The sequence below is a fragment of the Streptomyces sp. NPDC034049 genome (genome assembly GCF_055575575.1).
In genome coordinates this window covers 1-56985 of the sequence record NZ_JBVISJ010000014.1, presented here as the reverse complement: position 1 = coordinate 56985, position 56985 = coordinate 1, and the positions used below count along the sequence as shown (strand labels likewise).

50 protein-coding genes (1 of these 50 only partly in view) are annotated in these 56985 nt (G+C 71.8%); 23 read left to right on the top strand and 27 right to left on the bottom strand.

Annotated features, from left to right (window positions below; genetic code table 11):
* Window positions 1-950, bottom strand: the 5' portion of a protein-coding gene (pdxR, locus tag ACZ52C_RS32200) for a MocR-like pyridoxine biosynthesis transcription factor PdxR (protein WP_469078066.1). Its footprint begins 541 nt before the window's first position; 950 of the gene's 1491 nt are visible here — the first part of the coding sequence; it begins with the start codon at window positions 948-950; its stop codon lies beyond the left edge, outside the window.
* Between the two features lie 28 nt (window positions 951-978).
* On the opposite strand from pdxR, the gene ACZ52C_RS32195 reads away from it, so the two are divergent.
* On the top strand, window positions 979-1845 hold the full coding sequence (locus ACZ52C_RS32195) for a methyltransferase domain-containing protein (RefSeq protein ID WP_469078065.1): 867 nt from the start codon (window positions 979-981) through the stop codon (window positions 1843-1845).
* Between the two features lie 101 nt (window positions 1846-1946).
* On the opposite strand, the gene ACZ52C_RS32190 is transcribed toward ACZ52C_RS32195, so the two are convergent.
* Window positions 1947-2201: a helix-turn-helix domain-containing protein gene (locus ACZ52C_RS32190; protein WP_469078064.1), complete on the bottom strand. Its 255-nt coding sequence runs from the start codon at window positions 2199-2201 to the stop codon at window positions 1947-1949.
* Window positions 2202-2878: 677 nt separating this feature from the next.
* Window positions 2879-3652 (bottom strand): maleylpyruvate isomerase family mycothiol-dependent enzyme, encoded by a 774-nt coding sequence (locus tag ACZ52C_RS32185; RefSeq protein ID WP_469078063.1) that lies wholly within the window; start codon window positions 3650-3652, stop codon window positions 2879-2881.
* 294 nt (window positions 3653-3946) lie between these two features.
* Between ACZ52C_RS32185 and ACZ52C_RS32180 the strand changes: the two genes are divergently transcribed.
* A complete protein-coding gene (locus ACZ52C_RS32180; protein ID WP_469078062.1) occupies window positions 3947-5707 on the top strand; it encodes a S8 family peptidase in 1761 nt (586 codons plus the stop codon).
* A 46-nt stretch (window positions 5708-5753) separates the two neighbouring features.
* The gene (locus ACZ52C_RS32175) at window positions 5754-6386 is read left to right on the top strand and encodes a hypothetical protein (RefSeq protein ID WP_469078061.1); all 633 of its coding nucleotides are present in this window, start codon (window positions 5754-5756) and stop codon (window positions 6384-6386) included.
* Between the two features lie 124 nt (window positions 6387-6510).
* On the opposite strand, the gene ACZ52C_RS32170 is transcribed toward ACZ52C_RS32175, so the two are convergent.
* Complete coding sequence (locus tag ACZ52C_RS32170) at window positions 6511-7929, bottom strand: MATE family efflux transporter (protein ID WP_469078060.1); 1419 nt, start codon at window positions 7927-7929, stop codon at window positions 6511-6513.
* Window positions 7930-8159: 230 nt separating this feature from the next.
* Here ACZ52C_RS32170 and ACZ52C_RS32165 point away from each other — a divergent pair, with 230 nt between their 5' ends.
* From ACZ52C_RS32165 to ACZ52C_RS32150, 4 genes are read left to right on the top strand one after another with little or no spacing between them, the layout of a single operon-like run.
* Window positions 8160-9692 (top strand): ABC transporter substrate-binding protein, encoded by a 1533-nt coding sequence (locus ACZ52C_RS32165; RefSeq protein ID WP_469078228.1) that lies wholly within the window; start codon window positions 8160-8162, stop codon window positions 9690-9692.
* On the top strand, window positions 9689-10702 hold the full coding sequence (locus ACZ52C_RS32160; RefSeq protein ID WP_469078059.1) for an ABC transporter permease: 1014 nt from the start codon (window positions 9689-9691) through the stop codon (window positions 10700-10702). The genes ACZ52C_RS32165 and ACZ52C_RS32160 overlap by 4 nt, the downstream gene beginning before the upstream one ends.
* Window positions 10699-11517, top strand: a complete 819-nt coding sequence (locus tag ACZ52C_RS32155) for an ABC transporter permease (RefSeq protein ID WP_469078058.1) — start codon at window positions 10699-10701, stop codon at window positions 11515-11517. The genes ACZ52C_RS32160 and ACZ52C_RS32155 overlap by 4 nt, the downstream gene beginning before the upstream one ends.
* Window positions 11514-13202 carry an ABC transporter ATP-binding protein gene (locus ACZ52C_RS32150; protein ID WP_469078057.1) on the top strand — a complete coding sequence of 563 codons (1689 nt, stop codon included), beginning with the start codon at window positions 11514-11516 and terminating at the stop codon, window positions 13200-13202. The genes ACZ52C_RS32155 and ACZ52C_RS32150 overlap by 4 nt, the downstream gene beginning before the upstream one ends.
* Before the next feature lie 270 nt (window positions 13203-13472).
* On the opposite strand, the gene ACZ52C_RS32145 is transcribed toward ACZ52C_RS32150, so the two are convergent.
* From ACZ52C_RS32145 to ACZ52C_RS32120, 6 genes are all read right to left on the bottom strand, one after another.
* A complete protein-coding gene (locus tag ACZ52C_RS32145) occupies window positions 13473-14333 on the bottom strand; it encodes a 3-hydroxybutyryl-CoA dehydrogenase (RefSeq protein WP_469078056.1) in 861 nt (286 codons plus the stop codon).
* Between the two features lie 46 nt (window positions 14334-14379).
* Window positions 14380-17610, bottom strand: coding sequence for a fused isobutyryl-CoA mutase/GTPase IcmF (icmF, locus tag ACZ52C_RS32140; RefSeq protein ID WP_469078055.1), 3231 nt, complete (start codon window positions 17608-17610; stop codon window positions 14380-14382).
* Window positions 17611-17742: 132 nt separating this feature from the next.
* Window positions 17743-18711, bottom strand: a complete 969-nt coding sequence (locus ACZ52C_RS32135; RefSeq protein ID WP_469078054.1) for a PDR/VanB family oxidoreductase — start codon at window positions 18709-18711, stop codon at window positions 17743-17745.
* Window positions 18712-18731: 20 nt separating this feature from the next.
* Window positions 18732-19922, bottom strand: coding sequence for an acetyl-CoA C-acyltransferase (locus tag ACZ52C_RS32130; RefSeq protein ID WP_469078053.1), 1191 nt, complete (start codon window positions 19920-19922; stop codon window positions 18732-18734).
* A gap of 51 nt (window positions 19923-19973) precedes the next feature.
* Complete coding sequence (locus ACZ52C_RS32125; protein WP_469078052.1) at window positions 19974-20579, bottom strand: histidine phosphatase family protein; 606 nt, start codon at window positions 20577-20579, stop codon at window positions 19974-19976.
* A 112-nt stretch (window positions 20580-20691) separates the two neighbouring features.
* Window positions 20692-22230: an AMP-binding protein gene (locus ACZ52C_RS32120; protein WP_469078051.1), complete on the bottom strand. Its 1539-nt coding sequence runs from the start codon at window positions 22228-22230 to the stop codon at window positions 20692-20694.
* A gap of 198 nt (window positions 22231-22428) precedes the next feature.
* Here ACZ52C_RS32120 and ACZ52C_RS32115 point away from each other — a divergent pair, with 198 nt between their 5' ends.
* From ACZ52C_RS32115 to ACZ52C_RS32105, 3 genes are all read left to right on the top strand, one after another.
* Window positions 22429-23667: an acyl-CoA dehydrogenase family protein gene (locus ACZ52C_RS32115; RefSeq protein WP_469078050.1), complete on the top strand. Its 1239-nt coding sequence runs from the start codon at window positions 22429-22431 to the stop codon at window positions 23665-23667.
* A 64-nt stretch (window positions 23668-23731) separates the two neighbouring features.
* Window positions 23732-24496 (top strand): SDR family NAD(P)-dependent oxidoreductase, encoded by a 765-nt coding sequence (locus ACZ52C_RS32110; protein WP_469078049.1) that lies wholly within the window; start codon window positions 23732-23734, stop codon window positions 24494-24496.
* Window positions 24497-24499: 3 nt separating this feature from the next.
* Window positions 24500-25288, top strand: coding sequence for a ThuA domain-containing protein (locus tag ACZ52C_RS32105; RefSeq protein WP_469078048.1), 789 nt, complete (start codon window positions 24500-24502; stop codon window positions 25286-25288).
* Between the two features lie 87 nt (window positions 25289-25375).
* On the opposite strand, the gene ACZ52C_RS32100 is transcribed toward ACZ52C_RS32105, so the two are convergent.
* Genes ACZ52C_RS32100 through ACZ52C_RS32085 form a run of 4 tightly spaced genes read right to left on the bottom strand, consistent with a single transcriptional unit; the run spans window position 25376 to window position 30259 of the window.
* On the bottom strand, window positions 25376-26419 hold the full coding sequence (locus ACZ52C_RS32100; RefSeq protein ID WP_469078227.1) for an NAD(P)-dependent alcohol dehydrogenase: 1044 nt from the start codon (window positions 26417-26419) through the stop codon (window positions 25376-25378).
* Window positions 26419-27555, bottom strand: coding sequence for an ABC transporter permease (locus tag ACZ52C_RS32095; RefSeq protein WP_469078047.1), 1137 nt, complete (start codon window positions 27553-27555; stop codon window positions 26419-26421). Before ACZ52C_RS32095 ends, ACZ52C_RS32100 begins: the two co-directional genes overlap by 1 nt.
* Window positions 27556-27608: 53 nt before the next feature.
* Window positions 27609-29099 carry a sugar ABC transporter ATP-binding protein gene (locus ACZ52C_RS32090; protein WP_469078046.1) on the bottom strand — a complete coding sequence of 497 codons (1491 nt, stop codon included), beginning with the start codon at window positions 29097-29099 and terminating at the stop codon, window positions 27609-27611.
* Window positions 29100-29116: 17 nt separating this feature from the next.
* The gene (locus tag ACZ52C_RS32085; protein ID WP_469078045.1) at window positions 29117-30259 is read right to left on the bottom strand and encodes a sugar ABC transporter substrate-binding protein; all 1143 of its coding nucleotides are present in this window, start codon (window positions 30257-30259) and stop codon (window positions 29117-29119) included.
* 435 nt (window positions 30260-30694) lie between these two features.
* Between ACZ52C_RS32085 and ACZ52C_RS32080 the strand changes: the two genes are divergently transcribed.
* Genes ACZ52C_RS32080 through ACZ52C_RS32065 form a run of 4 tightly spaced genes read left to right on the top strand, consistent with a single transcriptional unit; the run spans window position 30695 to window position 33664 of the window.
* The gene (locus tag ACZ52C_RS32080; RefSeq protein WP_469078044.1) at window positions 30695-32104 is read left to right on the top strand and encodes an aromatic ring-hydroxylating oxygenase subunit alpha; all 1410 of its coding nucleotides are present in this window, start codon (window positions 30695-30697) and stop codon (window positions 32102-32104) included.
* On the top strand, window positions 32101-32415 hold the full coding sequence (locus ACZ52C_RS32075) for a 2Fe-2S iron-sulfur cluster-binding protein (protein WP_469078043.1): 315 nt from the start codon (window positions 32101-32103) through the stop codon (window positions 32413-32415). The genes ACZ52C_RS32080 and ACZ52C_RS32075 overlap by 4 nt, the downstream gene beginning before the upstream one ends.
* Window positions 32416-32421: 6 nt before the next feature.
* Window positions 32422-32637, top strand: coding sequence for a transposase (locus ACZ52C_RS32070; protein WP_469078042.1), 216 nt, complete (start codon window positions 32422-32424; stop codon window positions 32635-32637).
* Between the two features lie 4 nt (window positions 32638-32641).
* Window positions 32642-33664 carry an NADP-dependent oxidoreductase gene (locus ACZ52C_RS32065; RefSeq protein ID WP_469078041.1) on the top strand — a complete coding sequence of 341 codons (1023 nt, stop codon included), beginning with the start codon at window positions 32642-32644 and terminating at the stop codon, window positions 33662-33664.
* 45 nt (window positions 33665-33709) lie between these two features.
* On the opposite strand, the gene ACZ52C_RS32060 is transcribed toward ACZ52C_RS32065, so the two are convergent.
* The 4 genes from ACZ52C_RS32060 to ACZ52C_RS32045 form a co-directional block, all read right to left on the bottom strand.
* The gene (locus tag ACZ52C_RS32060) at window positions 33710-34024 is read right to left on the bottom strand and encodes a putative quinol monooxygenase (protein ID WP_469078040.1); all 315 of its coding nucleotides are present in this window, start codon (window positions 34022-34024) and stop codon (window positions 33710-33712) included.
* 72 nt (window positions 34025-34096) lie between these two features.
* Window positions 34097-35878, bottom strand: a complete 1782-nt coding sequence (locus ACZ52C_RS32055) for a PEP-utilizing enzyme (RefSeq protein WP_469078039.1) — start codon at window positions 35876-35878, stop codon at window positions 34097-34099.
* Between the two features lie 32 nt (window positions 35879-35910).
* Window positions 35911-36702: an SDR family NAD(P)-dependent oxidoreductase gene (locus ACZ52C_RS32050; protein ID WP_469078038.1), complete on the bottom strand. Its 792-nt coding sequence runs from the start codon at window positions 36700-36702 to the stop codon at window positions 35911-35913.
* Window positions 36703-36731: 29 nt separating this feature from the next.
* Entirely contained in the window at window positions 36732-38033 is a 1302-nt protein-coding gene (locus tag ACZ52C_RS32045) for an aromatic ring-hydroxylating oxygenase subunit alpha (protein WP_469078037.1), read from the bottom strand.
* A gap of 156 nt (window positions 38034-38189) precedes the next feature.
* Between ACZ52C_RS32045 and ACZ52C_RS32040 the strand changes: the two genes are divergently transcribed.
* The 4 genes from ACZ52C_RS32040 (at window position 38190) to ACZ52C_RS32025 (ending at window position 42216) form a co-directional block, all read left to right on the top strand.
* Entirely contained in the window at window positions 38190-38645 is a 456-nt protein-coding gene (locus ACZ52C_RS32040; RefSeq protein ID WP_469078226.1) for a VOC family protein, read from the top strand.
* A 96-nt stretch (window positions 38646-38741) separates the two neighbouring features.
* A complete protein-coding gene (locus ACZ52C_RS32035; RefSeq protein ID WP_469078036.1) occupies window positions 38742-39734 on the top strand; it encodes a thiamine pyrophosphate-dependent dehydrogenase E1 component subunit alpha in 993 nt (330 codons plus the stop codon).
* A gap of 5 nt (window positions 39735-39739) precedes the next feature.
* The gene (locus ACZ52C_RS32030; protein WP_469078035.1) at window positions 39740-40765 is read left to right on the top strand and encodes an alpha-ketoacid dehydrogenase subunit beta; all 1026 of its coding nucleotides are present in this window, start codon (window positions 39740-39742) and stop codon (window positions 40763-40765) included.
* A gap of 2 nt (window positions 40766-40767) precedes the next feature.
* Complete coding sequence (locus tag ACZ52C_RS32025) at window positions 40768-42216, top strand: 2-oxo acid dehydrogenase subunit E2 (RefSeq protein WP_469078034.1); 1449 nt, start codon at window positions 40768-40770, stop codon at window positions 42214-42216.
* A 101-nt stretch (window positions 42217-42317) separates the two neighbouring features.
* Here the strand turns inward: ACZ52C_RS32025 and ACZ52C_RS32020 are convergent, their stop codons facing one another.
* A complete protein-coding gene (locus ACZ52C_RS32020; protein ID WP_469078033.1) occupies window positions 42318-42929 on the bottom strand; it encodes a TetR/AcrR family transcriptional regulator in 612 nt (203 codons plus the stop codon).
* A 141-nt stretch (window positions 42930-43070) separates the two neighbouring features.
* Here ACZ52C_RS32020 and ACZ52C_RS32015 point away from each other — a divergent pair, with 141 nt between their 5' ends.
* Window positions 43071-43757 carry a TetR/AcrR family transcriptional regulator gene (locus ACZ52C_RS32015; RefSeq protein WP_469078032.1) on the top strand — a complete coding sequence of 229 codons (687 nt, stop codon included), beginning with the start codon at window positions 43071-43073 and terminating at the stop codon, window positions 43755-43757.
* 26 nt (window positions 43758-43783) lie between these two features.
* Here ACZ52C_RS32015 and ACZ52C_RS32010 read toward each other — a convergent pair whose 3' ends face one another.
* From ACZ52C_RS32010 to ACZ52C_RS31985, 6 genes are all read right to left on the bottom strand, one after another.
* Window positions 43784-44938: a thiolase family protein gene (locus ACZ52C_RS32010; protein ID WP_469078031.1), complete on the bottom strand. Its 1155-nt coding sequence runs from the start codon at window positions 44936-44938 to the stop codon at window positions 43784-43786.
* Window positions 44935-45372: a Zn-ribbon domain-containing OB-fold protein gene (locus ACZ52C_RS32005; protein ID WP_469078030.1), complete on the bottom strand. Its 438-nt coding sequence runs from the start codon at window positions 45370-45372 to the stop codon at window positions 44935-44937. The genes ACZ52C_RS32010 and ACZ52C_RS32005 overlap by 4 nt, the downstream gene beginning before the upstream one ends.
* A 19-nt stretch (window positions 45373-45391) precedes the next feature.
* Complete coding sequence (locus ACZ52C_RS32000; protein WP_469078029.1) at window positions 45392-46510, bottom strand: acyl-CoA dehydrogenase family protein; 1119 nt, start codon at window positions 46508-46510, stop codon at window positions 45392-45394.
* Window positions 46507-49164: a putative PEP-binding protein gene (locus ACZ52C_RS31995; protein ID WP_469078028.1), complete on the bottom strand. Its 2658-nt coding sequence runs from the start codon at window positions 49162-49164 to the stop codon at window positions 46507-46509. The genes ACZ52C_RS32000 and ACZ52C_RS31995 overlap by 4 nt, the downstream gene beginning before the upstream one ends.
* Entirely contained in the window at window positions 49161-49793 is a 633-nt protein-coding gene (locus tag ACZ52C_RS31990; protein WP_469078027.1) for a hypothetical protein, read from the bottom strand. Before ACZ52C_RS31990 ends, ACZ52C_RS31995 begins: the two co-directional genes overlap by 4 nt.
* Before the next feature lie 94 nt (window positions 49794-49887).
* Entirely contained in the window at window positions 49888-50748 is an 861-nt protein-coding gene (locus ACZ52C_RS31985; RefSeq protein WP_469078026.1) for an enoyl-CoA hydratase/isomerase family protein, read from the bottom strand.
* Between the two features lie 117 nt (window positions 50749-50865).
* Here ACZ52C_RS31985 and ACZ52C_RS31980 point away from each other — a divergent pair, with 117 nt between their 5' ends.
* Complete coding sequence (locus ACZ52C_RS31980; RefSeq protein WP_469078025.1) at window positions 50866-52080, top strand: acyl-CoA dehydrogenase family protein; 1215 nt, start codon at window positions 50866-50868, stop codon at window positions 52078-52080.
* 185 nt (window positions 52081-52265) lie between these two features.
* Here ACZ52C_RS31980 and ACZ52C_RS31975 read toward each other — a convergent pair whose 3' ends face one another.
* Complete coding sequence (locus ACZ52C_RS31975; protein WP_469078024.1) at window positions 52266-53486, bottom strand: metallophosphoesterase; 1221 nt, start codon at window positions 53484-53486, stop codon at window positions 52266-52268.
* A 494-nt stretch (window positions 53487-53980) separates the two neighbouring features.
* On the bottom strand, window positions 53981-54406 hold the full coding sequence (locus tag ACZ52C_RS31970; protein ID WP_469078023.1) for a hypothetical protein: 426 nt from the start codon (window positions 54404-54406) through the stop codon (window positions 53981-53983).
* Window positions 54407-54582: 176 nt separating this feature from the next.
* On the opposite strand from ACZ52C_RS31970, the gene ACZ52C_RS31965 reads away from it, so the two are divergent.
* From ACZ52C_RS31965 to ACZ52C_RS31955, 3 genes are all read left to right on the top strand, one after another.
* Window positions 54583-55749, top strand: a complete 1167-nt coding sequence (locus ACZ52C_RS31965) for a sensor histidine kinase (protein WP_469078022.1) — start codon at window positions 54583-54585, stop codon at window positions 55747-55749.
* 8 nt (window positions 55750-55757) lie between these two features.
* A complete protein-coding gene (locus tag ACZ52C_RS31960) occupies window positions 55758-56438 on the top strand; it encodes a response regulator (protein ID WP_469078225.1) in 681 nt (226 codons plus the stop codon).
* Between the two features lie 125 nt (window positions 56439-56563).
* A complete protein-coding gene (locus ACZ52C_RS31955; RefSeq protein ID WP_469078021.1) occupies window positions 56564-56833 on the top strand; it encodes a hypothetical protein in 270 nt (89 codons plus the stop codon).
* Window positions 56834-56985: the final 152 nt, after the last annotated feature.

Sequence of the window (56985 nt, the reverse complement as noted above, 5' to 3'; positions counted from 1 at the left end):
TAGCGGTGCTCGGCGTCGTAGTCGTCCTCAATGATCAGTCCGTCGTTTTCGGAGGCCCAGGACATCAGTTCACGACGCCGTGTCCCGCTGAGCACCACTCCGGTCGGGAACTGGTGCGCGGGAGTCAGTAAGACCGCTCGAGCGGCCACGTCGCGCAGGACGTCGACGCGCACGCCTTGGGAGTCGACCGGGACGGGCGGAGTGTCCAGCCGCTGATTGTGCAGGTGCTGGCGGGCCCCGAGTGATCCCGGGTCCTCCACGGCCACCGCGGAGATGCCGTGGTCACGCAGCACCTGTCCGAGCAGACTGAGTGTTTGGGCGGTGCCGGCGACGATGAGTATGTCGTTCGGATCCACCCTGATCGCGCGGTTGCGGGCAAGCCAGTTGGCGATGGCGTGACGCAACGCAGGTGTCCCGCGCGGGTCTCCGTACCCGAGGTCGGATGCCGAGAGGCTCGCCAGTGCGGAGCGTTCGGCGCGCAGCCAAGCGGATCGCGGAAACGCGGCAAGGTCGGGCGTGCCCGGTGACAGATCAATCCGGGCGGGTGTCGCTCGCATCGCGTCGAAGATGTCCGCGCCGGGTACGGCGGCGAACAACGCACCCGGCGGCGGCGAAGCCACCGGCCTGGCCTGGGGCGCTTCCGGCGGCGCGGCGGGAGCGGCGACGACGATCGTTCCGTTGCGCCCGTGTCCTGCCGCGTGCCCGTCTTCTATCAGTCGTTGGTATGCCTCCGTGACCACGCCGCGGGATACCCGCAGCTCGCCGGCCAGAACGCGGGTGGCCGGCAGCTTGCTCCCTATCGGCAGACGGCGATCCGCTATCGCGAGCCGAAGCTGCTGGGCCAGCCAGTCGGATCGCCTGCCCACCGGCGCATCGAGGATGTTCAGCTGCAGGAAATCAGACCCGGAGACTATGGACTGGTCAGTTGGGCATTGATTGGACCTGTTCATCGGACCATAGTCGCAGCAGAGTAGCCGTATGGATACAGCGACAACATCTCCTGAAGCGAGAGCGACGGCCGGCTACGTGCACGGGTACTCCGAACGCGAGGCGGCTCGGCTCGGCGACCAGGCGGACACTTTGGCGGCATTGGTGCATGCAGGCACGGCCTACCCGGCTGGCAGCCGGGTGTTGGAGATCGGCTGCGGCGTTGGCGCCCAGACGGTCCACCTGGCCCAAGCCAGCCCCGGGGCGCGCATCACCGCTGTCGACCACTCCGCTGATTCCCTTGCACAGGCCCGTGCCCGTGTCGCTGCCCAGGCGCCAGGGGCGGATGTGGAGTGGTGTCACGCTGATCTGGCAGATCTCCCTTTCTCCAACGCGGAGTTCGACCATGTCTTCGTCTGTTTCGTCCTGGAGCATCTGTCGGACCCCCGGCGAGCGCTGGCGGCACTGCGGCGCGTGCTGCGGTCCGACGGCACCATCACCGTGGTCGAAGGGGATCACGGTTCGGCGCTTTTCCATCCCGCCAGCGAGTACGCCCAAACTGTGATCGAATGCCAGGTCCAACTGCAGTCAGTCGTCGGCGGAAATGCCCTGATCGGCCGACAGTTGCAACCGCTGCTGGCCCGGGCCGGATACGACAACATCGTGGTCCGTCCTCGCACGGTCTACGCCGACCAGACCCGGCCCGCACTGGTCGACGGCTTTACCCGCAACACATTCATCGCCATGGTTGAATCCGTCCGGGATGAGGCACTGACCGCTGGGCTCACGACCGCGGCCCGATGGGATCGCGGGATCACGGACCTGCACCGCACCGCGCAGGCCGATGGAACCTTCCACTACACATTCTTCAAGGCTGTAGCCGTGAATCCGTCCAACGGCGGCACCGTGGGTCAATGACCGTCACCATCGCTCTCAGCGCTGGTGACACAGGGGTTGCACACGATGCTGTCGTCCACACTTGCGCCGAGCCGCACAAAGTGACTTCCACTCGCCTCGGGCTACACGATCACCCCCAGAGAAGACGGCGCACGCCCCCGGCGGACGCGATCAGGGCGATGTGAGCACCCACCCGGCACCGCCGGGGCTGCTACATGCGGCGGATTCTTCTGGGCGCGGTCCAGGCGCGGGGTTTGGGCGGCGAGCAGGGGGATCAGCTCATCGCGCCAGCGGCGGACGGTGGACTCGGACACGCTGTTGCCGCCGGCCAGGTCGACCAGGCGCTGGTCGTGACGCAGGACGGCCAGGACGATCACCGCGATCTTCCCGGGCGGCAGGATCCGCCACCTGGACCGTGTCGCCTTCAGGCGGCGCCGCAGCAGCTCAGCGAGGTGGTCGACGGTCCTCGTGGACAGCGGCAGACGGCACTGGAGACGAGCGGGCAGGTGTCCTCGGCGCGTTCTTCGGTTTTCGTCACACACCCCCAACTGCCTCTGGGAGCAACGTGGTTACGCCTGCGCGCCCTGCCCCAGTAACGGTGGCGTGTTCCATTGTTGGTCGGCGAAGAGCTGGAAGAGGTACAGACGGAAGAAGCCTGCCTGCCTGTATCGCCGCGGTACAGGTGCCGTAGTGACCGGTGATCGCGAATTCGGCGATCGGCGCGCGGATGGTGTTCTTGTGCCTGTCGGGAGCACTGGTCCTGTCCACGGCGCCCCTGTTGCCCGCATGCGCTTGCACGGGAAGCCGATCATTTATCGCGAGGGAGCCTGATCGGTTTCTCCATGCGTGCGGGAGAGTGCGGGACGACGAAGAGCCGACCGGCGGCGAACTCCGCTCGGGCTGGTCGAAGCGGGCTTCGACGTGGCCGACGCCTGGCGCTGCGCGTCGTGGAGCGCGGTGATGCTCCCGGCCTCGCCGGCCTCCCGAAGCGGCATGTCACGTTCTTGCCCAGGGACAAGCCGACGAGGCCGTCCGGCGCAGTCTGCTCGCCCGTCTACGGCGCCGTGAAGAGCATCGGGAAGCGCAGGCCCAGCCACGGCTTGCGGCCCCAGACGACGACCTTGGCCCGGGCCATGGCGGTGGGGGTGGTCCAGCGGCCCAGGGCGATGAGGAGGAAGGCGACGGGGTCGATGGCTATCGTGCAGTCGGGGCGCCGGGGTGGGGTGTCGGTGACCGTGGGCACACCGTCCGCGAAGGTGACGGCGAAGCGGTCGCGGCCGATCCGCATCAGATAGCACGCATGGTGGCCGGCCGCGCCGGCGTTCACCACACGCGGCATGGCCAGTCGCATGAACGGCAGCGTGAACGCGACCACTTCCCGGTCGACCATGTGCGGCCCGCGCAGGGCGACGGCGATGTCGTAACCGTGCCCGAGCAGGTGCGTGAGCAGGTATGAGCCCAGGGTGGCGATGTCCATCGGTCCCATCGGTGTCAGCACCGCCTCCTGCGGACCGCAGCGGGCCGCGGCCGCGACGAAGGCCCGGGCCCTGTCCGCGATCTCCGCGCCGAGGACCGCCGGGTCCCGCTGCGGGAAGACGGCCAGAGCCGCGCGGTTGGCCGCCGCGAGACCGCCCGGCGTCCCGTCGCCGTAGGGGCGGGCCTCGCCCGCCCCGATGTCCGCCATCAGCCTCCCCGCCAGCGCGAGGTGCGCCGCCGCCTCCCCCACCGTCCACTCCGCGCCCGGTAGCGGGGTCCGTGGATCGGCCCCCGCCTGCAGCAGCACCGCGATCCGGTCGGCAGTGGCGACAATGGCATCCTCGGGTGTCATGGGCACGATCGTTCCGACGTTCGGACGTCCTGTCCAGTGGTGCCGCGTCAGTCCCGCTCTCCGCCTGTACGTCGCACTGTCCAGCGCGTACTGAGCCCAGGCGGTTGCGTCGCTTTTCAGCCATGCCGCTCTAACGTCCCTGCACGGAAAGGTACTTCCGCGCAGGAGCATGCACCTGACATCTTGCATCCACCATTCGTTTCGTACGGCCCTGCCGGTGCCCTCAGCACGGCCGGGCCGTCTCCGGAGGACGCATTGATACCCCACATATCCAGCCGGTCCAGACGCACGCTGGTGCTGGCGACCACGCTCGGCGCCGCCCTCGTGTTCGGCACGCCGGGCGCACTCGCGGGCACGCTCCCCGTCGCCCCCTCGACCGCGCCGGCCGCCAAGGCCCACGCTCCGGCCACGATAACCGCTTCCCAGAGTGCGGACTGGGTGGCCGGCACGCGTGCCTACCTCGTGATCACCGCCCCCGGTGACAATGCAGCGGTCCGCTCGGCGATCGAGGCCAACGGCGGAACCGTCTTCTCCGACTTCGACGCCATCGGCGTGATCGTCGCCCACTCCGCGTCCAGCGGATTCGCCGCCGCGATGCGTGGCGTCGCCGGAGTGCAGCAGGTCGGCGCCACGCGCACCTCGGACGTCCCGGCCGACGCGTACAACCCGGCGCTCCCGGCCAATCCGTCCCAGTCCACGACTCCGGCCGGAGAGCCGGTCCGGGCCGACATGAGCCAGATCAAGGCCGACCAGGCCTGGGCCGTGAACCCGGGCTCCGCCTCGGTCAAGGTCGGCATCCTGGACACCGGTGTGGACGACCAGCACCAGGACCTGGCGCCCAACTTCAACGCGGCCGACTCGGTCTCCTGCGCCTACGGCAAGCCCGACACCCGGGCCGGCGCCTGGCGGGACGTGGACACGCACGGCACCCACGTGGCGGGCACCGTCGCCGCGGCCAAGAACGGCAAGGGCGTCGTCGGAGTGGCCCCCGGGGTGACGATCTCCGCGGTCCGGGTCGCCGAGCCGGGCAGCGCCTTCTTCTTCGCCGAGAACACCATCTGCGGCTTCGTCTGGGCCGGTGACCACGGCTTCAAGGTCACCAACAACAGCTACTACACGGACCCGTGGCAGTTCAACTGCCCGGACAACATCGACCAGGCCGCCATCATCGAGGGCGTCAAGCGCGCCCAGGAGTACGCCGAGAGCAAGGGCTCCCTCCAGATCGCCGCCGCGGGCAACGAGAACTACGACCTCGCCCACAAGACGACCGACTCCGCGAGCCCGAACGACTCGACGCCGGTCACCCGCACCATCACCAACGCCTGCCTCGACATCCCGACGGAGCTGCCGGGCGTGGTCACGGTCGCGGCCAACGGCACGGGCGTCACCAAGGCCTCGTTCTCCAACTTCGGGCAGGGCGTCATCGACGTCGCGGCTCCGGGCAGCAACGTGTACTCCACCGTCCCGGGCGGCGGCTACGGCAGCAAGAGCGGCACCTCGATGGCCACCCCGCACGTGGCCGGCGTGGCGGCGCTCATCGCCAGCGCCGACCCGGGCATCACCCCGGCGCAGATCCGCGCCAAGCTGGCCACCCAGGCCAATGACATCGCCTGCCCCTCGGACAGCCGCTGCACGGGTACGACGGCCAACAACGCGTTCTTCGGCGAGGGACAGGTCGACGCCCTCAAGGCCGTCGGGGCCACCCCGCCGCCCGGCAAGTACTTCGAGAACCTCGCGGACTTCGCCGTCAACGACAACGCGACCGTGGAGAGCCCGATCGCCGTCACCGGCGTGACGGGCAACGCCCCGGCCACCCTCAAGGTGGGTGTGGACATCAAGCACACCTACATCGGTGACCTGAAGGTCGACCTGGTGGCGCCGGACGGCACCGTCTACACCCTGCACAACCGCGCCGGCGGCAGCGCCGACAACATCGCCCAGACCTACACCGTGAACGCCTCCTCGGAGGTCGCGAACGGCACCTGGAAGCTGCGCGTCAACGACAACGCCGCCTCCGACACAGGCAAGATCGACGCCTGGAACCTGACCTTCTAGCGCAGGGCCCGGCAACGCCCGCGTAAGCACAGGGGCCTCGACGGCGGTGTCCGCCGCGGTCGGGGCCCACATCAGGAGCCCGGCACCGCCTGATCGCGGCGATCGTGTCGCCGGCCGGAGTGGTGATCTCTACGCTGGCGGGGTGACAGTGGTCTGGGTGACGGGCAATTCAGGGACCGGTAAGTCCACGGTCTGCGGGGTGTTGCGAGCGCGTGGCTATGTCGCGCTCGACGCCGACGAGGACGGCTTCAGCCGCTGGATCGACCGCGTCGAGGGCGAGGTCGTGCGGGAGCCTCCGTATCCGGTTCCCGAGGGCTGGCTCGATCGATATGGGTGGGTGATCGTCCGCGAGCGCGTGGAGGCCCTCGTCGAGGAGTCTCGTTCCGGTATCGCGTTCCTGTGCGGGTCGGCCGAGAACGAGGACGACGTCCTCGATCTCTTCGACGTCGTCGTGGGCCTGGTGATCAACGAGGACACCCTCCGCCACCGGCTCGCGACCCGCACGACGAACCCGTTCGGTCAACATCCCGAAGAGCTCGCGGCGGCACTGAAGTGGAATCCTCGGATGCGAGCGATCTACGAAAGCCGTGGCGCAACGATCGTCGACGCGTCCAAGCCGCTGCCCGAGGTGGTGGACCGCGTGATCGACGCAGTTCCGGAGCTGAGAGGCGGTGCGTAAGGCAGTCGTCGCGGCCTGCGCACCTCAGTCTTTGCCGGGGCCCCGCAGCATGAGGCCACTGACGTGCAGACGGTGCTCACCGCCGCCTGCCCCTCGCCCAGCCGATCTGCGTCGCGTACCCCGTTCAGGCCCGGGAAGGTGCGGGTTCCGGTGCGTGGGGGAGGCGGCCGATGCCCTGGTTGTAGCGGCGTAGCAGGAGCACGGCCGTGGTGGCGAGGCCGGTGAGGAGGCCGAGCCAGATGCCGAGGGTGTCGAGCCCGGTGGTGAGGCCGAGGAGGGCGGCGGCGGGGAGGCCGACGAGCCAGTAGCCGACGAGGGTGACGCGGAAACCGCCCTTGGTGTCGTCGAGGCCGCGCAGCAGACCGACCCCGATGTTCTGGGTGCAGTCGAAGAACTGCAAGACCGCGGCGACCAGAAGCAGTTGCGTGGCGATCTCGACCGCCCGGCCGTCACCGCTGTCGAGGAACGGTGCGAGGACGAGGCCCGGCAGGGTCACATAGACCACACCGACCACGGCCATGACAGCGGCAGCGCAGGCCAGGGCCGTGGTCTTCAGGCGCTGTGCGGCGGCCAGCTGGTGCAGTGCCAGCTCCCGGCTGACGCCGATGGACGCGGCGTGGGACAGGCCGACGGCTATCTGGAAGACGATGTAGACGAGCTGGTTGACGGCGGTGTGGGCGGCCAGGGCCGCCGTTCCGAAGCTGCCGGCGAAGAGGGCGACGACGAAGAAGAAGCCCGCCTCGGAGCCGTAGGTCGCCGCGATCGGCGTACCGAGGCCGGTGAGTCTGCGCAGGGTGGCGGGGCGGGTCTTCCAGACGGCGAGGGACAGCACGGGGGCGAGTCGGGTGTCACGCCGGGCGGAGACGTACAGGGCGAGGCAGGACAGTCCGTGGACCAGGCTGGTGGCCAGGCCGATGCCGGGCAGGCCCAGCTCGGGGAAGATCCACGTGCCGTGGATGAAGGCCCAGTTGAGACCCGCGTTGACGGCGATCGAGGCCAGGGTGATCCGCAGCAGGGCCTGGGGGCGGCGCATGCCGACGGTGAACTGGCGTATCGCCTGGAACCACAGGCAGGGGATCAGGCCGGGCGCCATCGTGTAGAGGACGGGCTTGGCCGCGTCGACCACGTCTGGGTCCTGGCCGAGCCAGATCACGGCGTGCCCGATGAGCACCATCAGGACCGCGCCCGCGACGCCCACCAGGGTCGACAGCAGCAGGCTCGCCCGGACGAGGTCACGGACCTTTTCCTGGGCGGCCGGGCCGTCGGTGCCGTTCTCGTCCTCGCCTGCGGACTCCGCCCGTGCGTCGGCCGCCGCGACCTGGTTGCCGACGGCGGTGACCATGCCGACCCCCATGGTGCGCAATTGGTTGAAGATCACCATGGCGAGGCCGCCCGCGGCCAGGGCCTCGGTACCGAGCAGGCCCATCATGACGGTGTCGGTGGTGGTCAGCGCGACCTGTGCGAGCTGGGTGAGGGCCAGCGGCACGGCCAGTGTTGCCAGGGCGCGGCTGTCGCCGAGGAGGCGGGCGAGGGCGGGCGGCATCGGTTCCGTTCCTGTGCGGGGGAGTGGGTGCGAAGGGAAAACTACCCCTGGACTTGGACCTGGTGGGGCCTGAGTGGGGCCCTGCGCGTAGAGGTAAGGCTGGGCTAAGTTTGATCTATGTCACACGCCCGGAGGCCTTGCCGCACAGATGCCGTACAGGATAGGTAAGGCTAAGCAAATCTAGCCAACTGCGGGAAAATGAGGAACAAGTGGAGCTGACGCGACGTCACATGCTCTGGGCCGGCGGCGTCATCGGCGCGGGTGCCCTGCTCACCGCCTGCGGTGGCAGCGACGACAAGCCGACCGCGTCCGCCACCGGTGGTTCGGCCAAGCCGGTCAAGGGCGGCACCCTGCGGGTCGGCGCGCTCGGCCGGGCCGGGGCCATCACCCGTGACCCCCACGGCAGTCAGGCCAACGAGAGCGACTACCTCATCATCAGCCTGATCTACGACACCCTCACCGTCCCCGGCACCAAGCCCAACACCGAGCCCCGCCTCGCCGCGAGCTGGAAGCCTTCCGCGGACCTCAAGACCTGGCGGTTCACCCTCGCCAAGGGCGCGAAGTTCCACGACGGTTCACCGGTCACCGCCGAGGACGTCGTCTTCTCCCTGAAGCGCCTGCGCGCCACCCCCTCGGGTGCCTCGCGCCTGCCCGGCATCCAGGAGAAGAACATCTCCGCCGAGGGCACCGACACCGTCGTCATCGTCTCCGACTACGCCAACGCCGAACTCCCGCTCCTGGTCCGCCTCACCACGTTCGTCATCCCCAAGGGCACCTCGGACAAGGACATGGCCAAGGCCCCCGGCACGGGCCCCTTCAAGCTGGACTGGTTCCGCGGCGGCAACGCCCGCCTCGTCCGCAACGAGGACTGGTACGGCGGCGACGTGCACCTCGACGCCATCGAGGTCAAGATCTTCGAGAGCCCGCAGGCCATGGCGAGCGCCCTGCTCGCGGGCCAGATCGACCTCGCCTCCAACGTCGGCGCCGTCGCCGCCCGTACGGCCGAGAGCCGCAAGGACATCCAGACCGTACGCCGCCCCAACGACATGGCGATGCCCCTCGTCATGCGCACCGCCGACGGTCCGTTCGCCGACCCGAAGGTCCGCGAGGCACTGCGCCTCGCCGTCGACCGCGAGGCCATGGTCAAGCAGGTCCTCTCCGGCTACGGCACCGTCGCCAACGACGTCCTCGGCACCGGCGACCCGGCCTACGACAAGAGCCTCCCGCAGCGCACCCGCGACCTCACCAAGGCCAAGCAACTGCTGGCGGAGGCGAAGTTCGACACCTCCAAGACCTACGAGCTGCACACCACCGAGGACATCTCCGGCCTCGCCGAATCGGCCACCCTCTTCGCCACCCAGGTCCGCGAGGCCGGCGTCAAGATCAAGGTCGTCAAGCAGGAGTCGGCCACCTTCTGGGACAAGACCTGGCTCAAGGGCGACCTCTACACCACCTACTGGGGCACCAACGACTCCGTCGTCTTCTTCGCCAGCAAGACCATGGTCTCCGAGAGCGGCACCAACGAGGCAGGCTGGAAGAACGAGGAGTTCGACGCGGCGTACGAGAAGGCCATCGGCACCCCGGCCGCGGCCGAGCGCACCCAACTGCTGAAGGAACTCCAGAAGATCGAGTACGACAGCTCCGGCTACCTCCTGTGGGGCATGGCCGACGGCATCGACCTCGCCGGACCCAAGGTCCACGGACTGCCCGAACTGCCCGGCTACGGCAGGGTCCAGCTCGAACGGGCGTGGCTGGCCCGTTGAGCCCTGACACGGCCGCACCGGCCGGGCCCCCTCCCACGGCGGAGGGGGCCCGGCCGACCCGCGCTCCCGTCCTCCTGCCACTCGCCCGCGTCGGCGCCGTCGTCCTGAGACGAGCGGTGCTGCTCGGGGTGCTGCTCGCGCTGGTGTTCCTCACCGTCGAGCTGCTCCCGGGGGACGCGGCGACCGCCACCTCCGAACGGGGCGAGAGCCCGTCCGACCTCCAGCGCCGGCGCGCACTTCTGGGCCTGGACCGGCCCGTCCTGGAGAGGTTCCGGGACTGGATGAGCGGCCTGCCCACGGGAGACCTGGGCACCTCGGCACGCGGCGAGAACGTGACCGACCTGCTGTCGACGGCGTTTCCGAACACCTTGCTGCTGGGCGGGCTCGCGCTGCTGCTGACCGCCGTACTCTCGCTCGCGCTCGGCTGCTGGGCCGCGCTCCGGCCCGGCGGGCGCGTGGACCGGGCGGTGTCCGGCACCGCCACGGCCGTCCTCGCACTGCCCGAGTTCGTGGTCGCCGTCGCCCTGGTCCTGGTGCTGTCGCTGTGGACGGGGTGGCTGCCCGCCGTCACCCTCGCCGACGCCGACGGAACCCCCGCCGACTGGACCATGCTGATCCTGCCCGCGCTCGCCCTGACCGTCCCCCAGGTCGGCTGGAACGTGCGCATCGTGCGCGCCGCGCTCGCCGACGAGGCCCGCGCCCCCCACGTGGAGACCGCCGTCCTGGACGGGCTGCCGCCCCACCGCGTCCTCACCCACCACGTCCTGCCCGGCGCCCTGCCCACCGTCACCGCCGGCCTCGCCACCTCGACCGGCATGCTCCTCGGCGGCGCCGTCGTCGTCGAGACCATCTTCAACTACCCCGGCATCGGCTCGGTCCTGGCCTCCGCGGTCACCGACCGGGACAGCCCCGTCATCGCCGGGGTGACGGCCCTCGCCGGCGCGGTCATCACCGGCGTACTGCTCCTGGCCGACCTGGTACGGGACCTGACGGCAGGAGTACGCCGATGAGCCCCCGCACGCGGGCGACCACCGCCCTGCGCGTGCTGCCCGCCCTGCTCCTGCTCTGCCTCGCCCTCGCCGGGCCCTGGCTCGCCCCGCACGCCATCGACGCCCCGGTCACCGCGCCGTACGCGGAACCCGGCGCGGACGCCGTACTCGGCGGCGACCAACTCGGCCGCGACGTACTCAGCAGACTGCTCGCCGGGGGCCGTGACCTGGTCCTCTCCTCCCTGCTCGTCGCGGTCCTCGTGACCGCCGGCGCGGCGGTGCTCGGCGCTGTCGGTGCCCTGCGGCCCCGCGTCGGACGCCTGGTGGAACAGATCGCCGACGTGCTGATGCTGCTGCCCGCCGTGCTCGGCATCCTCCTCGTCACCCTCTCCTGGCCGGACGGCGGCCGTTTCGCCGTGATCGCCGCCGCCGTGGCCCTCGGCGTGCCGTACGCGGTGCGACTCGCGGCCGGCGCCGCGGCACCGGTCGCCGCCTCCGGATACGTCGAGGCAGCGGCGGCGGGCGGCGAACGCCTGTGGTACCTGGTGCTGCGCGAGGTGCTGCCCAACCTTCGGGCCACCCTCCTCGCCCTGTTCGGCCTGCGCTTCGTCGCCGCCGTCTATCTCGTCGCCACGGCCGGCTTCCTCCAGGTCGGACCCCAACCTCCGGCTGCCGACTGGGCGTTGATGATCCGAGAGAACTCCTCCGGCATCCTGCTCAACCCCTGGGCCGTCGTCGCCCCCAGCGCCGCCATCGGTCTGCTCGCCCTCAGCGTCAACCTCGCGGCCGCCGCCCTCGCCCCGCAGACCGGCCGGAAGGCGGTGACCGTCCTGTGAGCCACACACCCGACCGGTACCGGATGGACGAGGACCCCTCGGCGTCCGCGGCCGACGACGATCCCTCGGCGTCTGCTGCCGACCCCGTGGCCCGGGTCACGGACCTCACCGTCTCGGCCCCCGACGGCAGGACCGTGCTCCAGGACGCCGCACTCACGCTCCGGCCGGGACGGCTGCTCGCCCTGACCGGTCCCTCGGGCTCGGGCAAGACCACGCTGCTGCGCGCGCTCACCGGCCTCCTGCCACCCGGCACCCGGCGCACCGCCGGGCGGGTCGAGGTCTTCGGCCATGACGTGTTCGCCCTGTCCGAGCGTGAGTTGCGCGCCCTGCGCCGCGAGCGGCTCGCCTACGTCGGACAGGACCCGGGTTCGGGGCTCAACCCCCGGATGCGCGTCCGTTCCCTGCTGCGCGAACTCTCCGGCGACCGAACCCCCGAGGCGGTGCGGGCCCTCCTCGCGGAGGTACGGCTCCCGGACGACGACGGCCGACTCGCCGCACGACGCCCCGCGGCCCTCTCCGGCGGACAGCAGCGCCGCGTGGCCCTCGCCCGCGCCCTGGCCCGCCGCCCCCGGATCCTCCTCCTGGACGAGCCGACCGCCGGACTGCACCCCGAACTCCGCGACGACATCGGCGAGTTGCTGCTCCACCTGGCTCGCGAGCACCAACTCGCCATCGCCCTCTCCTGCCACGACCGCGAACTCGTCGAGCGGATCGCGGACGAGGTGGTGGACCTGGCGGTGCGAGACTCGCGCCCCGTCAGGGGGGCGGGGAACTGCGCGACCAGCCCCCACGAAGCCGCACCCGCCGAAGCAACCGAACCCCGCGAGCTCTCAGGCGCAAGGGGGCCGAAGGGGCACAGCCCCTTGAAGACGGGACGGGCAGGGGCGACGGGGGCGGCAGGGGCGACCCCCTCCACCGCACCCGTACTGGCGGTGGACGACCTCCGCGTCACCTTCGGCCGCCGCCGCCGCTCCGCCGCCCCCGCCCTCGACGGCGTCGCCCTCCGCATCGCCCCCGGCGCCGCCACCGGCATCGTCGGCGCGTCAGGCTCCGGCAAGACCACGCTGGTCCGCGCCGTGGTGGGCCTGCTACCGATCACCGCCGGCACCGTCAGCCTCGACGGCGTCCCGCTGAGCACCGGCCTGCGGGGCCGCAGCCGCGAACAGCGCCGCCGGATCCAGCTGGTCACGCAGAACCCGCTGGGCGCGCTCAACCCCAGCCGAACGGTCGGCGCCGCGATCGGCAGGCCGATGCGGCTGCACCGCCGCTGCCCGACCGGCGAGGTACCCGCCCACGTGGCGGATCTCCTCGAACAGGTCGGCCTGCTCCCCTCGTACGCCGACCGCTATCCGCACGAACTCTCCGGTGGACAGCGCCAGCGCGTGGCCATCGCCCGGGCGCTCGCGGCCGACCCGGACGTCCTCATCTGCGACGAGGTCACCTCCGCGCTGGACTCCACCACCGCCGAGGCGATCATGGACCTGTTGGTCCGGCTGCGGCAGGAACGCGGCACGGCCCTGGTCCTCATCAGCCACGATCTGCCACTCATCGCCGACCGCACCGACACGGTCACCGTCCTCGACGCGGGCCGCGCGGTCGAATCCGGCCGCACGGCCGACATCTTCACCGCCCCCAGGCACTCCGCGACCAAGGCCCTGCTGCGCATGCCGGCCGGGACCGCGTGACGGGTTCGACCAAAAGCGGCGGCAACACCTGTACGGCGACGCCGGGGCCGCGGACGACGCCGGGGCCCCGGCGACGCGACGGGCGCGAGCCGACGCGCCCGGTGCGGCGCTCGACGCGCTGCTCACCGGGCACGGCAGCTCCCGGCCGTCGGCGCCGCTTCGGGCCGGCGCATCGCGCCGAGGTTCCCGGGCGACGGGTCGGCCGCGCCGTCACAGATGCCGGTCGCTGATGCCCGTCGGGCAGTGGCGGCTGCTTCCGCCGGATCGGGTTCAGGCGTCGTACGTGTGGAAGCCGCGGCCGCTCTTGCGGCCGAGGTGGCCCGCGGCGACCATGCGGCGCAGCAGGGCGGGCGGGGCGTACAGCGGCTCCTTGAACTCCTCGTACATGGACTCCGCCACCGCCTGCGCGGTGTCGAGGCCGATGAGGTCGAGCAGGCGCAGCGGACCCATGGGGTGGGCGCAGCCGAGCTCCATGCCCTGGTCGATGTCGTCCGGGCGGGCGGCGCCCGACTCCACCATCCGTACCGCGCTGAGCAGATACGGCACGAGCAGGGCGTTGACGACGAATCCGGAGCGGTCGGGGGCCTGGACGGCCTGTCTGCCCAGTTGCCGGGCGAGGTCGTGGGTGCGGCGCAGCGTCTCCTGGTCGGTGGTCAGCGCCGGGATCAGCTCGACCAGTCGCTGTACCGGCACGGGGTTGAAGAAGTGCATGCCGATGACCTGCGCGGGCCGCTCGGTGGCGACGGCCAGATCGACGACAGGGATCGAGGAGGTGTTGGTGGCCAGGATCGCGGCGGGGTCTTCGAGCGCCTTGTCCAGGGTCCGCAGGACGTCGGTCTTGACGGCGCGGTTCTCGGCGACGGCCTCGATGACGAACTGACGGTCGGCCAGGTCGCCGAGGTCGTGGGTGTAGGACAGACGGGCGAGGGCCTCGTCCCGTTGCTGTTCGCTGAGCTTGCCGCGCCGTACGCCCCGGTCGAGGGAGGCGGTGATACGGCGGCGGCCGGCCTCGACGGCGTCGTGGCCGGCTTCGGCCACACGGACGTCGATGCCGTTGCGGGCGGCGACTTCGGCGATGCCGGAGCCCATGAGGCCGCAGCCGACGACGCCGAGACGGGTGACGGGATCCATTCGAGGTCCTCTTCGTAGAGTGGCTGCACGGGGTTGCGGGGCCGGTTCAGACGTTGCGGCGGTACTGGCCGCCGACCTCGAAGAAGGCCTCGGTGATCTGTTGGAGGGAGCAGACCCGGGCGGCGTCCATGAGGACCGCGAAGACGTTGCGGCCGCTCACCGCCGCGTCCTTCAGGGCGGTCAGGGCCGCGTGGGCCTGGTCCCGGTGGCGGGCCTGGTGGTCCCTGACACGGGCCAGCTGGGACTGCTTCTCCTGCTCGGTGGCGCGGGCCAGTTCGATGGCGCCGGGCTCGGCGGTGTCGGCGTGGGGGTTGCGGAAGGTGTTGACGCCGATGAGAGGGAGGGTGCCGTCGTGCTTGCGCTGCTCGTAGAGCATCGACTCGTCCTGGATGCGGCCGCGCTGGTAGCCGGTCTCCATGGCGCCGAGGACGCCGCCGCGCTCGCTGATCCGCTCGAACTCCTGGAGCACGGCCTCCTCGACCAGGTCGGTGAGTTCGTCGATGACGAACGAGCCCTGGAGGGGGTTCTCGTTCATGGCCAGGCCCCATTCCCGGTTGATGATCAGCTGGATCGCCAGGGCCCGGCGCACGGATTCCTCGGTGGGGGTGGTGACGGCCTCGTCGTAGGCGTTGGTGTGCAGGCTGTTGCAGTTGTCGTAGATGGCGATGAGCGCCTGGAGGGTGGTGCGGATGTCGTTGAAGTCCATCTCCTGCGCGTGCAGGGAGCGGCCCGAGGTCTGGACGTGGTACTTCAGCTTCTGGCTGCGCTCGTTCGCGCCGTACTTCTCCTTCATCGCCACCGCCCAGATACGGCGGGCCACCCGGCCCAGCACCGTGTACTCCGGATCCATGCCGTTGGAGAAGAAGAACGACAGGTTCGGGGCGAAGTCGTCGATGTGCATGCCCCGGGCCAGGTACGCCTCGACGTAGGTGAAGCCGTTGGCCAGGGTGAAGGCCAGCTGGCTGACGGGGTTCGCGCCGGCCTCGGCGATGTGGTAGCCGGAGATGGACACCGAGTAGAAGTTGCGGACCTTCTGCTCGATGAACCACTCCTGGATGTCGGCCATCATCCGCAGGGAGAACTCGGTGGAGAACAGGCAGGTGTTCTGGCCCTGGTCCTCCTTCAGGATGTCGGCCTGCACCGTGCCCCGCACGTTCGCCAGGGCGTGCGCACGCAGGCCGGCCGTCTCCTCGGGCGAGGGGTCGCGGCCCTCGGTGGCGCGGAAGTGGTCGATCCGCTGGTCGATGACGGTGTTGAGGAAGAACGCCAGGACGGTGGGCGCGGGTCCGTTGATCGTCATGGAGACCGAGGTGGTCGGCGCGACCAGGTCGAAGCCGTCGTAGAGCGCCTTCATGTCCTCCAGCGTGGCCACGGAGACGCCGGAGGTGCCGACCTTGCCGTAGACGTCGGGGCGTTCGTCCGGGTCGCGGCCGTACAGGGTGACCGAGTCGAACGCGGTGGACAGGCGGGTGGCCGGCTGGCCCTCGGAGAGCAGCTTGAAGCGACGATTGGTGCGGAACGGATCGCCCTCGCCGGCGAACATCCGCGCCGGGTCCTCGCCGTCGCGTTTGAAGGGGAACACCCCGGCGGTGAAGGGGAAGTGGCCGGGCAGGTTCTCGCGGCGCCAGAAGTTCACCAGCTCCCCGTGGTCGGTGAACCGGGGCAGCGCGACGCGCCGGACCTTGTTCCCCGACAGTGACTCGCGGGTCAGCCGGGTACGGATCTCCTTGTCCCGGACCTTCACGACCTGTTCGTCACCGGAGTACGAGGCCACGACAGCGGGCCAGTTCGTGATCCGCTCCACGATGTCGTGCGGGAGCTGCCTGCGGGCGTCGTCGAGCAGTGACCGCACGTTCCCGGCGTCGGAGCCCGCCTCGACCAGTTCGGCGCTGACCAGGTCCAGACGCTGCGCCCGCCGGGCCGCCTCGGCCAGCCGCTCGGTCTCGGCGTGGTACGCGCGGACCGTGTCCGTGACCTCGGCGAGGTAGCGCACCCGGCCGGCGGGGACCACCTGGCGGATGCCGGAGGAGTGGCGGACGTCGACCGGCGCCGTCGTGCCCTCGGACAGCGGCAGCCCCTTCTCGGCCAGCGCGGCCTTCAGATGCTGGTGGAGCGCGGTGACCCCGTCGTCGTTGAAGGTCGCCGCGGAGGTGCCGTACACCGGCATGTCCTCGGGCCGCATGCCGAACGCCTCGCGGTTGCGGACCAGTTGGCGGCCCACGTCCCGCAGCGCGTCCTTGGCGCCGCGCCGCTCGAACTTGTTGATCGCGACGACGTCGGCGAAGTCGAGCATGTCGATCTTCTCCAACTGCGAGGCGGCGCCGAACTCCGGTGTCATCACATACAGGGAGGTGTCGACGAACGGGACGATCGCCGCGTCGCCCTGTCCGATGCCCGGGGTCTCCACGATCACCAGGTCGAACCCGGCGGCCTTGACCACGTCGATCACGTCGGTGAGGTGCTCGGGCAGTTCGCGGCTGCCGCGGGTGGCCAGGCTCCGGAAGAAGACCCGGTTGCCGTCCAGGGAGTTCATGCGGATCCGGTCACCGAGCAGGGCGCCGCCGCCCCGGCGGCGGGTCGGGTCGACCGCGATCACGGCGATGCGCAGCTTGTCCTGCTGGTCGAGGCGGAAGCGGCGCACCAGTTCGTCGGTCAGCGAGGACTTCCCCGAACCGCCGGTGCCGGTGATGCCGAGCACCGGCACGGTGCGTGCCGCCGCGGCACCCCGCAGCTGCCCCAGGAGATCCGGGGGCAGCTTGCCGAGTTCGGCGCCGGTGAGGGCGCGGGCGATCGCGAACCGGTCGCCCGCGAGGACGCCGGCCGCGTCGGCCGCCCCGCTGTCCCAGAGGTCGAAGTCGCAGTCCCTGATCACCGAGTTGACCATCCCGGCCAGGCCCATGCGCTGGCCGTCCTCCGGGGAGAAGATGGTGACCCCGCTGTCGCGCAGCCGGGCGATCTCCTCGGGCACGATCACCCCGCCCCCGCCGCCCACCACCCGCACATGCTCCGCTCCGTGCCGGCGCAGCGACTCGACCAGGTACTCGAAGTACTCCACGTGCCCGCCCTGGTAGGACGAGACCGCCACACCGTGGGCATCCTCCTCCAGCGCCGCGTCCACGACCTCCCGCACCGACCGGTTGTGTCCGAGGTGGATCACCTCCGCGCCCTGGGACTGGAGGATGCGCCGCATGATGTTGATCGACGCGTCGTGACCGTCGAACAGGGCCGAAGCGGTGACCAGGCGGACGGGGTGCACAGGTCGGTGCAGGTCGCTCATGGGGGCCTTCCCGGGCGGGATGGAGGAACGCTGGCGAGAGAGATACTAGGACGTCCTAGTAAATTGCCGGAAGGGGGGATGACGTGAGCAGCGGCACAGGGGCGGTGTGCGCGGCCAACTGCCCCCGCCCGCTCACAGGTCGAGGACGAGGCGGGGCCCGCACGAGCGGGAGACGCAGATGAGCATGGTGTCGCCGGCGGCCCGCTCGTCCTCGGTGAGCAGCGAGTCGCGGTGGTCGGGATCGCCGTCGAGGACATCGGTCTCACAGGTGCCGCAGGTGCCCTCCCGGCAGGAGGAGGCCACCTCGACGCCCGCCTTCTCCACCGCTTCGAGCACCGAGCGGTCCGGCGGCACGGTGAGGGTGAGCCCGGAGCGGGCGAGTTCCACCTCGAAGGCCTGGGCGGGGCCGGCCCCCGCCGTCTCGACCGGGGCGAACCGCTCGACGCCCAGCGTCCCCGGGGGCCAGCCCTCGCACTGTTCCCGCAGGGCCCGCAGCAGGGGTTCGGGACCGCAGGCGTGCACCAGGGTTCCCGGCTCGGGCGGGCCGAGGAAGGCGGCGAGGTCCAGCAGGCCGTACTCGTCCTGGGGACGGATCAGCACACGGTCCCCGTACGGGGCGAGACGGTCCAGGAACGCCATGGAGGTGCGGGTGCGACCGCCGTACAGCAGTCGCCAGTCGGCTCCCGCGGCGTCGGCGGCCTCGACCATGGAGAGGACGGGCGTGATGCCGACACCGCCGGCGACGAACAGCTGACGTGCGGCGGGCCGCAGCGGGAAGTTGTTCCGGGGGCCGCGCACGCGGACGGTGGAGCCTTCGCGCAGGTGGTCGTGGACATGGGCGGAGCCGCCACGGCCGCGCGGCTCGCGCAGCACGGCGATCTGCCACACCTCGCGCTCTTCCGGGCGCCCGCACAGGGAGTACTGACGGATCAGGTCGCCGTCGGCACCGTCCAGGAGCACGTCGATGTGGGCGCCCGGCGTCCAGGACGGAAGTGTCCCGCCGTCCGGGCGGCGCAGGGTGAGGGAGACGACGCCGTCGGCGGCGGGGGTACGGCTCGCCACGGTGAGGACCGTCTCGGTCGGCGGCAGTTGGTCGTTCATGGTGCGTCCACTTTCGGGGTTCAGGCCTGTGCCGGCACGTGCAGCAGCAGCGCGTCGCCCTGGCCGCCGCCCCCGCACAGGGCCGCCGCTCCGCTGCCGCCGCCGCGTCGCCGCAGCTCCGCCGCGAGGGTCAGTACCAGGCGGGCGCCCGTCATGCCAACCGGATGGCCGAGCGCGATGGCACCGCCGTTGACGTTCACCTTCTCCAAGGGGATCTCCAGCTCTCGGACGGAGGCGAGGGCCACTCCGGCGAACGCCTCGTTGATCTCGAACAGATCCAGGTCGGCGGCCTTCAGGCGGCCGTCCCGGGACAGGGCGTCGAGGACCGCGCCGGCCGGCTGGACCAGCAGGGAGGGGTCGGGACCGGCGACCGTGCCGTAGGCGCCGATCTCGGCGAGCGGCGTCAGGCCCTCCCGCCGGGCGCGTTCCGCGCTCATCACGACGACCGCCGCGGCGCCGTCGGAGAGCTGGGAGGAGTTGCCCGCGGTGACGGTGCCCCCACGGGAGAACGCCGGCTTCAGACGGCCGAGGCTCTCGGCCGTGCTGTCCGGCCGTACGCCCTCGTCGGTGTCCACCACCGTCTCGCCGCGCCGTCCCGTCACCGTGAACGGGGCGATCTCCTCGCGCAGCGCGCCGGACTGCCGGGCGCGGGCGGCCCGTTGGTGGGAGAGCGCGCTGTACTCGTCCTGCTCCGCGCGGGTCAGGGCGTACGGCTGCTGGTACCGCTCGGTCGCCGCGCCCATGGAGACACCGTCGAAGGCGCAGACGAGGGCGTCGCGGTCGAGGGCGTCCTCGACCGCGGTCGCGCCGTACTTCCAGCCGGTACGCGCTCCGCGCAACAGGTGCGGGGCGCCCGACATGGACTCCATGCCGCCCGCCACGACCACCTCGTGACGGCCGGAGGCGATCATGAGGTCGGCCAGGGCGATGGCGTGCAGACCCGACAGACAGAGCTTGTTGACGGTGCTCGCGGGCACGGAGAACGGGACTCCGGCGCGGATCGCGGCCTGCCGTGCCGGATTGGGGCCGGCCCCGGCCTGGACGACATGGCCGAGGACGACGGCTTCGACCGCGGCCGGGTCCAGGCGCGCGGCGGCCAGCGCCGCGCTGATGGCGTGGGCGCCGAGGTCGACGGCGGAGACGGCGCTCAGGGCACCCATCAGTCTGCCGATGGGTGTTCTGGCGCCGGAGACGATGACGGATCCGGGCATGCCGGGGCCTCCTGGAGGAGTGGGGCGGTCGGGCCTGGGGAGCGGGGAGGGTCAGGCGACCGCGTCGACGGCACGCTCGGCGATCATGTGGGCCGTCTCGTTCACCGAGTGCGGGACGATCCGGCCGCCCGGCAACCGCCGCACCCGGCAGATCGACGTGTAGCCGGGGTGGAACCAGAACATCCTCGGCAGGCCGAGCACCGTCGCCAGATAGGTGTTGGTGATGCCGCCGTGGCACACGGCCGCGACCCGCCCGCCGGGATGGGCGTCGAGAATGGTGGCCATGGCCCGTCCCGCACGCGCGCGGAAGGCGTCCCAGTCCAGATCGGGCACGAAGTCCTCGTACCGCCCCTCGGCGAGGGCCGCCGCCCGCGGATCGTCCGAGCCGATCTGCTCCGGCGGGGTGTAGGGGTGCGAGACGTCCGTGTCCCACTCGCGCAGGTCGTCCAGCACGGTCGCGGTCATGCCGGTGAGCCGTTCCAGGGGTGCCACCGTCTCGCGGGCGCGCCGGAACGGGCTGGTGTACAGGGCGTCGATGTCCTCGGACCCGAGCCAGGCGGCGAGGCGCTCCGCCTGGGCGGCGCCCTCCGGCGACAGCCCCGGGTCGTACACGCCCGCCAGGGGGAGGCCGTGCCGGATGAGGAGGAGTTCGGTCATGGGTGGTCCTTCGTGGGAAAGGTCGGCGGGGCCGGCGCGGGGCGGGGCGGGCGGAGTCGGGCGGCGGGCGGGACGGAGGCCGTGACGCTCGAACGGTCGTCGTCGGCCCCGCTCAGCCCGCGATGGTCCGCTCGGAGTGCCAATAGGGGCGGCGCATCGCGCGTTTGTCGAGCTTGCCCATCGCGTTGCGCAGCAGCTCCGGGACGAACTCGTACGCCTTCGGGCACTTGTAGGCGGCCAGTCGTTCGCGGCAGAACCGGTCCAGGTCCTCGGCCGGCGGCTCGTCGGCGCCCGCCACGACCAGCGCCCGCAGCGACTCTCCGAAGTCCGGGTCGGGCACCCCGATGACCGCGACCTCGGCGACCGCCGGGTGCTGCCGCAGCACCTCCTCGCTCTCCGCCGGGTACAGGTTGACGCCGCCGGAGACCACGACGTCGGCCGCCCGGTCGGTGATGAAGATGTAGCCGTTGGCGTCGACGTAGCCGATGTCGCCGAGGGTGAAGACGCCGGGGGAGAGGTAGGCGGACTTCGTCTTCTCCGGGTCCGCGTGGTAGCGCACCCCTCGCTCCTCGGGTGCGCGGAAGGCGAGCAGTCCACGCTCGCCGGGCGCCAGCGGCCGCCCGTCGTCACCGGTGACCACCACCTCGAACGGGGGCTGGGCGCGTCCCACCGAGCCGGGGTGCTCCAGCCACTCGGTGCTGCTGATCCGGGCCACGGTGCCCGCCTCGCTGGCGCCGTAGGACTCCGTCAGCACCGGACCGAACCACTCGATCATGGCCCGCTTGACGTCCGGCGGACACGCGGAGCCCGTGTGGGAGACCTGAGTGAGGCTGGAGACGTCGTACCGGGCACGTACCTCGTCCGGCAGGGCGAGCAGCCGTTGGAAGTGGGTGGGCACCATGACGGTGGAGGTGACCCGCCACTTCGCGACCCGGCTCAGGAAGATCGCCGGGTCGTATCTGCCGAGTACGACCACCTGCCCGCCGGCCGCGAGGTGCCGCAGCGACGTCAGCGCCGCGTTGTGCTGGAGCGGGCCGCACACCAGGTGCGGCCCCGGCGGGAACCCGGGCCGGACGGCGATCGCGGCCAGATACGCGGCGCTGTCGGCGACCGGGCCGCTCACCCAGCGCACCTCGGTGCCACGCGCCCGGCCGGTGGTGCCCGAGGTGTAGACGAGGGGCGGCCGGGCGGGCCGGCCCGCCGGAAGGGTCCGTCCGGCGGGCGTGGCCGCCAGCCACAGGTCCCAGTCGAAGGCGTGCCCGATCGCCGTGGTTCCGTGCATCACCAGCGGCAGCCCCAGTTCCCTCGCCGCGTCCAGGGCGGCACCCGCCCCGGCGGGACCGGCGATGATGCCGGTCGCCCCCGCGTCGATGATCTGGTCCACCAGCTCACCCGGCGTCAGATGCCGGGACGTGGCCACGGTCCCCACCCCGGCGCGCAGTCCGGCCAGATGGGCCACGACCGTCGGGACGGCGTTGTCGCCCAGGACGACGACCCGGTCGTGAGGGCCTGGGGCGATCTCCAGCAGCCGCGCCGCGGCCCGCTCCACCTGGTCGGCGAGAGCGGACCAGGACAGCACTTCCCAGTCGTCCACCAGGGCGGGTTCGTCCGGGGTCTCCCGGGCGCGACGGTCGAATGGCAGCAGCGACATGGCTCCTCCGGCGACTCCTCGGTCCTCTCCCGCGTTCAGGGGAGAGGCGATGCCGAGACTGTAGCGTTTATCAAGAAAGTGCGGAACACTCTGCTCCAAGCCGACCGCATTCACGCATGCTCAAGCAGATGGTTCGGATGCCTTCCGGTCGTCGTTACTGCAACTTCCGTCTGGTAAGTGCCGTCTCAAGGAGGAGCCATGTCCCAGCCCGACACGGACACATGGCGCACAGCGGTCCGACAGTGGCTGACCACCGTCCTCGAACCGGCGCGACCGACGAGGACCGATGCCGAGGCCGCCGGCCTCGCGGTGTTCCACAACCTTCCCGAGGACGAGGAGCGCCTGCTGCTGGAGCGTTGCCGCGCCTACCAGCGCGCCCGCTTCGACGCCGGGTACCAGGCGCTGACCCTCCCTCGTGACAAGGGCGGCGCCGGCCTGACCGCCGCCCACGCGGCGGCCTTCGCCGAGGAGGAGTCGGCCTTCGACGTACCGCCGTCCACCGAACTGATCAGCGTCACGGTGCGCCTGGTCGCGATGGCCGTGTCCCTGTTCGGCACACCCGAGCAACGCCAGGAGCACGCACGCGCGTTCCTGCGTACGGACCTGCTCGCCTGCCAGCTCTTCAGCGAGCCCGGCGCCGGCTCCGACCTGGCCGCGCTGCGCACCCGGGCCCGGCGGGAAGGCGAGGAGTGGGTGATCGACGGACAGAAGGTGTGGACCTCCGGGGCGCAGTTCGCCGAGTACGGCCTGCTGCTCGCCCGCACCGATCCCGAGGTCGTCAAACAGGCGGGCATCACCGCCTTCCTGGTCCCGATGGACGCCCCCGGCGTGGAGGTGCGCCCCATCCGGCAGATGAGCGGCGGCGCCTCCTTCAACGAGGTCTTCCTCAGCGGGGTCCGCGTCCCGGACCGGCTCCGCGTCGGGCGCCCGGGCCAGGGCTGGGAGGTCGCCACCGCCACCCTCGGCTTCGAACGGACGGCCTCCGGCAGCGGCAACCGCCGCAAGGGCGGCACCTTCACCGACGTTCTCGCCCTCGCCCGCTCGCTCGGCCGCACCGACGACCCACTGGTCCGTCAGCACCTCGCCGACCTGTACGTCCGTACCGAACTGCGCGCCGCCACGGTGGACCGTGTCGCCCGCGCGAGCGCCTCCGGCGGCCGGCCCGGCCCCGAGGCGTCGCTCACCAAGCTGATGGCCTCCGACCTGCTCACCCGCACCGGGCAGGTCGCCGCCGAACTCATGGGCGCCCGGATCAGCGCCGACACGGGAGAGTCGGGCACGTTCGCCTGGACCGAGCACCTGCTCGGCGCCCCGGGCTACCGGCTCGCCGGAGGCACCGACCAGATCCAGCGCAACCTCATCGGCGAGCGCGTACTGAAGCTTCCGCCGGAACCGCGCGTGGACCGGGTGCCGTTCTCGCAACTCCCCGGCAACTGAGACCCCTTGGGCCTTCGGCCCGTCCGGCAAGCACACGTTCGGCAATCACAGAGGAGTGACATCGATGGATCTGGGACTGACAGGCGCGAAGGCGCTGGTGACAGGCGCGAGCCGGGGCATCGGCCGGGCGATCGCCGGCACCCTGGCGGCCGAGGGCTGCGCGCTGGCGCTGTGCGCCCGGGGCGAGGAGGCGCTCGCCAAGGCCGCGGCCGAACTGCGCGGCGAGGGAGCGACGCTGTTCGCCGAGCCGGTCGACGTCACCGACCCGGCCGCGCTCACGGGCTTCGTGGAGCGCGCGGCCGGTGAACTGGGCGGCCTGGACCTGCTGGTGTCCAACGTGTCGGCGGGCAACGTCAAGGGCCCCGACGCGTGGGAGGCGAGCCTGCGCGGCGACCTGATCCCGTTCGCGAGACTGGTCGAGGCGGCCCTGCCCCACCTGGAGGCCTCGGAGCGGGCCGCAGTGGTCGCCATCGGCACCACCAACGCCTCCGACACCGCCCGCCCCGCCGGCGCCAACTCCTACTCCGCGCTGAAGGCCGCCGTCGTCCAGCACGCCTCAGCCCTCGCGCACGCCCTCGCGCCGAAGGGCATCCGCGTCAACACCGTCTCACCCGGCCCGATCGACTTCCCAGGCGGCGCCTGGGAGACCATCCGCACCAGCCGGCCGGAGGTGTACGAGGAGGTCCTCGCCAAGCTGCCGATCGGCCGCTACGGCACGGCGGAGGACGTGGCCGCCGCCGTGGCGTTCCTGCTCGGGCGGACCGGCTCCTTCTGCGTCGGCGTCAACCTCGTGGTGGACGGCGGGCTGCTGACCCGCGTCCAGTACTGAGCCGTGGCGGGCCCGGCCGGCCGGCTGGACGCCGTACTGGTGTGCGGCGGGAGATGGCACGACGTCGACTACGCGCGGCTGCGGCTGCTGGAACTGCTCGGTGAGCATCCGCGGGTGCGTACGTCGGTCTTCCAGGACTACGACTGTGCCGCCGCGCTGGAGGCGGCCGATCTGCTGGTGACCTACACCTGTGACGTCCGGCCCCGCCCGGCCCAGCGGGAGGCGCTGGCACGGTTCGTCGAAAGGGGCGGGCGCTGGCTCGCCCTGCACGGCACCAACGCGGTGATCGACCCGCCCGCCCACGGCGGACCACGGGTCTTCACCACCCCCCGGCTCCTCGGCGACCTGGCGGCCGTGCTCGGCAGCCAGTTCCTCGCCCATCCGCCGATCGAGCCCTACGAGGTGCGGGTGACCCGGCCCGGCCATCCGCTGGTCGCCGGAATCGAACCGTTCACGGTCAGCGACGAGCTGTACGTGTGCGAGCTGCACGGGGAGCTGGAGGTGCTGCTGCACGCCGAGTTCACGGGACCGTGCCGGGGTTTCGCCGAGGGCGACACGGCGGCTCAGGACGACGCGCCGAGGCCGGTGCTGTATCTCAAGCGGCATGGTCTCGGCGAGGTCTGCTACTTCACCCTCGGCCACTGCCGGGGCCGCCACGACATGCAGGACCTCGGCGTGGCGGACACCGGGCGGGTGGACCGGGGACCGTGGGAGACACCGGAGTTCATGACGGTGCTGCGGCGCTGTGTAGGACGGGTGGTGGTGGGGGCGGAGAGCCCGGTGAGCGACTGATCGCGACGACGAGGGGGCGGTGGGGGAAGTCGCCCCCGCCGCCCCTACCCGTCCGGCAACGCCCCGAGACCGGTGGCCCACCCCCGCTCAGCCGTGCGGCAGCACCACCGCGCGGCCGTTGATCCCACCCGCGTGCAGGCGCTCGTACGCGACCGGTGTCTCCTCCAGGGAGAAGGTCTCCACATGGGCGGAGACGAGCCCCTGACGCGCCAGCTCGACGACCTCCATCAGCTCCACGCGGCTGCCCCAGTAGGGGAACGTCGCGGACACCTCGAACGGCAGACCGCCGCCGAAGCCGACCGCCAGCGTGCCCCCGCCGAGGCCGACGATGGTCACATCGCCCTCCACCGCCACCGACGCGGCGGCGACGGCCAGCGTGGCCGCCGCTCCCACGAAGTCCAGCACCACCTCCGCTCCCACCCCGCCGGTGAGCTCCCGGATCCGTCCGGCCGCCGCGTCGTCGGAGAGCAGCGCCTCATGCGCGCCGACGGTCGTCGCCAGCTCCAGCTTCTCCTTGCTCACGTCGAGGGCCACCACCCGGGCCGGCGTCAGCGCGCGCAGCAGCTGCACGGCCAGATGGCCGAGCCCCCCGACGCCGATCACGACCGCCGTACTGCCCGGCACCAGCTTGGGCAGCGACTTCGCGATCGCGTGGTACGGCGTCAGCCCGGCGTCGGTGAGCGGTGCCGCCTGCACCGGGTCGAGCCCGTTCAGCGGCACCAGATGGCGGGGCGAGTCCACCAGCATGTACTCGGCCAGGGCGCCGGGTCGGCCGAGCCCGGGCGGCACGATGCCGAGCCCGGCGGCGTGCGGACAGCAGTTCTCCTTGCCCTGCCCGCACGTGCGGCAGCGACCGCAGCCCCACGGCCCGTACACCGCCACCGCGTCACCCTCCGTCAGCCCCTCGACCCCGCTGCCCACCGCCGCGACGGTGCCGGCCCCCTCATGGCCGAGCGTCATCGGCAGCGCGTACGGGAACTGCTCCTCGGGCCAGCCCATGACCGCGAGGTCGGAGTGGCACAGCCCTGCCGCCGTCACCTTCAACAGCACCTGACCCGGGCCGGGTTCGGGCACCGGGACCTCGACGACCTCGGGCGCCTGTCCCACCTTCCGGTACTGCACAGCCTTCATCATTCCTCGTTCTCCTTACTGGGGGCAGGCGCTGCGGCGCCCTCCGTGGGAGCCTCGGGGGCGACACCCGAGGGCGTCCCCGTCCGGCGCCGCAGGACGGCCGGCAGGGTGATCCGGCCACCCGTCAGGACCAGCGCGACGATGAGGACCGAGCCGGTGAACAGGCTGGCGGCCCACGGCGCGCTGGTGGCGAGTCCGAGTCCGGTGACGCCGGTACCGAGCAGCAGGACGGCGAGCACCGTCCCCCAGGCGTTGAAGCGTCCGGCGCGCAGCTGCGTCGCCCCGACGAAGGCCGCGGCGTAGGCCGACAGCAGATACGGGGTGCCCGCGGTCGGCGATCCCGATCCGACGGACGACGCGAAGACGACGCCGGCCGCGCCGGAGAGCAGCGCGGAGGTCACCAGGGTCAGGAACCGCAGCCGGTCGGTGCGCACCCCCTGCAGCCGTGCAGCGTCGGCGTTGAAGCCGGTCGCGTACAACCGGCGCCCGGTGGCGGTGTGTTCCAGCAGGAACCAGATGGCCACGGCGGCGAGCAGCAGATACAGCACCGGCAGCGTGATACCGCCCGCGTCCAGCTGGGCGATGCTCGCGAACGGCTCGGCCAGCAGTTGTACGCCGGTGATGGAGCTGTCGTTGGTGACCATGGTGATCAGCGACTGGATCAGCGCGCCGGTCGCCAGGGTGGCGATGAACGAGTCGACACGCAGCACCACGACGACGATGCCGTTGACGACCCCGATCAGCAGTGCGGCGGTCATCGCCAGGGCGATCGAGGCGGCGGGGCCGAGTCCGGCGGTGACCAGGAAGTAGGCGGTCAGCACGCTGGTGAGCGACATGGTGTACGCGACCGAGAGGTCGAAGACCCGGGCGGCCAGCGGCGGAACGACGCTGAGGGCCACCAGCCCGGCCACGGCGTTGCCGTTGAGCACCTGCTTGACCGTGGTGGCGGTCGGGAACGTCTCCGGTGCCCAGACGGAGAAGAGCACGGCGATGACCAGCCACACGTACACGGCGCCGATGTTCCGGAACGACAGGGCGGCCGCTACCCGCCGGACCGGTGCGGCCGGGACGAGCCCGGCGGGCCGGTGCGGCGCGGGCGGCCTGAGCGCCGCCGGCCGGGTCGGGATGGATGTCATGTCGCTCGGTTCCTTCCAGGACTCATGTCACTCGCTTCCTTCCGAGGCTCATGTCACTCGGTCCCTTCCATGGCGTGCACCAGCGCCGGCTCGGTGATGTCGCGACCGCCGAGTTCCCGTACGATCCGGCCCTCCCGCACCACCAGGACACGCGTGCACAGCGCCAGCAGGTCCTGGGTGTCGGAGGAGGAGACGATGACGCCCATGCCCTCGCTCGCCTGACGCTCTATCAGGTCGTACAGCTGCAGACGGGTGGCGATGTCGACGCCCGCCGTGGGTTCGCACAGCGCCAGCACCGGCGGGCGCTGTGCCAGACAGCGGGCCATGACGACCTTCTGCTGGTTGCCGCCGCTGAGCGTGGTGATGCGGGCCCCGCGGCCCGCCGTGCGCACCCCGACCCGCTCGATCCAGTCCTCGGCGAGGGCCGACTCGCGGCGCCGGTGCAGCCGTCCGCCCCGGGCGCGGAGCCGCCGCAGGAGGGGGAGCGTGAGGTTCTCGCCGACCGAGAAGTCGCCGATCACCCCCTCGGCCGTCCGGTCGGCGGGGACCAGGGGCAGGCCCAGCCCACCGGCGCGGCGCGCGTCGGTCCAGCGTTCGGAGCGCTCCGGCAGCCGCAGCCTGCCGCTCACCCGTCCGGCGTGGGCGCCGCACACCGCGTACGGCACGATCTCGTGGCCGGAGCCGACCAGCCCGGTGATGCCCAGCCGTTCACCCCCGGCGAGGTCGAAGCCGATGCCCCGCAGGGGGCCGGCCCACAGGTCGCGGACCTCCAGTACGGCCGCGTCGGTGCCGGGCCGGGGAGCCGGGTGGTGGTCGGTCTCCGTCTCCTCGCCCGCCATCAGCTCCGCCAGCGAGCGCGGGGTGAGTTCGTCGACCCGGCGCGTGGCGATCCGGCGCCCGCCGCGGATCACGCTGACCCGGTCGGCGAGCGCGAAGATCTCGTCCATCCGGTGCGAGACGTACAGCACGCCGGCGCCGGCGTCACGGATCTCCCGCACGATGTCGAAGAGCCTGGCCACCTCACCGGGCGGCAGTACGGCGGTGGGTTCGTCGAGCACCAGGACCCCGCGGCGGCCCTCCCAGCCCTGGAGCGCGGCGGCGATGGCCACCACCGCGCGCTGCACGGGGGTGGCCGCCGTCAGGGGTCGGCGTACGTCGATGCCGAGGCCGAACCGTTCGACCAGCGCGGTCGTGCGCCGCTCCATCTCCGGCCAGCGGATGTTGCCGAGGGCCGTGCGGGCGAAGCCACGGCTGAGCGCGAGGTTGTCGATGGCGCTCAACTCGCCCACCAGCCCCAGCTCCTGGTGGACGAAGCGGAGCCGGTCGTGCCGGGAGGCGGTGACCTGCCCGAGGTCGAACGGCTCGCCGTCGAGTTCGGCGACCGCTCCCGGCTCCGCGTGGTGGTACCCGGCGAGGATCTTGATGAGGGTGGACTTGCCGGAGCCGTTGGGGCCGATCAGGGCATGGATCTCGCCCTGCGCGACCTCCAGGTCGACGTCCTTCAGGGCCTGGGTGCCGCCGAATCTCTTCGACAGGGCGGACACCCGGAGCACCGGCCCGGTCAACTCAGGCCCCACAGCGCCTTGAACTGCGCCTGGTAGTCCTCGACGATCGGGAAGTCGCCGTCGGCCGAGGGCAGGTTGTCCTTGGTGACGAGCATGTTGGGCAGCTTCGCCTTCTGGTCCACGTCCATGGGCTGGCCGGTGAAGTGCCGGGCCAGCGCGTCGACCTGGAGCCAGGCCGTCTCGTGCGAGTTCAGCGCCATCGCGCCGTCGGTGAGACCGCTCTGGATGTACTGGTAGTTCTGCGCGTCACCGACGTTGACGACGATGTGCTTGCCGGTGAGGCCGGCGGTCTTCAGCGCGGCCGGAACGCCCACGTTGAGCAGGCCGAGGGAGAAGACGACATGGGTCACCTTCGGGTGCGACCGGAGGTAGGACACCACGCGGTCGGGCATGTCCTTGCCCACCGCGGTGATCGGCACATCGACCTGGTCCAGAGGGCAACCGTCGCACCACTTCTCGTACTTGGTGGCGAAGGAGTCCTTGACGGGCTTGAGGATCGTGTAGGCCGGGAGATCGAAGTAGACGGTGTTCGCCTTGGCGCCGCTGTTCGACACCACCCACGAGGCGAGCATCTCGCCCTGGACGGCGACGTCGTCCGGGCCGTTACTGAGCAGGGAGATGCCGTCGCCGAGCAGGTCGTCGGCGTTCGACTGGAGGACGGGGATCTCGGCGGCCTTCAGCCGGGCCAGCTGCTTGGCGTAGACGGCGCGCGGGAAACCGGAGGCGATCACGGCGTCCGGCTTGTCGCGCAGGGCCTGCTCGTAGGCGGCCTGGACGGACTCCGGCGTCCCCTGGGTGGCGATCTGCTTCACCTTCCAGCCCAGCTCCTCGGCGGCCTCGGTGAAGAAGTCGGCGAGGTCCTTGCAGGACTGGACGCCGCACAGGATGAAGTCGATCTCCTTGCCCTTGGGGATCTTCTTGCCGACGGGCTCGGTGACGGGGATCGTGGCCGGGCGCTCGGAGAACTTCTTCAGCGCCGCGCGGGCCGCCGTCAGGCCGGGCGAGTCGGGTGCCGCCGCCTGTGAGCTGCCGGCGGCCGGAGTGGAGTCGGTACCGCAGGCCGCCAGGCCCAGCAGGGCGGTGACGGACACGAGCGCGGTGAGGGCGCGGCGGACCGCGCGACCGGGTGTGGAACTCATCGTCGAGTACTCCCGTGGTGTGGCGCCTGCGCTGCCGCGGTCCGCGTCGCTCCGCGAACGCGGCAGTCGGCTTCGGTCAGGCGGATCCCTGTGCCGCCCGGGACGGGACGGCGCGGATGGGGGCTTGAGGGGAAGCGGGCTGCGTCGGTCGCCGGCGTGGGGCACGGCGCGGGCCGTCGGGTGATCCCGCGGCGTTGTGCCCGGGACGAGCGAAAGCCGACCCGGACGAGAAACTTATGAGGCACTACAGCCTCAAGTGCGTCGGAGTGTGACATGCCCCGGCGGGATTGGGGAGGGGGTCGTCGCGGAAAATTCCAGGCCCGGCGGCGATTTCCGCGATGACCTCGCGCTATGTGGCCCGCTCCATCGTCATGAGTGTTGCTCCCGGCCATGGCAGCTAACTACACTCACTCTAAAGTTTCTGCCGGAGGAGAGATGATGGACGAAACGTCGGAGTCGGGCACCGCACGGTGCCCAGGGCCCAGCGTCCAGGACTACCTCGACCAGGACAGCCGGCCTGTTCCCGCCGCCCTGCGATTCGAGCGGAACGATCACCTCGGCAGCGAGGACATCGACACCACCCGCTTCACCTCCCGCGAGTGGGCCGAACGCGAGATGCGGCAGGTGTGGCGGCGCGTCTGGCAGTTCGCCTGCCTGGAGAGCGAGATCCCCGAGGTCGGCGACCACGAGATCTACGAGATCGGCGACGACTCGTTGATCGTCGTGCGCACCGCCCCCGAGGAGATCCGCGCCTTCGTCAACGTGTGCCTGCACCGCGGCCGCAAACTGCGCACCGCCGGCGGCAACGTCGGCGAGTTCCGCTGCCCCTTCCACGGCTTCGCCTGGAACCTCGACGGCACCATGCAGAGCCCGCCGTGCGCCTGGGACTTCCCGCACGTCGACCCGGAGAAGTTCGCGCTCCCCGAGGCCCGGGTGGCCACCTGGCGCGGCTTCGTCTTCATCAACATGGACCCCTGCGCGGAGTCCTTCGACAGCTACCGCGGCACCTTCGACGACTACTACATCTGGCCGCTGGAGAACCGCTACAAGTCGCTGCACATCGCCAAGGTGCTGCCCTGCAACTGGAAGATCGCGCAGGACGCGTTCATCGAGTCCTTCCACGTGATCGCGACCCACCCGCAGATGCTGCCGTGGCTCGCCGACGCCAACTCCCAGTACGACGTGATGGCGGACCAGCCGAACTGGAACCGGATGATCAACATCCAGGGCGCGCCCAGCCCGCACGTGGCCGACTCCGTCACGGAGGAGGACGTACTGGAGACCTTCTACGACTCGCGCGCGTTCTACTCGGCGGCCCAGGGCCGCGACCTGGTACGGGGAGAGGGGGACGAACTGCCCGCGATCCCGCCCGGCGGCACCGCCCGCCAGGTCCTCGCCCAGCGGATGCGCGCGCAGCTGGCGGCCACCTCAAGCCAGGACTTCTCCCGGACCCCCGACACCGAACTGCTGGACGCCATCAACTACCTGCTGTTCCCCAACTTCAACCCGTGGGGCGGCGCCAAGTCCAACATCATCTACCGGTTCCGGCCCCACGGCCTCGACCCGGACTCCTGCACCGCCGAGATCATCTTCATGTCGGCCCCGAAGGAGCCCGGCGAGACGCCGCCTCCGGCGAAGATCCGCTGGGTGCCGGAGGACATGCTCTTCGCGGACATCCCCGAACTCGGCGTGCTCGGACCCGTCTTCGACCAGGACTGCGAGAACCTGCCGTACGTCCAGCAGGGTCTGAAGGCCATGCGCAAGCCGGGCATCACCCTGGCCAACTACCAGGAGAGCCGTATCCGCCACTTCAACCGGACGCTCGACCACTGGATGGACAAGTGACCCACCGCGTCGCTGTCCGGCCCTCCGGCGAGGAACTCGAACTCCTCGACGGCGAGGACCTGTTCACCGCCGCCGGGCGGCTCGGCTACAGCTGGCCGACCCTCTGCGGCGGCAAGGGCACCTGCCGCACCTGCTTCGTCCGGATCGAGGAGGGCGCCGAGAACTGTTCCCCCGTGGACCCCCTGGAGCGCGAGGGCATCGAGGCCCTGCGCAAGCCGGTGGACGGCCTGACCCGGCTCGCCTGCCGGCTCCGGGTCGAGGGCCCGGTGACCGTGACCAAGCGCGGCGTACGCCGCCGAGTGCAGGAGTGAGGCCCCATGTCCAAGCAAGTGATCCACCCACTGACCGGGCATGTGTACCGGCTCACCGAGGACGGTCTGGTCGAGGTGACCGACCCGAAGTCCGGCGCGCGGGGCGTCTTCGACTTCCAGGCCCGCTGGCAGTCGGGCGAACTGCGCCACGCCGACCTGCAGATGGCCGGCTGGGTGGGCCGGCTCGCCCGGCGTCGCGGTGCCGCGCAGCCGGAAGGGTGACCCGGTGACTCCCCGCACCACCCGGGTGGTCCGCCTGGTGCGCCGGCCCGACGGGGAGCCGGTGCCCGGTGACTTCGCCGTCGACGAACACCCGCTGCCGCCCCTCGGCGCGGGACAACTGCTCGTCCGCAACCTCTACATGAGCGTCGACCCGTCCATGCGCGGGCGGCTGGAGAGCACCGAGAAGCACTACACGCACAACTTCACCCCGGGCTCGCCGCTCGACGGCCGGGCTCTCGGGGTCGTCGAGGAGAGCCGCTGCCCGTCGGTGCCGGCGGGCTCCTTCGTGCGGCACCAACTGGGCTGGCGGGAGCGGGCCGTGCTGGACGCCGGAGACACCGACGGCGCGGATCGCATCGACCCGCGCCTCGCCCCGCTGCCCACCTGGCTCGGGCTGCTCGGCCAGACCGGATTCACCGCGTACGTCGGCCTGACCCGGATCGCCGAACTCCGCCCCGGCGACACCGTCTTCGTCTCCGCCGCGGCCGGGGCCGTGGGCACCGCCGCCGGCCAGTTCGCGCGCCTGCTGGGCGCGGAACGGGTCATCGGGACCGCCGGAGGGCCCGACAAGTGCGCCCTGCTGGTGAAGGAGTTCGGCTACGACGCCGCCGCGGACTACCGGACCGAACCGGTGCGCGAGGCGCTGGCCCGGCTGGCACCCGACGGTCTCGACGTCTACTTCGACAACGTCGGCGGTGAGCAACTGGCCGCCGCCCTGCACGCGCTGCGCACCGGTGGCCGGGTCGCCCTGTGCGGCATGATGTCGCAGTTCGGCGGCGAGCGACGGCCGGTGGACATCAACCAGTTGATCCAGGCCGTCCTCAAACGGCTGACGCTGCGCGGATTCATCGTCCGCGACCATGACGACTTGCGGCCGGAGTTCGAGCGACGGGTCGCGCACTGGCTGGCCGACGGCCGGATCACCGCGCGCGAGACGGTCGTGGACGGCCTGGAGAACGCCGCCGGCGCCCTGCTGTCCCTGCTGGACGGCGGCAACGTCGGCAAGATGCTGGTGCGGCTGGGCTGACTGACCCCGGTGAACTGAACGGCGCCCCCGTCGGGGGCGCCGTTCTCAGCGCATCGGCTGGGAGGCGGCGACGGTGTGCGCCGTCAGGGATACCCCCACGCGGGCCAGTCCCGCCACGGCCGCCCGGAACTCCTTGATGTGCGCGGTGGAGAAGTGCTCGTCGAGGGCCTGCTGCGAGGTCCAGTGCTCGTACACCCGGATGCGCCGCGTGTCGGTGGGGTCGGCGGTCATGGCGTAGTCCAGACAGCCGGGTTCCCGCTCGCGGGTGTGCCGGCCCAGCTCGACGAGGGCCGCCAGCATGGTGTCGCGGTCACCGGGCGCGTAGTCCATCCAGCCGGCAACGATGATTTCCTCGGCCACGGGGGTCCTTTCGCGGTCAAGTCGTCGGGCCCGCCGCCCCGGGCAGGGGAGCGGCGGGCCCTCAATGTGTCCTCAGACGCCGAGCGGCGCCGGGACGTCGTCCACGGAATCCACGGAGTCCACGGAGTCCACGGAATCCACGGAGTTCACGGTGACCGTGCCCCGGTCGCCGTCGACCGTGATCACCATTCCGTCCCGCAGCCGGCTCGTCCCGCCTTCGACGGAGATGACGGCCGGGATGCCCAACTCGCGACAGACCACGACGGCGTGACTGTTGAGCGCGCCCACGTCCACCACGGCCGCCCCGGCGACCAGGAACAGCGGGGTCCAGGCCGCGTCCGTGATCGGCGCGACCAGCACCTCTCCCGGCTCCAGCGCCTCGCACGAGGCCGGGTCGGTGACCACCCGCACCCTGCCGGTGTATGTGCCGTGGCTGCCGCCCACGCCGCTGAGCACAGCACCCTCGACCGCGGCCTCGGTGCGCTCCTCGGCGCGCCGCGGCCAGCCGTCGATCTCGGTCCGGGCGTCGTCGGCGATGAAGAACGGCGGCTCCAGCTCGTGCAGCCCGGCGTACTCCTCCAGCCGACGCGCGATGACCGGTCCGAACGGCTCCGGGGCGGCGACGTAGTCGTCGAGTTCGGTGTCCAGCAGCATCATCACGTCCTCCGGCTTCGCGAAACGCCCCGCCTCGACGCCCCGGCGGCCGAGCTCGCGCACCGCCATGCGGATCTCGTTGACGACGGTCACACAGTTCGCCTTGGTGCGCTCGCGGGCCGGGATCCACACCTGGGAGGCGTGCATGCCGGCGTCGAACATCGGCCGCGCGTCCTCGGGCAGCGCGGCCCGGATCTCCCGCGCGGTCCGCTCGCGCCGCCCGGTCAGACGAGCCCGCCGGGCGGCCGGGGAGTCGTCGGCGGGGCTGTGCCGGATGCGGTCGACCAGCGCCAGTGCCTGGACCGGCGCCGCCTCCCACGACAGCGCGTGGATGTCCCACTCGTTGGGACCGCGGTCGCCGGACATGGCCAGGAACTCCTCGAACGCGTCACGGAACGCCTTCACGTCCCCGATCGCCCCGTCGAGCGCCCGTTCCACGGCGGCCGGGCCCTCGTCGAACAGCGCGGTCAGCTCCGCCGAGGTCGCCACCTGGCGGGACAGGGTCCACAGCCCGTCCGAGGGGGAGGCCGAGTCGACGTCGCCGAGACCGCCGATGAGGTCCAGCATCGCGTCGGGGCGGTCCACGCTCGCGCACAGCGGTCCGAGGATCGCCGGCCCCACCGACGCGGGCAGCGACGACTCGACGTGCCGCTGGAAGGTCGTCTCCACGTCGTCCAGCAGGGAGCGTGCGTGCGTCACCAGTTCGGCGTCCGACAACCGGGCCAGGTCCGGCCGGTCGTGGCGCAGGCGGCGCAGCCGCTCCCGGTCGGCGTCGGCCTCCGGGAAGCTGGACTGGCCCAGCATCCGCTGGAGCGTGCCGCCGGCCTTGGCGGTCAGTTCCCCGTCCTGGTCGTCGGGGTGCGCCACGTACACCGGGGTGTCGGAGCGCTGGCCGACGAAGGCTGCGTCGATCTGGTCCGCCGTCTGCCCCATACGGATGCCGAACAGCCGCATGTGGGACAGGTTGAGGTAGAAGTAGCCGCCGAACATCCCGACGAACGGCGGTCGAGGGCCGGCCACCTCCTCCTCGCGGTAGATGCCGAAGCCGACGAAGCCCTTGCGCCAGCCGTGCAGGCCGCGCCCCCAGACCAGGGTCCAGCCCAGCGGGCTGGCCGGCTCCGGGAGGGTCTCGCCCGCGTTGGCCCGGGTGTAGTGCGGCAGCCGCTCACTGCGCTGCCAGTCCGTGATCCAGCTCTTCATGACCGAGGGTCTCCCGCCGTCCGTTCCCGTGCCTACCACTGCGCCGTACCGCCGTCGACGCTGATCAGCGTGCCCGTGATACCGGCGCCGACGTCGCTCGCCAGCAGCGAGGCGACGGCCGCGATCTGTTCCACGGTGGTGATCTCCTTGGTGGCGGCGTGCTCGGCGAACCGGCCCAGCCACTCCTCGTAGGAGATGCCCTCCGCCTCGGCCGCGGCCGGTCCGGCGGCCCGCATCAGGTCGGTGTCGACGGCGCCGGGGCAGATGGCGTTGCAGGTGATGCCCTGGGTGCCGTACTCGAAGGCGGTCGCCTTGGTCAGTCCGTGGATCGCGTGCTTGTTGGTGATGTAGTGGCTGATCGCGGGCTTGTTGGCCTGCTTGCCCTCGACGGAGGAGATGTTGATGATCCGTCCCCAGCCGCCCGCCAGCATCTTCGGCAGCGCGCGCCGGGTGCCGTAGAAGTAGGCGTTGAGGTTCAGCCTGAGGGCGTCGTGCCAGGCCTCGTCGCTCAGCTGGTGGACCGGGGCGAAGCCGGAGGTGCCGCCGGCGTTGTTGACCCAGACGTCGAGCCGGCCGAAGCGTTCGGCGGCGAAGTCGGCGAGGTTCTCGATGTCCTCCTGGCTGTTGGCGTCACAGGGGTGGAAGACGGCCCGGTCGCCGGCGCCGATCTCCTCCAGGGCCTGCTTGCCCTTGAGTTCGCTGCGGCCGCTGATGACGACCGTGGCGCCGTCGGCCAGGAACTGTTCGGCGATGGCGCGGCCGATGCTGCGCGTGCTGCCCGTGATCACCGCGACACGTCCGTCGAGGCTGCCCGTAGCCACCATGGTGTTCTCCCGCGAGTGTTGTTGGTTCGTCACCTGGTGGCTCTGTCGGCTGGGGTGCCTTCGGCGTGTCTGTCCAGGTGCTGGTGGATGGTGCGGTGGAAGTGCTGGAGTCCGGGCTCGTTGCGTCCGAAGACGAAATCGGTCCCGCTGAGGGCGGCGAGGCTCTGCTGGACTCCGTAGGTGGTCGCGTAGTCCTCGTCGCGGACCACCTCGTGGAACCATGCGCCGAACCGGTCGGCGGTCTCACGCTCCTCCTCGGTGACCGCCGGTTCCCGCAGCAGGATGATCTGCTGGGTCACCGACTCGGTGGCCGTCCGGGGGAGCACCAGGGAGACGGCGATCTTCTGCCGCCAGCCGCCGGCGATCGCCAGTCCGGGGAAGAGCCAGTAGATGGGGCCGACGCATTCCCCCGGGTCGCGCTGGTCCGCAGGCAGCTCGACCGCCTGCGCGATGGGACGCAGGGCCGGGGCGATGCGCTGGTGGGGGCCCCAGGTGTCGTGGGCCATCATGTTGGAGAGGTTCGTCTCGAACACCGTCTTGGGGTGCAGCGAGGCGAAGTGGTACGTCTCCAGGTACCCGTCGAGGGTGACCTTCCAGTTGGGGCTGGTCAGTTCGCCGGTGGAGTAGTGGTGGCACTCCGCCAGCCGCAGCCCCTCCAGCAGGGGCAGCAGGTCGCCCAGCCAGTCGTCCAGGTCGGGCTCGGCGGCCGGGTCCAGCGAGACGAAGACGATCCCCGCCCGCTCCCCGGCCGGCAGCCTGATCAGGCCGCGGCCCTCGCGCGGGACCTCGCCGAAGGTCTTCTCGGCGTACACGCCCCGAAGCTCACCGGCCAGGTCGTAGGACCAGGAGTGGTAGGGGCAGGTGAGCCGCCTCGACACCCCGCAGCCGGGTTCCACGAGCTTGGCGCCCCGGTGCCGGCAGGCGTTGATCATCGCGTGCACGGCGCCCTGCCGGTCACGGGTGATCAGCACGGGGATGCCGAGCACGTCGATCGCCTTGTAGGTGTTCGGCCCGGGAAGCTCGCAGGACATCGCGAGCGGCAGCGGGACGCTCCGGTGGACGGCGTCCGTCTCCCGTCGCCAGCGGTCGGCGTCGAGGTAGTGGGCGACCGGCTCCGTCCACTGGCCGTCCGCCTCGTGCGTCGTGCTGTCGCGGTAGTGCGTCAGCACGCGTTCGACGAGTTCGGCGGCCTCCCGCCGCATCGTCACGGATGCGGCGTCGGTGGACCGGTCCCGGCTGATCCACGAGGAGTACTCGGGGGTCGAGGGGGCCGAGGGCGGTTCGCGCCCGGCGTCCGTCTCCCGAAGCTCCGGTGAACTGGTCTGGACCACGATGTCCTCACAATCCCTCCCAGCCGCGAGCCGGTGACCGGCTTCGGAATGCGACAGCTGGGTTGTGTCCGAAACGACAACAGGACTTAGTGTGGTCTGTCAATAGAAAGTGGAGAAGTCGAGGCTCGGTGTCCCGTGGGGGTGCGTGTGGTGCTGATGACGCGGCCGTTCGAGGTGGGCGTGGTGGTGCGGGACTTGGCGCTGATGGAGCGTTTCTACGGCGACGTGCTCGGGTGTCGCGCGGTGCGCCGCGCGCGCGTACCGGAGTCCGTCGGCGGCCCGGCCGGGCTGGGCGGCGAGCTGGTCGTCGTCTGGCTCCAGGTGCCCTCCGGGGGGTGCGTCAAATTGCTTCTTCCCTCGTCGCCCGCGGCGCCGGCGCACGAGGCGCTCGGGCCGGCCGGGCGCGTGGGCCTGTCGTATCTGACCTTCCATTTCGACGACATGGACCCGGTGGTGGCGGCACTGACGGCCACGGGTGCCCGGCCGCTCTCGGACCCGGTCGTCGTCCCGGCGCGGGGGCGGCGCGTCAGCTTCTGGTCGGACCCGGAGGGCAACGTCGTCGAACTGGTGGACGCCCCCGGGCAAGACGCTGGTGCGGGGCGTAGTAATTAGAGACGCTGTTCAGTAAGGTGCCCCGTGTTGGTTACTGTAGACCGGCACAAGTAAGTCCGATTGCTTGGCAACCTCCCTCGGGCGAAGGGGCGGACGATGGCTCAACGAGCGTCGACGGCGTCAGAAGAATCCGCGCAGGTCATCAAGGATCTGCATGAGCGCATGGTGCGCATCCGGCTGTTCGAGACCGAGGCGGGCAAACTCATGGAGGCGGGCAAACTGCCCGGCTTCCTGCACCTCTACGTCGGCCAGGAAGCCGTGGCCGCCGGCGTGATGGCCGCCCTGCGCGACGACGACCAGATCACCTCCACCCACCGCGGCCACGGGCACGCCGTGGCCAAGGGCGTCGGCCTGCGGGAGATGTACGCCGAGCTGTACGGCCGCGTCACCGGCGCCTGTCTCGGCCGCGGCGGAAGCATGCACATCAACGACGTCACCCGCGGCATGCTCGGCGCCAACGGCATCGTCGGAGCGGGCGTCCCGATCGCGGTGGGAGCCGCGTTCGCCGCCCGGTACAAGGGCGAGGACAGTATCGCCGTCACCTTCTTCGGCGACGGCGCCACCAACATCGGCGCCTTCCACGAGGGCGCCAACATGGCCGCCATCCTCGACCTGCCCGTCGTCTTCGTCTGCGAGAACAACGGCTACGCCGAATTCACGCCACAGTCCAAGCACATGCTCCTCACCGACGTGGCCGACCGGGCCGCCGCCTACGGCATGCCCAGCGTGATCGTCGACGGCATGGACGCGGTCGCCGTCCACCGCGCCGCCGTCGAAGCCGTCGAACGGGCCCGGTCCGGCGGGGGCCCGATGATGATCGAGGCCAAGACCTACCGCTTCTTCGACCACCAGGGCGTCAAGGGACTGCGCCACCCCTACCGCTCGGACGACGAGGTCGCCGAGTGGAAGGCCCGCGACCCCATCGACCTCATCGAGGCCCGGGCCGTCGCCGACGGCACCGCCACCCGCGCGGAGCTGGACGACACCTGGCAGCGCACCCGCGACGAGATCGCCGAGGCCATCGCGCACGCCGAGGCGAGCCCGCTGCCCGACACCGCCGACCTGCTGCTCAACGTCTACTCGGGATGACCGCCATGACCACCCTCACCGAAGCACAGGCCGTCGCCCCGCAGAGCACGGCCCGCAAACTGTCCTACGTCAAGGCCTTCAACGAAGGACTCGCCCAGGCCATGCGCGAGGACGAGAACGTCTTCGTCGCCGGCGAGGACGTGGCCGGATACGGCGGCGTCTTCCGCATGTTCGACAACCTGCTCGACGAGTTCGGCCCCCGCCGCATGATCGACACCCCGATTTCCGAAGCCGCTCTCGTCGGCCTGGGAGTGGGCGCCGCCGCCCGCGGGCTGCGCCCCGTCGTCGACCTGATGTTCATGGACTTCATCGGCGTCTGCCTCGACCAGATCGTCAACCAGGCCGCCAAGATGAAGTACATGTTCGGCGGCTCCGTCTCCGTGCCGCTCACCATCACCACCGCCTCCGGGGCGGGCCTGGGCGCCGCCGCCCAGCACAGCCAGAGCCTGGAGGCCTGGCTCGCCCATGTGCCTGGCCTCAAGGTGGTGATGCCGAGCGACGCGTACACCGCCAAGGGCCTGACCGTCTCGGCCATCCGGGACGACAACCCGGTCGTCGTCATGCTCAACAAGGTCCTCCTCGGCAGCGCCTGCGAGGTGCCCGAGGAGATCTACGGCATCCCGCTCGGCAAGGCGCACACCGCCCGGCACGGCTCCGACGTCACCGTGATCGCCCTGGGCCGGATGGTGGGGGAGGCCCTCGCGGCGGCCGACGAACTCGCCGCCGAGGGGGTGGAGGTCGAGGTGATCGACCCCCGCACCGTGCAGCCCCTGGACACCGAGACCATGTTCGCCTCCGTCCGCCGCACCAACCGCGTGCTCGTGGTGCACGAGGCGGTCACCTTCGGCGGGCTCGGCGCGGAGATCGCCGCCCAGATCCAGGACGCCGCCTTCGACCACCTGGACGCCCCCGTCCTGCGTATCGGCGCCCCCTTCTCCCCGGTGCCCTTCTCCCCGGTCCTGGAGAAGGCCTACGTTCCCGATCGCGACCGGATCGCCCAGGGCTGCCGGCGCCTCCTCGAAAGGTCGTGACCGTGGCGGTCGAGGTTCTGCTGCCGAAGATCGGCCTGACCATGCAGGAAGGCACGATCGACGAATGGCTCGTCCCCACCGGCACCGCGGTCGCCGAAGGCGACGCGCTGCTTCGGCTGGCCACCGACAAGGTCGACGTCGATGTCGAGGCGGAGGCCGGGGGACTGTTCCACCCGGTGGTCCCGGCCGGGACAACGGTCCCCGCCGGGGCCCTCATCGGCTGGCTGCTGGCCGAGGGCGAGCAGCCGCCGGACCCGGCCGGTACGCCGATGCCGGCCGGGTCCGGGTCGGAGTCCGGTGGTACCACCGACGCGACGACGGCCGCAGGGGCCGGGAGCAGCGGTACGGCCGCGCCCTCCCTCAACGGCCATTCCGCCACCCTCGGCCCCGGAGGCCGGCTCCTGGCCTCACCGAACGCCCGACGGGTGGCGTCCGGAGCCGACGTCGACCTCACCACCGTACGCGGCACCGGACCCGGCGGGAGGATCGTCTCCGAGGACGTGGAGGAGTTCCTCGCAGCTGCTGCCGCCGCCTCCCCGGCGGTGGCCCAGGTTTCGCCCGCGGTCCTCTCTATGGACCCCGTCCTCTCCGTCTCGCCACTGGTCCGCCGGCTGGCGAAGGAGCGGGGCATCGAGCTGTCGGAGGTGACCGGCACCGGGCCCGGTGGACGGATCCGCAGGTCCGACCTCGACGCGCTCGGCCCGGCGCTCGAACCGGCACCCGCCCGCCGGAACGCCGCACCCCGGAACGCCGCACCCCGGCCCGGAGACGTCCTTCCGCTGACCGGGATGCGCGGCACCATCGCCCGCCGGATGCACGCCAGCCTCCAGGAGATGGCGCAGCTGACGCACGGGTACGAGGTGCGGATGGACGCCGTGGTGACCCTGCGGGACCGGCTCAAGGAGGAGTGGGCCGACAGCGGACTGCCCGTGCCCAGCCTCAACGACTTCCTGCTGAAGGCCGCCGCCCTGGCCCTGCGCGAGCACCCGCTGCTCAACGCGACGGTGCGCGAGGACGGCGTCCATCTGCTCGACGACATCCACCTGGGCTTCGCCGTGGCCGTTCCGGGCGGCCTGATGGTCCCGGTCATCGAGGACACGTTGGCGCTGCCGCTGCCCGAGATCGCCCGCCGGTCGAGGGAGCTGGCCGGGGCCGCGCGCGAGGGGCGGATCTCCCCGGCCCGGTTGGAGGGCGCCACCTTCACCGTGACCTCGCTGGGCGGCTACGGCGTCGACTTCTTCACGCCGGTGATCAACCCCGGCAATGTCGCGATCCTCGGAGTGGGCAGACTCAGGGACGGTGTCGAGTGGAGCGACGACCGGCCACTGCGGACACGGGTGCTCACCCTGAGCCTCACCTTCGACCACCGCGCCGTCGACGGGGCACCCGCGGCCGAGTATCTGCGCACGGTCGCGGAGCTGCTGAGCAAGCCCCTGCGCCTGCTGGTGTGATCGCGCTCGACCGGGTCCGACGGCCGTCTGCCGGTGACCCGGTCGCCGGCCGCCCGGTCGCCGGCCCCCGTCTACCGCTGGACCCCCCGGCCACCGCCGGGCTACCCGGCCACCGCCGCGTCGGCGATCCGCTCGGCGAGCCGGTCGACCTCGCGGACGAACGAGCGGTGCCCGAGCGACCGGTACACGTCGTCGCCCCGGACCTGGGAGATGGCCGCGGTCTCCAGCAGCGCCAGCAGGCCCAGGCCGATCACGGCCGCCTCCGCCTCGGTGACCGACGCGCGGGCCTTGTGGATCAGCCGCACCAGTTCGGCCAGCAGGTCCGTACGGCTTTCCAGGCGCAGCGCCTCCGCCTCCTGGCTCATGCCGGCCGACGACACGAAGAACACGGTGGCGGCGGACCGGTGTTCGCCCAACCAGGCCAACAGTGTGGTGACCGCCGGTCCGATGTCGGAGCCGGGCTCGTGCGCGTCGGCGAGCGTCCGCAACTGCTCGCGCAGCGCGTCGGCGAACACCCGCATGCCCTCCGCCAGGACCTGGTCCTTGGAGGAGAAGTGGTAGTACACCGCCGCCGAGGTCATCTCCGCGCGGGCGGCGATGTCGGCCACCGTCACCTCGTCCGGCGGCTGCGTGGCGAACAGCTCCGTGGCGGCCTCGATCACCCACTGCTTGCGCGACGGGCGGTGAGCGGCGCGGGCCTTGGATGTCGTCATGATGTCAAGTATGCCGGGAGTCCGATGCTCCTGCTGCACTGGTGCAACAGGAATTACGCCGTCGGCCGGTCGGAGTTACTGGATAGCATGGTCAGTACACAGGGCACGCGGACGCGGGTCCGCGGCAGTCGCCAGGGGAGCATGATGGCCACCACGAAGAACGGCAAGCAGCCCGCCCACCGCCCCTCGCGACGGCAGCACATCATCACCGCCGCCGTCCGGGTCTTCGGCCGCAACGGTTTCGCGGAGACCAGCATCCAGGACATCGCGGCCGAGGCCCAGGTGGTGCCCACGGCCGTCTACTACCACTTCGACGGCAAGGAGGAGCTGCTCGAACTCGCCATGCGCCGGGTCTTCGACCAGCTGAACGCGGTCGTCGAGGCCGCCCGGCCGGAGTCCGAGCCGGGTGACGCGGAGGGGCTGCTGCGCGTCATCGACGCCGTATGGGACTGGGTGGAGCAGAACCCGGACGAGGCCCGTCTCTACCAGGTGCAGACGGCCTCCGCCAGCGGCAATGTCAAGGCGCTCCGCGACGAGTTCGAACAGCGGCACATCCAGCGCGGTTACGACTACCTGCCCGAGGGCACCACCCGCAGCCCCCGGGCGGCCAAGGCCCGGCACGCGGCGCAGGCGCTCGCCGTCCGCACGCTGATCAGTACGACCATGCTCGTCACGGCACTGCGGGCGGAAGGCGGGCCGCTGTCCCGGATGCCGTCCCGGTCCGTGCTGGAGGCGGTCAGGGAACTGGCCCTGCGCATCGTCGCCACCGAGCAGGAACCGGCCCAGGCCCCGGCTTCGGCGCCGGCCCCGTCCACGGCGCGGGCCTGAAACGGCCCTTCACGCGCCGCCGGTCCTCACACCGTGAGGACCGAGCAGGCGCTGATCCCGGGAGCCCCGTACACATGGGTGAAGCCCACCCGGGGAGCGCCCGGCACCTGAGCGCCCGGCGCCCGGCCCTGCAACTGCCGTACGACCTCGTGGAACTGGCGCAGCCCCGAGGCACCTACGGGCTCCCCGCCGGCCAGACAGCCGCCGTCGGTGTTGACCGGGATACGCCCCGTGGGATCGGTGTCCCCGCGGGCCAGCAGCTCCTCCTGTTCGCCGTGCCCGCACAGGCCGGTCTCCGCCAGGTGGATCAGCTCCGACCCGCTGTCGGTGTCCTGCAACTGCGCCACCCGCACGTCCTCGGGCCGTACGCCGGCCGTGCGGAAGGCCGCCTCGGCGGCATCGACGCTGGGGCTGCGGTGCGGACCCGGCGGCAGCCAGGGCGAGAACACCTCGAACGAACCGAACCGCCGGGTACGGAAGGCCAACGACGCCAGCCGCACCGGGCGCTCGCACAGGTCGAAGGCGCGGTCGCCGCGCGCCAGCACCAGCGCCGCCGCGCCCTGGCCCGGGGAGCAGAACATGTACTGGGTGAGCGGGGGACTGACCTCGGCGGAGTCGAGGATCTCCCGCTCCGTCAGCGGCTTGCGCCGCCACGCCAGGGGGTGCCGCGAGCCGTTGCGGAACGCGCGCGCGGCGACCGCCGCCAGCGCCCGCTCCGAGATCCCGTGCTCGTACAGATACCGCTGGGTCTTCAGCGCGAAGAACTGGGTGGTCAGCATCATGCCGGTCTCGGCGTACCAGTCGCCCAGGCCGTAGCGGGCCGCGGAGACGTGGAACGCCCCCCGCTCATGCTTGTCGAAACCCACCGCCAGCCCCAGGGACGCCTCCCCGGCGCGGAGCGCGTTGGCCACCGTGAGGACGGTGGAGGCACCGGTGGCGCAGCCGTTCTGCACATTGACGAACGGCACCCCGGTCAGTCCCAGACGGCCCACCAGCGTGTCGGGCTTGCCGGACACGTCGGAGCCGCCGACCGCGTAGCCGATGTCCGCCCAGGAGACACCGGCGTCGGCCAGCGCCTCGCGTACCGCGCGCTCGGCCATGTCCATCCCGGTGACGTCCTCGTCGCGGCCGAAGGGATGCATCCCGCATCCGACCACGTAGACGTCCTCGCTGCGGCTCATCGCTCCCCTTCCGGATCCGGGCGGAACGCGAAGGTCAGGACCTCGGTGCCGTCCTCGTCGTGGTACGCGGGCACCGTGGTGAGCCGCACCGGCAGCCCGATCCGTATCTCCGCGCGGGGAACCGCGAGCCGCGCCTCGACCAGCACCTCACCGAGGTCCACATAGCCGACGTGGTAGGGCCGGTGACCGCCGGCCGGCGGCCGGTACGGCGGCTTGGGCGGGAACGCCTGGAGCGTCCACGACCACACCCGCCCGTTCACCGGCAGCACATGGCCGGCCATGTGCCCGTCCGAGCACCTGGGGCAGGAGTCCTGCCGGGGGAAGACGACGGTGCCGCACGCGGAACAGCGGGCGCCCGCGAGTCGCGGTGGCGCCCCGTCGGCCCTGTCGGCCCCGTCCTCGAACAGCGAGTCGTCGATGAGTCGGGTGGTCATACCGGTTCCGCCTTCCACGTCACCAGCCGAGCAGCCCGGCCAGCCGTTCCCGGTGATGTGCGGCGCCACCCAGCAGGACGGCGTCGGACTGGGCGCGCCGGAAGTAGAGATGTGCGTCGTGTTCCCAGGTGAAGCCCATGCCGCCGTGCAGCTGCACGCACTCGGCTGTCACGGACACGAAGGCCTCGCAGGCCCAGGCCTGGGCCACCGCCGCCGCCTCGGCCAGCGCGTCGCGCGAGTCGGCCGCCCGAACGGCGCGTACCACCGCCGACCGTGCGCCCTCGACCTGGAGCAGCATGTCGGCGCAGGTGTGCTTGACCGCCTGGAAGCCGCCGATCGCCCTGCCGAACTGGGTACGGTCCCGCACATGGGCCACGGTCATGTCCAACGCGGCCTGCGCGCCGCCGAGTTGCTCGGCGGCCAGGGCGACCAGGGCCACATCCAGAGCGCGGGAGACGACCTCCGCCCCCTCGCCTCCGGCGGTCAGTGCCCGGGCCCGGGCACCGGAGAAGGTGACCACCGCCTGGCCCCGGCTGAGGTCCAGGGTGGGCACCCGGCGAACCGTGACCCCCGGCCCGCCCGGGTCGAGGAGGAAGAGGTCGACCCCGTCGGTTCCCGTGGCGGCCACCACGAGGGCCCGGGCATCGGCGCCGTCCAGGACGAACGGCGCCGTGCCGTCGAGGATCGGGACGCCGCCCTGCCAGGAGACGGCCACCGGCACCGAGCCGGGCCGCCATGTGCCGTCCGCCGCCACGACCGCCAGGGCGTGCACCGTGCCCTCGGCCAGTTCGGCCAGCGCCTTGTCGGCCGTGCCGCAACCGGCCAGCACCTGCCCGGCCAGCACGGTGGAGGACAGCAGAGGCACCGGTGCCATCGTCCTGCCCAGCTCCTCGCAGACCACGGCGATCTCGGCGAGACCGCCGATGCCGCCAGCCTGCTCGGGCAGCCCGAGGGCCGCGAGGCCGACCTGCCGCCCGAGGGTGTCCCACAGCTCGGCGTCGATGCCGGGGGAGTGCTCGGGCTGTCGGCGCACCGCCGCGGTGCCTCCGGCGTCCGCGCACACCGACCGTACGGTCTCCCGCAGATCGTCCAGTTCGGCATCCGACACGGCCGGGCCGTCCGTCAGGGCGCTCGTCATCGTGTGCTCCCGCTCTCGTCGCGCCGCGCGCGCACGGCACTGTGCGCGGCCGCCATCCGGGCCACCGGCACGCGGTGCGCGGAACAGGACACGTAGTCGAGGCCGAGGCCGTCGCAGAACGCGATCGACTCCGGGTCACCGCCGTGCTCCCCGCACACGCCCAGCTTGATGTCGGGCCGCACGCTCCGGGCCCGCTCGACCGCCAGAGCGATCAGGGCGCCCACACCGTGCGGGTCGAGCCGCGCGAAGGGGCTGGCCGTCAGCAGGCCGCGCTCCTGATAGGTGGCGAGCACCTGGCGCTCGACGTCGTCCCGGGAGAACCCATAGGTCAGCTGGGTGAGGTCGTTGGTGCCGAAGGAGAAGAACTCGGCGTGTGCGGCGAGTTCCCCGGCCAACAGCGCGGCCCGCGGGGTCTCGATCATCGTGCCCAGCCGGTAGGGGACCTCCACCCCGGTACGGGCGGCGACCGCCTCGGCGGCCCCGCGTACGTACGCGGCGGCGACGGCCAGTTCCTCCGGCAGGCTGACGAGCGGGATCATCACCTCCAGCGCGGGCCGGACCCCGGTAGCGGCGACGTCCGCCCAGGCGGCGAAGAGCGCCTCGGCCTGCGTGGGGTAGAGCCGCTCGTGCAGCAGTGCCAGCCGTACGCCGCGCAGGCCGAGCATCGGGTTGGCCTCCCGCAGCGCGGCGACCCGCTGTTCCTCGTCCGTGTCCAGGGCCTGGCCGGGGGCGGGCAGGAACTCGTGCAGCGGGGCGTCCAGCAGGCGCACGGTCACCGGCCGGCCGCCGACCGCGGCCAGCAGAGCCCTGAAGTCCTCGTGCTGAGCCTGTCCCAGCGCCACCAGCGCCTCGTCGCGGGCGGCCGGGTCGGCGGCCAGGATCACCCGGCGGACCAGCGGCAGCCGCTCCCCGAGGAACTGGTGCTCCGTACGGCACAGCCCGACCCCCTCCGCGCCGAGCGCGACGGCGGTGTCGACCTCGGCGGCGGTGTCTGCGTTGACCCGCACACCCAGTCGGCGCATGCCGTCCGCCCGGTCGAGCAGCGTGGCCAGCTCGGGCGGGGGTCCGGCGACACTCAAGCTCAGCGGCCCCGCGTAGACGGCGCCGGTACGGCCGTCCAGCGAGACGGGGTCGCCCTCGCGCAGCAGCCGCTCCCCGATCCGCACCGTCCCCGCGTCCCGGTCCACGCGCAGCCCCTCGGCCCCGCACACCGCGGGCTTGCCCGCGCCCCGCGCCACCACGGCGGCGTGCGAGGCGATACCGCCGCTGCCGGTCAGTACGGCGACGGAGGCCAGCATGCCCGGCACGTCCGCCGGGGTCGTCTCATGGCAGACGAGCACCACGTGGGCGCCGTCCGCGCTCAGTTCCAGGGCACGTTCACTGGACAGCACGATCACACCGGTCGCCGCGCCCGGGGAAGCGGGCAGCCCCTTCACCAGCAGCTCCTCGCCCCCGGTCAGCCGGAGTTGGGGGTGCAGCAGCTCCTGCACCTGCGCGGGGCTGATCCGGAGCACGGCCTCCTCGGGGGTGAGGGCGCCGTCCCGTGCCAGGTCGGCGGCCAGGCACACCGAGGCCCGTAGCGGCGGCCGTTGCTGCGCGGAAGCCGCCAGCAGGGAGATCTCGTCGTCGCGCACCTCGAAGTCGACGGAGACGGGCGCGCGCAGATGACGCTCGAGGGTGAGCAGGGAGTGCTCCAGCAGAGCCGTTCCGCCCGCGAGCCGGTCCAGCGGCTCACTGGTGTGCGGTGGGGGTGCGCTGCGGCGCACCCCCCGGAAGAACGAGCCCTGCGGGGAGAGCCGGCCGGTCTCGGGGTCGCGGCTGACCGCCGTGCCGTAGCCCGAGTGGTCCGCCGGGCCGATGCGCAGCGCCTGGACGTGCAGGGCGATCCCGAGATCGGCGGGCAGCCGCTGCGCCTTGCGGGATCTCCGCGCGCGCGGTGAGTCCCACCGCGCGAGGAGGGCGCGGGCGGCCAGTGCGAGTTGCTGGGCCGGGTCGTCGGGGTAGGGGCCGGAGCCGTGCCGCGCGACCAGGGACAGCAGGGCCTCGACCCGGGCTCGCGGCTCGGGCGTGTCGAGGAGCACGTCGTCGAGCGCCGCGCCGGGTACGTCGAGGGCGTACTCGGCGATCATCCGCACACTGGCGGCCCACACCTCGTGCAGCGCGTCCGCGCGCCCGATGACGGTGCACAGGTCGTCGGCGGCCGAGGGCGTGACACCGAGACAGGCGAGGTCGGGCGGGAGCCCGGCGATCTCGGTCGGCGCGCTCGCCGACAGACGCAGCAGCAGGGGGCGGCCCGCGTCGCCGATGCGCCGGCCGGAGAGCTGTTCGATGAGGTCGACGGCGGCGCGGGCGGTGCGGGGTTCGCACAGGGACGCGGAGGCGCCGGCCGGGACGGTGAGCCCCGGCACGACCGGCAGCCCGAGGGCCACCAGCTCGTCCATGGCCGCGCCGTGCGCGCCCAGTTCGTCGGCGCCGAGGCCTCTGATCCGTCCCTGCCCGTAGGGAACCAGGACCCTGCCGGGGGCCTCGGAGGGGGCGAGGGGGGCGCCGGGTCGCACGAGCGGGGCGCCGGGTTGTACGAGCGGGGTGTCGTGCTGCGCGAGCGGAGTGTCGGGCTGTGCGACGGGGCCCGGCTCGCGGTCGGTGACGCTCAACCCCGGCTCCTCGTGACCAGTTCCTCTTCCCGGGCCTCGTCCTCGGCCCGGCTGATCCCCAGGACGAGCAGCAGCTCCTGGTGCAGCCGCATCCACACGGTGTGGTACGAGTCGCACAGCGGCGAGGCCAGCCACTGCGGCTCGCCGTCGTCGAAGCGGTCGAGGGCCTCCTCAAGGGCGGTGACGTACTGTCCGCTGCCTTCGAGTACCGGCTCCAGCCTGCGCAGCACGGGCTGGATGGCCTCGTGCACGTCCTCCAGCGACTCGCGCACCCCGGCGTCGTAGACGCTGTCGGAGTGGTCGTTGGGGCTGCCGTCGGGGCGGCACTGCCATGCCGTGCACACCTCGCGGATCTTCCTGTTGACCGGCAGGAAGGCCTCGTACGCCGCGATGATGCGCTCCTCCTGCGCCGACCCGGGGGAGATCCGCAGGATCCGCGCGGCGACGGCCTTGGCACGCTCGGTCGGCAGCACCATCGGACCCTTCACCATCGCCAGCCCCGCGTCCACCAAGGGGCGGTGCTCGGCCTCGGGCCTGCCGCGCCACATGCCACGCAGAACGAGATCGACGACGGCTTCGGTCAGCGTCTCGTCGAAGGCGTCCGGAAGGTCCACGGCAGCAGAATGCATCGCCACACCTTTTCCCCGGTTCTGTGGTGACCGGTTCCTCGGTCCTGTGTTGCCCGGAGGTTACGCTCCGACGGGCCTGTTAGTGAAGAGGGAATCAAGAAACACTTTCCGGATTCCTGGGCCGGCCCCGGTCTTCCACGGCCCGGGCGCGGCCCCGCGCGGCGAGGAACGACGCCATGCGCTCCTGCGCCTCCGGCCGGCCCGCCAGGGCCGCGATCTGCCGCGCCTCCTCGGCCAGATGGGAGGCCAGACCGGTCCCGTCGCGACCGCGCAGCAGACCCTTCGCCGCACGCAGTGCCCCACCCGCCCCGGCGGCCAGCCCGGCGGCCGTGCGATACGCCACCGCGTCCAACTCCCCGTCCTCCACGCAGCGCGAGACCAGACGGCACTGTTCGGCATCGTCGCCGGTCAGGACCCGGTTGGTCAGGACCAGGTCCGCCGCCAGCCGGGGGCCGGCCAGGCGGGGCAGGAACCAGGAGGCCCCGCAGTCCGGGGTGAGCCCGACGTCCGTGTACGCCAGCCGGAACCGTGCCGACCGGGCCGCCAGGACGATGTCGCCCACGAGAGCGAGGCCGACACCGCCGCCCGCGGCGGCTCCGCGCACGGCGGTCACCACCGGTACCGGCAGTTCGTGCAGGGTCAGTATCGCCGCGTGCGCGGCGGTCGCGACGGCATGCACATAGACCCCCGTCCCCTCGCCGAGTCCGGCGAAGGCGCGCAGGTCACCGCCCACGCAGAAGGTGCCGCCCGCCGACCGCAGCAGGACCGCGCCGCCCGGGTCCGCGGCCACCTCGGCGGTCGCGTCCCGCAGCGCTTCGGCCGTCACCAGGTCCAGGGCGTTGCCCCGCCCCGGATCGTCCAGCCGCACCTCGACGACACCGTCGGGGTGGCGGACCACCCGGACCGGCCCGGGGCTCACGGAGTCGGTCGCGGAGTTGCTCAGGGAGGTGCTCATGGAGGTGTCTCCTGTCGTCTTCCCGTCGCCGGGTATCTCGGCAAGATACTGAAGACGCTATACAGTTTCTAGACGCGACGGGACCCGGTGCCCGTACGCCCTTCGGCGGGAGGTCCCGTGCCCATCCAGTTCGACGTCGATCCGACGATCGCCCAACTTGCCGCGGCCACCTCCGCGTTCGTACGCGAGGTGGTGATACCGGCCGAGCGCGCCTGCGGCGGGTCGGTCCACGACGCCCCCGAGGACGTACGGCAGGCCCTGCAGAAAGGCGCCCGTGAGGCGGGGGTCTTCGCTCCGCACGTGCCCGAGCGGTGGGGCGGACACGGCCTCGACCTGCGTGGCCAGGCGACGGTGTTCGAAGCCGCGGGCTACTCGCTGCTCGGGCCTCTGGCACTGAACTGCGCGGCCCCGGACGAGGGGAACATGCACCTGCTGGAGAAGGTGGCCACCGAGGAGCAGCAGGAGCGCTATCTGCGTCCGCTCGCCGCCGGGGATGTACGGTCCTGCTTCGCCATGACCGAGCCGGCACCGGGAGCCGGCGCCGATCCCCGCGCCCTGCGGACCACCGCGACCCGGGTACCCGGCGGCTGGCGCATCGACGGACGCAAGTGGTTCATCAGCGGGGCCAACGGCGCCGGCTTCGCCATCGTGATGGCCCGCACCTCCGGCGAGCCGGGCGACCCGGGCGGCGCCACCATGTTCCTGGTCGACGCCGGTACGCCCGGCATGAGCATCGTCCGCGACATCGAGACCCTCGACGAAGCGCTCTTCGCGGGCCACAGCGAGATCGTCTTCGACGCGTGTGTGGTGGGGGACGACCAGGTGCTCGGCGAGGTCGGCCACGGCTTCGCGGGCGCCCAGGTGAGGCTCGGCCCGGCCCGTATGACCCACTGCATGCGCTGGCTGGGCGCCGCCCGGCGCGCCCAGGACGTCGCACTGGAACGGGCGGGCAGCCGCATGGCGTTCGGCTCCGTCCTCGGTGACCTCGGCATGGTGCAGCAGATGCTGGCCGACTCCGAGATCGACATCGAGGCGAGCCGCGCGCTGATCCTGCGCACCGCGTGGGAGCTGGACACCGGTTCCGCCGGCGCGGCGCAGCTCACCTCGGTGTCCAAGACCTTCGTGGCGGAGGCCGTGAACCGGGTGGTCGACCGCGCGGTGCAGATCTGCGGCGCCCTCGGCATCTCGGCCGCCGACGCCCCACTGGCCCGCCTGCTCAGAGAGGTACGCCCGTTCCGGATCTACGACGGCCCGTCGGAGACACACCGCTTCGCCATCGCACGCCGCGCCGTGCGCCCGTACCGCCGGCCGAGCACGGAGCCCACCGGCTGAGGGCGCCGACGGCCCGTGAACAGGAAAGACCCGATGATGGCCGCCGAGCTCGACTACCACTGGCACCCTGCGCAGCCATAACGGACCGCGGCATCACGCTGTCCGCCAGCCAGGTACGCAAGCCAGGTCCGCCAGCCAGTTCTACCGGTCAGGTCCACCGGCCCGTTGTGTCGGCCCGTCGAGACCTACGTCGAGCTGGGCAGGTTCGGGGATCGGAGCACGAGGAGGGTGATCTCGCTGGGGGCGAAGACGCGGAACGGCGGGCCCCAGAAGCCGGTGCCGCGGCTGGTGTAGAGGAGGGTGCGGGAGCCGTGGTGGCTGAGGCCGGCGAGGGCGGGCTGGTCGATGCGGACCAGGTGGTGGAAGGGCCAGATCTGGCCGCCGTGGGTATGACCGGAGATCTGCAGGTCGATGCCGGCGGCCGCCGCCCGGTCGATGAACTTCGGCTGGTGGGCCAGGAGCAGAACGGGCAGGTCGGGGTCGGCGCCGTTCAGGGCTCCGGCGAGATGGGCGCGGTGGCCTGCCAGACCGGAGGACTCGGCGGTGACGTCGTCCACGCCGGCGACCACGAGCGTGTCACCTCCGCGTTCGAGCAGCAGATGGCGGTTGCGTAGCGGCTCCCAGCCCAGCTCGTCCATCAGGTCGACCCAGCCCTGGGCCTCGCTGTAGTACTCGTGGTTGCCGGTGACATAGACACGGGCCCGCGAGGCCCGCACGGTTGCGAGCGGGGTGGCCTGGGCGCGGCGACGTTCGGCCGTGCCGTCCGCGATGTCGCCGGTGTGGCAGACCAGATCGGCTTCCAGGGTGTTCACCGTCTCGCACACCTGTGCCGACCAGCGCGTGCGGTCGAGGGGGCCGTAGTGGGTGTCGGTGATGAGGACGACGCGGAGGCCGTCCAAACCGGCGCCCAGCCGGGGGAGTTGCACATCGAGGCGGCGTACGCGGGGCACGCGGCGGGCTTCGGCGTACCCCCACGCGAGCAGGACGGCGGTCATGCCGAGGACGGCGAACGTGACCATGCGAGCCCGGTCCTGACTCTCACCGACATCGGCCACGGTCAGGACGAGCCGCAGGGGGACGCCGAGCAGTATGGACCAGGTGAACAGCACCCAACTGGTCCCCAGCAGGGTGTCACCGACGATGGCCGCCCGGTCCTGCTGCCGTCGGCCGTGGCCGCGCGCCATCGCGAGCGGCATGCCGACGAGGCCGAGGGCGAACAGAGCGGTGCCGCCGAGCGTGACGGGAAGCGGCCAGTGCTGGCCGCTGTGCAGAAGCGCCCAGCAGGGCACGGCCCACAGCAGGACGGGCGCGATCAAGGGGAGGTACCGCATCAGGCGGTGCAGTCGACTCTGCCGCGCGGCTCGCGCTTCGCTGCCGACGGGTCGGGTGTCGCTGGTGTCGGTCACGCTTTCCCTCTTCGACCAGGCTGCGTCTCGGGCGCACTGTATCCGGTCGCCCTCGGGCCGACCGACCCGCATTCACGGGAGCGGCCCCTGGTGACGAGAGATTCCCTGGAGGATGGCAAGATCCGCCGGCGAGCGCAGCCGGGGGACGAGCGCGGACAGCCGGCCGTGCGGCCGTGCGGCCGTCCGGTTCGGCCTCCGGGCTGCCGATGCCAAGGATCTTTCGGGACGGCGCTGAAGTGCGGAGGGCAGGGCGCTGTCGCCGACGGGCTTCCCCGGACCGACGAAAGAAAGCGCAGGGGCTCAGCGGCACCGGACACCGCGGCGCGCGAAGACGACGCCGACTGCCACGGCGGCGGTGACGGCGGTGACCCGGGCCGCGACGTCACCCCCGACTCTCCTGCCTGTGCGCCGGATCCCTTGTGTCGCGGTGCGATAGACCACTGCGCGGACTCCGCGGTGCGGAAGCCGCCTGCGCCGGTGCCGAGGGCCCGTGCTCAGGAGCGGATGCCACGCGCCTTGCGCAGACCGATCGCGCAGGCGCCGCAGAAGGCGCCCCAGGCGGCGTTGACGAGGAAGAGCGGGACGATCGCCTGGGGCTGTGCGAGGGGGCCCTGGAGTTTTCCGGTCAGGAGTGGTGAGAGGACCGCGCTCAGGAACAGGGCGGCCAGCGCGTACACCACACCGGTGGCCACGAGGGTCAGCAGCGGCTCGCGTACGCGGCTGAGGCCGGCCGCAAGGATCCAGGTCAGCGTGATGCCGAGGGTGAGGATCACAGGGGTCAGGGGCTTGCCGAGGGCGTCGCTCCAACCGGCGATGGAGAACAGCGGCCGGAGCAGCGCGACAGCGGTGAGGGCGGCCACCAGCGGCCAGTTCAGGCCGCGCAGGCGGGGGCCCATGGGGAGACGGCTCTCTGCGTTCACGGCCCTATCGTCGGGAGAGGGGTACCGCCGCGTCGTCCCTCTGCGGCGGACACCTGTCGTACCCCGTCGGTTGTGGCCACGGCGCGGGTGCGTACCACGGAGGTTGCGAGGGGTGACCCGTCCGATTCCACCGCGGGGAGGAGGGTGCCGGGAACGCGGTTGCCTAGGCTGGCCGCATGACCCTCGGTGCTGTCTCCCGTCTCAGGCTGCGTCCACCCAGCGGTCGTGCGGCGGATGCCGCTCTGGCCTGTGGAGTCTTCGTACCGGTGGCGGTGGGCAGTCTGAGGTCGCTGATAGGTGAGCGGGAGGAGCCCTGGTCGGCGACTGCCCTCGGCTGGGCGTTGATCATCGCGGCCTGCGCGGCGCTCTCTGCGTGCCGGCGCCGTCCGTTGCTCGTTGCCGCGTTCGTGCTCGCTGCCACGGCCGCCTACTACCTCGTCAGCGTCTACGACGGCCCTCTCATGGTCGCGTTCGTCGTCACGCTCTACGTCGTCGCGGCCGATGGGCACCTCCAGGAGGCGATCGCTCTGGCGGCGCTGACCGTGATCGCGACCGGCGTGGGCACGCTCGCGGGAAACCACGACGTCAACGGTGTCGCCGTGTTCATGCTGACGGGATGGCTGGTGGGAGTGGTCGCACTCGGCTGGGTGCGGCACAACCGCCTGGTCCTTGCCCGTGAGATGGAGGAGCGCGCGGCCAGTGATGAGCGGTTGCGTATCGCGAGAGAGCTGCACGATGTCGTGGGTCATCACCTCTCGCTCATCAACGTCCAGTCCGCCGCTGCCCTGCGCCGCCTGCGCAAGGACCCGGCCAAGGGTGTACGGAGCGCGGAGGAAGCGCTGGGAGCGATCAAGGACACCAGCCGGGACTCCCTGCGGGAGCTGCGGGCGACTCTCGGGGTGCTGCGGCAGGTCGACGAGACGGCGCCCGTCGCACCCACGGCCGGACTGAACCGTCTCGACGGGCTGGTGGCGGCCACACGGCTCGCCGGCCTCGACGTCCGGGTGCAGCGCAGCGGCGAGCGGGAGCAGTTGCCGACGGAGGTGGACCTGGCCGCGTACCGCATCGTTCAGGAGTCGCTCACCAATGTGAACCGCCATTCCCAGGCCACAGCCGTCACCATCGGCATCCACCGCGGGGTGCGGGAGGTGACGGTCGAGATCACCGACAACGGGCACGGACCGGCCGCTGCGGACGGCCCCATGCGGGGCAGCGGCATCCGCGGGATGCGTGAACGAGCCCACCTGCTCGGCGGCGAACTGACCGCGGGCCCCGGCCCGGAGGGCGGATTCACCGTACGCGGCCGGATCCCCTACGCGAACGGAGCACCACACCTCCCATGACCCAGGCCTTGATCAAGATCCTGCTGGCGGACGACCAGCGCCTGGTGCGTGCCGGATTCCGTTCCATGCTCGAGGACGAGGACGACTTCGAGGTGGTCGGCGAGGCGGGCGACGGCGAACAGGCCGTGACAGCCTGCCGCACGCTGCACCCCGATGTGGTGCTCATGGACATCCGCATGCCGGGCGTCGACGGCCTTCAGGCCACCCGGCAGATCGCGGGCGATCCACGTCTCGACGGCATCAAGGTGGTCATCCTGACCACCTTCGACCTGGACGACTACGTGTACGGTGCGCTGCGCGCCGGCGCCACGGGCTTCCTCGTCAAGGACACCGAGCCGGAGGAACTGGTGCACGCCGTACGGGTGGCGGCGCGCGGTGATGCGTTGATCAGCCCGTCCGTCACGCGTCGGCTGATCGCGGAGTTCGCCGTACGGATCAAGGCACCCGAGCCCAGCCCACGCCTCAAGGTCCTCACCGACCGCGAACGGGAGGTCATGGAGCTGGTCGCCGCAGGCCTGACCAACGACGAGATCGCCGCCCGCCTCGTCCTCAGCCCCGCGACTGCCAAGACCCACGTCAGCCGCATCATGACCAAGGTGGATGTCCGCGACCGTTCCCAACTCGTGGTCCTGGCGTACGAGTCCGGCATGGTCCGCCCGGGCTGGCTGAACGGTGAGCCACCGGCGTGACCGGAGCGCTGCCGGCAACCCACCAGCGGCGTAAGCCGGCCCCGGGGTGTGCAACCGGGGGAGCAGAGCAGGTGTCCGCCGCAGGGGGATGCGCCGTCGCATGCCGCAGCCCGACGCTGCGGGACATGAGTACACGCTCCCCTTCCCCGCCACCCGCCAGGGTTCCAGCCGTCCTGGTCGGCCTCCTCACCGGCGGCGCCTCCGGTTTCCTGCTGACCGAAACCGCGGGCGCCTTCTCCGCCTTCGTACTCGGCCGCGCCCTCGACGTGGCCGACACCGGCGGCGTGCTGTTGGCCGCGTTCGTCACCGTGCCCTTGATCTGCGCCGCGCTCGGCGCGGTCATCGCCTTCCACCGCGCCGGGCACAACCGTCGCCCGCACCACCGGGGCCGGTGACCACCACACAGGGCCCCGAGTGGACGCGCCTGCCCGAATCTCCTGACCTCTCCTGATCCGGGACATGCTGGTGGGCTCCGGGTTGATCCGGAGCCCACCAGCATGCTGCTGCTTGGCTTACCAGCGATACCAGCGTCCCCGGCGGCCGCCTG

Coding starts and splice junctions, on each gene's coding strand:
- ACZ52C_RS32195 (WP_469078065.1), top strand. CDS start 979: ATGGATACAGCGACAACATCTCCTGAAGCGAGAGCGACGGCCGGCTAC.
- ACZ52C_RS32015 (WP_469078032.1), top strand. CDS start 43,071: ATGATGGCCACCACGAAGAACGGCAAGCAGCCCGCCCACCGCCCCTCG.
- ACZ52C_RS32115 (WP_469078050.1), top strand. CDS start 22,429: ATGTCCCAGCCCGACACGGACACATGGCGCACAGCGGTCCGACAGTGG.
- ACZ52C_RS32130 (WP_469078053.1), bottom strand. CDS start 19,922: ATGCCCGGATCCGTCATCGTCTCCGGCGCCAGAACACCCATCGGCAGA.
- ACZ52C_RS32170 (WP_469078060.1), bottom strand. CDS start 7,929: ATGCCGCCCGCCCTCGCCCGCCTCCTCGGCGACAGCCGCGCCCTGGCA.
- ACZ52C_RS32035 (WP_469078036.1), top strand. CDS start 38,742: ATGGCTCAACGAGCGTCGACGGCGTCAGAAGAATCCGCGCAGGTCATC.
- ACZ52C_RS31990 (WP_469078027.1), bottom strand. CDS start 49,793: ATGCATTCTGCTGCCGTGGACCTTCCGGACGCCTTCGACGAGACGCTG.
- ACZ52C_RS32005 (WP_469078030.1), bottom strand. CDS start 45,372: ATGACCACCCGACTCATCGACGACTCGCTGTTCGAGGACGGGGCCGAC.
- ACZ52C_RS32100 (WP_469078227.1), bottom strand. CDS start 26,419: ATGAAGGCTGTGCAGTACCGGAAGGTGGGACAGGCGCCCGAGGTCGTC.
- ACZ52C_RS31965 (WP_469078022.1), top strand. CDS start 54,583: ATGACCCTCGGTGCTGTCTCCCGTCTCAGGCTGCGTCCACCCAGCGGT.
- ACZ52C_RS32000 (WP_469078029.1), bottom strand. CDS start 46,510: ATGACGAGCGCCCTGACGGACGGCCCGGCCGTGTCGGATGCCGAACTG.
- ACZ52C_RS31985 (WP_469078026.1), bottom strand. CDS start 50,748: ATGAGCACCTCCCTGAGCAACTCCGCGACCGACTCCGTGAGCCCCGGG.
- ACZ52C_RS32055 (WP_469078039.1), bottom strand. CDS start 35,878: ATGAAGAGCTGGATCACGGACTGGCAGCGCAGTGAGCGGCTGCCGCAC.
- ACZ52C_RS32165 (WP_469078228.1), top strand. CDS start 8,160: ATGCTCTGGGCCGGCGGCGTCATCGGCGCGGGTGCCCTGCTCACCGCC.
- ACZ52C_RS32135 (WP_469078054.1), bottom strand. CDS start 18,711: ATGAACGACCAACTGCCGCCGACCGAGACGGTCCTCACCGTGGCGAGC.
- ACZ52C_RS32145 (WP_469078056.1), bottom strand. CDS start 14,333: ATGGATCCCGTCACCCGTCTCGGCGTCGTCGGCTGCGGCCTCATGGGC.
- ACZ52C_RS32050 (WP_469078038.1), bottom strand. CDS start 36,702: ATGGTGGCTACGGGCAGCCTCGACGGACGTGTCGCGGTGATCACGGGC.
- ACZ52C_RS32120 (WP_469078051.1), bottom strand. CDS start 22,230: ATGTCGCTGCTGCCATTCGACCGTCGCGCCCGGGAGACCCCGGACGAA.
- ACZ52C_RS32070 (WP_469078042.1), top strand. CDS start 32,422: ATGTCCAAGCAAGTGATCCACCCACTGACCGGGCATGTGTACCGGCTC.
- ACZ52C_RS31955 (WP_469078021.1), top strand. CDS start 56,564: ATGAGTACACGCTCCCCTTCCCCGCCACCCGCCAGGGTTCCAGCCGTC.
- ACZ52C_RS32155 (WP_469078058.1), top strand. CDS start 10,699: ATGAGCCCCCGCACGCGGGCGACCACCGCCCTGCGCGTGCTGCCCGCC.
- ACZ52C_RS32095 (WP_469078047.1), bottom strand. CDS start 27,555: ATGACATCCATCCCGACCCGGCCGGCGGCGCTCAGGCCGCCCGCGCCG.
- ACZ52C_RS32080 (WP_469078044.1), top strand. CDS start 30,695: ATGATGGACGAAACGTCGGAGTCGGGCACCGCACGGTGCCCAGGGCCC.
- ACZ52C_RS32020 (WP_469078033.1), bottom strand. CDS start 42,929: ATGACGACATCCAAGGCCCGCGCCGCTCACCGCCCGTCGCGCAAGCAG.
- ACZ52C_RS32040 (WP_469078226.1), top strand. CDS start 38,190: ATGACGCGGCCGTTCGAGGTGGGCGTGGTGGTGCGGGACTTGGCGCTG.
- ACZ52C_RS32030 (WP_469078035.1), top strand. CDS start 39,740: ATGACCACCCTCACCGAAGCACAGGCCGTCGCCCCGCAGAGCACGGCC.
- ACZ52C_RS32110 (WP_469078049.1), top strand. CDS start 23,732: ATGGATCTGGGACTGACAGGCGCGAAGGCGCTGGTGACAGGCGCGAGC.
- ACZ52C_RS32085 (WP_469078045.1), bottom strand. CDS start 30,259: ATGAGTTCCACACCCGGTCGCGCGGTCCGCCGCGCCCTCACCGCGCTC.
- icmF (WP_469078055.1), bottom strand. CDS start 17,610: ATGAGCGACCTGCACCGACCTGTGCACCCCGTCCGCCTGGTCACCGCT.
- ACZ52C_RS32185 (WP_469078063.1), bottom strand. CDS start 3,652: ATGACACCCGAGGATGCCATTGTCGCCACTGCCGACCGGATCGCGGTG.
- ACZ52C_RS32125 (WP_469078052.1), bottom strand. CDS start 20,579: ATGACCGAACTCCTCCTCATCCGGCACGGCCTCCCCCTGGCGGGCGTG.
- ACZ52C_RS32010 (WP_469078031.1), bottom strand. CDS start 44,938: ATGAGCCGCAGCGAGGACGTCTACGTGGTCGGATGCGGGATGCATCCC.